Raw genomic sequence first — 57,671 nt, forward strand, 5'->3', positions numbered from 1 at the left:
ATCCAGACCCACGGCACGGTCCCGTAGACGATGCCGACCTCGGCCAGCGACTTCCGCCACGGCGACGGGACGCCGGCGGCGGCGCGGCGATGGGCCAGCGCCCATGCCGTCAGCGCGGCGAGCGGCAGGGCGATCACCGTGATGAGGGCGATGCCGTTGAACGTGCCGAACCAGACGAACGACTCCCGCGAGTGCAGCGGCATGGACAGCATCCGCAGCACGACGCGCAGCGGCCCGAACGCCGCGAGCGCCGCCACGCCGAGGACCGCCAGACCGACGATCACCGTCCCGCGCGTACGACGGGGCGGGACCGGGGCCGGGAGCGGAGACCGGGTCGGCAGGGAGGTGCTGTTGTCCATGCCTGCATTGAAGACGGACGGCCGTATCGCGGGCGTATCCGTTTCCTGCCACGCCCGTGCTGAACCGTCGAGCGGCCGTCTCAGACGGTGAGGACCGCGTCCAGGAACGGCTCGATCGCCGCCCGCCAGGCCTCGGGCTGGTCGTAGTGGACCAGGTGCCCGGCGTCGGCCACCTCCGCGTACTCCCCGCGCGGCAGCACCCGCACCATCTCCTGCGCCTCCGCGCGGCCCAGCTCCCCGTCCAGCCCCCGCACGACCAGCGCCGGGCACCGCACCTGGGCCAGCTCCTCCCAGTGCGCGTCGTACACCCAGGTCTCCCGGGTCTTGAGCATCTGGTCGGGGTCGAACACGGGCCGCCAGCCGTCGGCGCATTCGTGCATCACCTCGGCGTAGAACTCCCCCCGCGCCGGATTGGGCCGCTCCACCCAGGGGTCGTCCTCGCCGAACCACTTGCGTACGTCGGCCAGCGTGGCGAAGGGCATCGGCCACGCCCTGAACCAGTCGGCCCACTCCCGCTGCGAGGCCGCGCCGAGGGCGGAGGCCCGCATGTCGCAGATGACCACGCCCCGGACCAGGTCGGGCCGCTTGGCGGCGAGCTGCCAGGCGGTCAGCGCGCCCATCGCGTGGCCGACCAGGACGACCGGGGTGAGGCCGAGCTGTTCGAGGGCGGCCTCCGCGTCCTCGACGTATGCCTCGCGGGTAAAGGCGGCCTGCGGGGGCTTGTCGCTCTGGCCGTGGCCGCGCTGGTCGAGCGCGACGGCGCGATGGCGTCCGGAGAGCCAGCGGGCGGTGGACGCCCAGTGCGAGGCGCGGCCCATCAGGCCGTGCAGTAACAGCACGCCGGGTGTGTCCGCGGCGCCGGTCGCCCCACCGGTCCGCTCCGGCAAACCGGGGCGGTCCAGGGGCCCGGGCTGGTCAGGTACGAGCTTGGCCGGGTCGGTCTTGGGAGGGTCGCCGAACTCCCAGGCCGCGAGGCGTACGCCGCCCGCTCCGGTCACGTCGATACGCCGCGCCATTGGTCCTGGCACCCCCCTAGCTCCGCTCGGACCGAACGAGCCGTCGGCCCTGTGCACCGTGTCCTGCCTTGCCGTGCAGCTGCCTTTCCGCGCTCACTCCTGAAGCGCACATTCCGCGTTTCGCGTCACTCGCAGACTATCGAATGGGCATTCGAAATTACTCTCTCCGTGAGCAACACCCCTCGTTTGAGTGACCCCCCTCAAGGAATGATCGCCGCTGCCGAGGGGAGATCTTGAGCGGGAGGCGGACCACTCGGGGAAAACGGTCCGAGGGGATTGACCCTGGGAGCTCGGGGCTCCGGGTCAGCACAGGGGAGGACAGGCCCCGGCGCCATAAGGCGCCGGGGCCCTCCATACGTCTCCGGCACATCTTCCCGCCCCCTCCGGTCATATGCCTCACGCGACAGCCTTGCACGCGAACCGTCCGAGCGCTGCGATTCGACGGACAGAATCTTGGACCATCGCAACTGCCACCTGTATCACGGCAGTTGAGGCGAGGAAACGCTTTCGGCGCTTGCTCGGTCCTGCCCGTCGCTTGCCCGGCGCTTGCCCGGTGCTTCCTCCGTGCCGGCTCAGCGCTTGGCGACGAACACGTGCGAGGCGACGTCCGCCTCCAGTTCGGCGGCCTCGCCGCCGCTGCCCACCAGGACACCGCCCGCCGACTCCGTCACGCTCACCACCGAGCCGGGCTGCACGCCCGCGCGACGCAGCGTGTACATCAGCTGGGCGTCTGTCTGGATCGGCTCGCCGATCCGGCGCACCACGACCGTCTTGCCGTCCAGGCCCGGGTCGAGGTCGGCCAGCGAGACCATGCCCTCGTCAAGGAACGGGTCCGCGCCGTCCTTCTCGCCCAGCTCCTCCAGGCCCGGGATCGGGTTGCCGTACGGCGACTCGGTGGGGTGGCGCAGCAGCTCCAGGACGCGGCGCTCCACCGCCTCGCTCATCACGTGCTCCCAACGACAGGCCTCGGCGTGCACCTGCTCCCACTCCAGGCCGATCACGTCGACCAGCAGACACTCCGCCAGCCGGTGCTTGCGCATCACGCGCGTGGCCAGCCGGCGGCCCTCGTCCGTCAGCTCCAGGTGGCGGTCGGTGGCGACGGACACCAGCCCGTCACGCTCCATCCGCGCCACCGTCTGGCTGACGGTCGGTCCGCTCTGGTCCAGCCGCTCGGCGATCCGGGCGCGCATGGGGACCACACCTTCCTCCTCCAGCTCGAGGATGGTGCGGAGATACATCTCCGTGGTGTCGATCAGTCCGGACATACGTGCCCCTCGATGAGATCTGCCGGAAGCGCCACGGCTTCCCGGCGCGTGCGCTGGCCCTGGCCTCAATTCTGACGCATAGCACTGACAACCGTGCCGCGCCGTTGAAACCAAGGCGTTACGCGGGGTACCGCGGTGTCTGCGTCGACATTCGCACAGGTACGTCGCCTCCGCGGCGGCGGGCGCGTCACCGCCGTATCTCCGCCGCCTCACCGCCGTATTGACAGGGCACTGGTCCAGACCGCACCGTGATCCGCGACACAGACCGCCCCACGGCGCCCCGGAAGGACCCGCATGAGCGACGGCACACCGGCCGACCAGTTCCTCGACGCCGCGATCGGCCTGTTGCGACGGGTGCGGGAAGAGGAGGCGGAGAGCATCGCCGCGGCCGGCACGCTGCTCGCCGACACCGTCGCCGCGGGCGGCCGCCTGTTCGCTTTCGGCGCAGGGCACTCCTCGCTCGCGGCGCAGGACGTCGTCTACCGCGCGGGCGGGCTCGCGCTGATGAACCTGCTCGCCGTGCCGGGTGCCGTCGGCGTGGAGATCCCGGCCACGCTGGGCTCCGCGCTGGAGCGGGTGGACGGGCTCGCGAGCGCGGTCCTGGACACCTCGCCGATCCGCGCGGGCGACGCCCTCGTGATCATCTCCCTCTCGGGGCGCAACGCCCTCCCGGTCGAGATGGCCATGAACGCGCGGGCACTCGGTGTGAAGGTCATCGGGCTGACCTCGGTGGCGTACGCGTCCGAGACCGGGTCCCGGCACGTCTCGGGCACGTACATGCGCGACCACTGCGACGTCGTCCTCGACTCGAAGATCTCGATCGGCGACGCGGAACTCACCCTCGACACCATCCCGGCGCCCTTCGCCCCCGCCTCCACGGTCGTCACCTCGGCGATCCTCCAGTCCGTCATGGCCACCACCGCCGCGACCCTGGCCGACCGCGGCATCGAGCCCCCGCTGCTGCGGTCCGGGAACGTGGACGGCGGCCACGAGTGGAACGGGCGCGTCTTCAAGGAGTACGCGGACCGGATCTTCTACCAGCGGTAGGGGTAGCGGTAGCGGTAGCGAAGATACGGGGCCGGGGATACCGGCCCCGGCCCGCCCGCTACGTCTTCTCCGTCGCCCCCGCCAGGTCCAGCGCCGCCGCGATCCGGACCGCCACGTCCTCCGCGTGCACCGCGTCCGCGCGCTCGAACTGGCTGCGGGCGCCGCCGCGCAGGAACGTCACGACGCCCAGGGTGCGGCCCCGGCTGCGCAGGACCGCGCACAGGGCGTGCACCGCGTCCGTGGGCCACTGACGGGCCGCCGCCCACTCGCGGGCCTGCTCGGGCGGCACCGCGCCCACACTGGCCCGCACCGACCCGGTCCGCTCCACGCACTGCAGCGCGGGGTGCCCCGGCGCGTACCGCACCGGCAGACCGGCCCGGCCGGTCAACAGGCTCGGTCCGGGCGCCCCGGAGGGCGTGGCGGCGACCCGGACCAGCCGCAGGGCCGCCGTGGCCTCGCCGTCGGCGAGGGCACCGCCCGCCACCCGGTCGATCAGGGCGTGGTCGGCGAAGCCGGCGAGCGCGAAGTCGAGATGGACGGTGGCCGCCTCCGCGGGGTCCTCGCACTCGGCGGCGGCCCGGGCGGCGCGGTGCAACTGGTTGGTGCGGAAGCGCAGTTGGGCCGCCTCCTGCTCGCCCTGCTTGGTCTCGGTGACGTCCTGGAAGAGCCAGGCGACACCGAGCGGCACCGGCTCCTCGGCGAGCGGCGAGGCCAGCCGCACGAAGCCGCAGCGCCAGCAGCGCCGCTGCTCGCCCTCCGGGGTGCGCACGCCGACCCAGATCTCGGCCGGCGCGGGCGGGGCGCCCTCCGCGAGCACATGGGTGAGGGCGCTCTCCAGTTCCTCGACGCCCTGGGCGAGCAGTTCGCCGAGAGGGCGACCGAGCGCGGAGGTGCGGCCGATACCGAGCGAGCGGGCCGCGTGTGCGTTGAGCACGGCGGGGCGCAGGTCGGCGTCGACGAGCACGACGCCCCAGGAGGCGTCCTCGAAGAGGGCCTCGCTGAGCGCGATGGACCGCTCCAGGTCGATCTGGGTGTGCACCTCGCTGAAGGCGCAGTACACCCCGGCGGCCTTCCCGTCGGGGCCCCGCACGGCGGCGGACTGGGTGCGCACCAGCACGCGTCCGCCGTCCTTGGTGAGCAGCGCGAACTCGTGCACCTGGCGGCCGGGGGCCTCCATGGCGGACATCAGCCGCGCCTCGACCTCCTCGGCGTCGGCGCTGCGCACGGCCCAGCCGGCGAACCCGTGCCGCCCCACGGCCTCGGCCGCGGTCCAGCCCAGGATCCGCTCCGCCTCACGGTTCCAGTGGGTGACGACGCCGTCCGCGTCGAAGGCGCACAGCGCCGCGTCCATGCCGTCCAGCAGCGCCGCGAGCAGATCCGAGCCGTCTGGGCCCACGGGGCCGGCCCGCTCGGGCTCATCGGGCCCGAGTTCGTCGGTGGCCCCACTTCGCCGGGAAGCACTCACCTGGACCCCCTGCCAAGCTGCGTCCGCATGTACGGCGCGGCGGTTCGCTCACTCGCAATCATCTAACTTGAACGTGACGCAGCCCACATCGAGTTCCCCAAGATTGAGAGAATCGTTGTACGCCGCCGTCCGGCTGCGCCTACCCCAGTCTCAGGTCGATCCACACATCCGACATCCCATCCAGTACGTACTGTTCCAACTCGACGAAACCACGCGCCTCGGCGAACCGCAGTCCGTCCTCGTTCACGGCGAGCACACACGTCTCCACCACCCCGGCCCCCAGCACGCGCGCGTGGGCGAGCCCCTTCTCGTACAGGGCCGTCCCGTAGCCGCGCCGCCGGTACTCGGGCAGCACGCGCGCGATGACCGTGGCCGTGCCGCCCTCCCGCTCCGGCGGCCGCACGGTGGAGCATCCGACGAGGACGTCCCCCAGGTAGGCGTTCTCCAGCAGATACCGCGCCGCCCGCTCCCGTACCCCGGCCGGATCCAACGCGGCCGGCGGCACGATCACGTTGTGGACGTGCCGCCACTCCTCCAGCATGGCGTCTCCGCGCGCGGTCTCGATGCGGAGGTCACTCACCGGTGATCACCGTCAGGTACTCCTCGGTGCGGAAGCCGGCCGCCGTGTACACCGGCTCGCCCATCGCGCTCGCGTAGAGGTAGGCGGTGGTGGCGCCGGTGGCGAAGCCCGCGCGGATCATTTCCAGGGTGACGGCCCGGCCGTAGCCGCGCTTGCGGTGGGCCGGGAGGGTGGTGATGTTGAAGAGGCCCGTCAGGTCGCCGGAGACGGCCGTCATGCCCGTGGCCACCGGTACGCCGTCCAGTTCCGCCAGGTAGAACGTCATGCCGTCGATCCTCGCCAGGGCCGGATCGGTGAGGACCTCGAACAGGTCGTGCGGTGCCTCGAAGCCGTCCGCGACGGTCCTGGCGTAGAGGTCGAGTTCGTCGCCCGACACGGGCCGCACGGTCAGGGAATCGATGTCCGGCTTCGGCGGCGGACCCTGGTCGGGGTGGCGCACCATGAGGGGCTCCCGGGTGAGGCGGGTCAGGCCGTGGCGCGCCGCCAGCGCGGTGACGGACGGGCTCGGCACCCCGCGGACGTGGATGCTCCAGGGAAGCTCCCAGGGGCTCTCGGCGGCCGCCAGGGCGGCTATCTCGTCGGCGCTCGGGTCGAGGGACGGGCTGATGATCGCGTTCAGGGACGCGATCCGCGCGCCGGAGATCGCCAGCACCGCTCCGTGGGGGCCGCGGCGCGTGCGGCCCGTGGTGGCGGCGGACAGCTTCTCGAACACGGCGGCGTACGCGGCCACGACCGGCCCCGACGGGTCACTTCGGTTCATGCGGTGATCGTAGGCGCACGTCTTTGCGTTAAATCGCTTGAACGGTCCTCGATCGGTTCCTAGTGTGTGGCCCACGCATGAAAGGAGGTGATCGGGTACATGAGTGAAACCCGGACGCGCGAGGTGGCTGCGGGCTAGCGGCCCAGCACCCCACCCTGTGCGGTGCCGGACCAGCGTGTGCGAGATACACGCGGCCGGCCCAATCCAGTGCAGTCACCCGACCCGCGAGCTCGCCGGTACGTCCGGCCGGCTCCTCCGCCGTCAGGCGGGGGACCCGAGCTCGCGGGTCGTCTGCGTTCATGACGGAGTCCCCGGCCACCTTGAGCCGCGCCGGGTACGGATCGTTGCGCGCGCAGTAGTCTGGGCCAATGCTTCCGATACTTGTTCGACGCCGGCACGTGGACTACGTGCGCGTCACGAGCATGGGCTGTCGGCGCTCCGCCTGACCCAGCCCCCGTGTGCCCCATTCTTCTTCTTTCGGACGCATCTCATGACGCTCACCGCGACGCCTCCGTCCTACGACCGGCTCCCGATCATCGACCTGTCCGCCGCCGACCGCGGTCCCCAGGCCCGGGCGCTGCTCCACGCCCAACTGCACAGCGCCGCCCATGACGTGGGTTTCTTCCAGCTCGTCGGGCACGGGGTCACGACCGCGGAGGCCGACGCGCTCATCCGGGCCACGCGTGCCTTCTTCCGGCTGCCCGAGGCCGACCGGCTGGCCCTCGACAACGTCAACTCGCCGCATTTCCGGGGCTATGCACAGGACCAGTTGGACATAGGCGCCGAGCGGCCCGTCCGCGTGCCGGTGCCGGGCGAGCCCGCCTACTGGTGTCTGCAGGGGCCGAACCAGTGGCCCGCAGCCCTCCCCGAACTCCGTACCGCCGCGCTGGCCTGGATCGACCGGCTGAGCGCGGTCGCCGGGCGGCTGCTGCACGAACTGCTCACCGCCATCGGGGCGCCGGCCGACTTCTACGACCCGGTGTTCGGCGAGCACGCCCACCCGCATCTCAAGCTCGTGCGGCACCGGTACCCCGGCAGCGGCGGAGTCGGTCATCGTGCCGGGGCCCACAAGGACCAAGGCTTTCTGACCCTGCTGATGCAGGACCACGATGTGCCGCCGCTGGAGCGGGCGTTCGTGGTCAACCTGGGCCAGCTGCTGGAGGTGGCGACCGACGGGTACCTGATCGCCACCGACCACCGGGTGGTGTCCCCGCCCGGTGCCACCGAGCGGTTCTCCGTGCCCTTCTTCCACAACCCCCGCCTGGACGCCCGCATCGAACCGCTCCCGTTCCCGTACGCCTCGGCCGCCCCCGGCGTGACCGCCGACCCGGCGAACCCGCTCTTCGCCGAGTACGGCCACAACGAGCTGAAGGGCAAGCTGAGGGCGCACCCGCTGGTGGCGGAACGGCATCACGCGGGGCTCCTGACTCCCGCGTGAACTCCGGCGCGGTACCGGTCAGTTCGCGATGTCGCCGTACCCTTCGATCTCCTGCGGGTTGCGCGTGCCGGGGCCGATGTACCGCGCGGAGGGCCGCACGAGCCTGCCGGTGCGCTTCTGCTCCAGGATGTGCGCCGACCAGCCCGCCGTGCGGGCGCAGGTGAACATCGACGTGAACATGTGGGCCGGGACCTCCGCGAAGTCCAGGACGATGGCCGCCCAGAACTCGACGTTGGTGGCAAGGACGCGGTCCGGGCGGCGGGCGTGCAGCTCCGCCAGGGCCGCCTTCTCCAGGGCCTCGGCGATCTCGAAGCGCGGGGCGCCCAGCTCACGGGCGGTGCGGCGCAGCACGCGCGCGCGGGGGTCCTCGGCGCGGTAGACGCGGTGCCCGAAGCCCATGAGGCGCTCGCCCTTGTCGAGGGCCTGCTTCACGTACGCCTCGGCGTCGCCGGTCCGCTCGATCTCCTCGATCATGCCGAGGACACGGGAGGGGGCACCGCCGTGCAGCGGGCCGGACATGGCCCCTACGGCGCCGGAGAGGGCCGCGGCGACGTCGGCGCCGGTGGAGGCGATCACGCGCGCGGTGAAGGTGGACGCGTTCATGCCGTGCTCGGCGGCGGAGGTCCAGTAGGCGTCGACGGCGGCGACGTGCTTGGGGTCCGGCTCGCCCCGCCAGCGGATCATGAACCGCTCCACGACGGACTGCGCCTTGTCGATCTCGCGCTGCGGAACCATGGCGTTGCCCTGGCCACGGGCCGACTGGGCGACGTAGGACAGGGCCATGACGGCGGCGCGGGCCAGGTCGTCGCGGGCCTGCTCCTCGTCGATGTCGAGCAGCGGCCTGAGGCCCCACACGGGCGCGAGCATGGCCAGCGCGGACTGGACGTCCACCCGGATGTCGCCGGAGTGCACGGGGATCGGGAAGGGCTCGGCGGGCGGCAGGCCGGGGTTGAAGGCACCGTCGACGAGCAGGCCCCAGACGTTGCCGAACGAGACGTGGCCGACCAGATCCTCGATGTCGACGCCCCGGTACCGCAGGGCGCCGCCCTCCTTGTCCGGTTCGGCGATCTCCGTCTCGAACGCGACGACTCCCTCAAGTCCCGGTACGAAGTCGGACATCAGGCGGCTCCTCGTGATGTGTGCGACAGATGGCGCTATGGGGTGGGAAGACCATGTGTCATAAGGCGTGTCATACGGCGGAAACTGCGGCTCGGCCGGTGGATCCGCGGTCGGTCCCGACTCGCGGTCCGTGTGGCCGTCCTGGTGATGCCCCGTGCGGCTGGTGGTCACCCAACCGGAACGGCATCAGCACGATATCCCGGAGTGTCACCTTTGGGGAGCCCCTGCGGCACTGAGTGCCACTCGGCTGTCGTGGACTCCGCGTCGCACGGCACGCGCGATACGGCAGGATGACCGGGTGACCGACCGAGACGCCGTCCCCCTCGATCCCTCCACGATGCGCAAGCAGTACCGGGCGGAGGGCATCGCCGAGCCCGACCTGGCCGCCACCCCCGTGGAGCAGTTCGCCCGCTGGTTCGAGCAGGCCGCGACCGAGGCGCAGCTCTTCGAGCCGAACGCGATGGTCGTCTCCACGGCGAACGCCGAGGGGCGGCTCAGCTCCCGCACGGTGCTGCTCAAGCACTTCGACGAGCAGGGCTTCGTCTTCTACACCAACTACGGCTCCCGCAAGGCGGCCGACCTCGCCGAGAACCCGTACGTCTCGCTGCTCTTTCCGTGGCACCCGATGGCCCGCCAGGTGATCGTCACGGGCGTGGCCCGGCGCACCGGCCGCGACGAGACCGCCGCGTACTTCCGCACCCGCCCGCACGGCTCCCAGCTCGGCGCCTGGGCCAGCGCGCAGTCCAGCGTCATCGCCTCCCGCGCCGAGCTCGACGCCTCCTACGCGGAGCTCGCCGCCCGCTACTCCGAGGGCGAGCAGGTGCCCGTCCCGCCGGACTGGGGCGGTTTCCGGGTGGCCCCGCGGTCGGTCGAGTTCTGGCAGGGCCGCGAGAACCGGCTGCACGACCGGCTGCGGTACGCGGCCGAGCCGGACGGCGGCTGGCGGGTGGAGCGGCTGAGCCCGTGACGGCATGTCCGACATGTCTGAAACGTAGCTCGCGCCACTGACAACGGGACCGGTCGGCGGGGCCGCTCAGCCCAGCGCGCCCTCCAGCAGGGCCGCCCACTGGGCCACGACCCGGTCGCGGCGCGGGCCGTCGTCCGTGAGCAGGTTGGCCAGACCCAGGCCGCGGGCCATGTCGAGGAGGCCCTGGACGGTCTCGCGCACACCCGGCCTGGACTCGTCGGCGTTCAGCAGGTCGACGGCGATGCGGTGGGTCTCGCGGCCGACGCGGGCCTCCAGTTCGGTCACGCGGGGGCGCAGCTGCTCCTCGTCGGAGGCGGCGACCCACAGGTGCAGGGCGGCCCGGAAGAGGGGGCCCGTGTAGAGGTCGACCAGGGCCGCGACCACCACGCGGCGGTCCTCGCCCGCGCCCTCGGGGAAGAGGGCGCGCAGGGCCGTGGAGCGTTCCTCGGCGACGTACTCGACGGCCGCCGTGAAGAGGTCCTCGCGGGTCGGGAAGTGGTGCTGGGCGGCGCCGCGGGAGACGCCGGCGCGTTCGGCGACCACGGAGACCGTCGAGCCCGCCCAGCCGTACTCGGCGAGACAGGCCACGGCGGCCTCCAGGAGCCGCTGCCGGGTGGCCCGGCTGCGGTCCTGCTTGGGAGCGCGGTCGCGTTCCGCCGTACTCACACCCATCGCCTGCTCACACCGTCCCTGAGGAGTCCGTCCCCGCGGGATCCGCCCATGCCCGATCCACCCACGCGGGATCCCGTCGTTCCAGGAAGGCCGTCATCCCCTCGCGGGCCTGCGGGGAGGCGAACAGCCGGGCCGAGAGCGCGGTGAGATCGGCCGCGTCCCGGTCGAACGACTCCAGCACCCTAGCCGTGAGCAGCCGTTTCGTCTCGGCCAGTCCCTGCGGCGAGGAGCGCCGCAGCCCGTCCAGGACCGGATCCAGTACGACGTCCACGTCCTCTCCGGCCGCGGTCAGCAGGCCGATCCGGGCGGCCTCGGGGGCGTCGAAGCGTTCGCCGGTCAGGTAGTAGCGGGCGAGTGCGCGGGGGTCGGTGCGGGGCAGCAGCGGCAGGGAGATGACCGCGGGGGCCACACCGATCCGCACCTCGGTGAACGCGAACGTCGACGCGGTCGAGGCCGCCGCGATGTCACAGGCGCCCAGCAGCCCCAGGCCACCCGCGCGCACGTGTCCCGTCACCCGCGCCACCACCGGCTTGGGCAGCTCCACGATCTGCCGCAACAGGCCCACCAGGGCGTCCGGGTGCGGCGGGTCCTTGAGATCGGCGCCCGCGCTGAAGGTGTTGCCGGTGTGGGTGAGGACGACCGCGCGTACGTCGGTGTCCTTGGCGCAGTCCGTCAGCGCGTCGGCCAACTCGCCCACCAGGGCGGCCGACAGGGCGTTGCGGTTGGCCGGGGAGTCGAGGGCGAGGGTCTCGACGCCACGCGCGCGTGTCCGTCCGATCAGTGTCACAGGCGCTCCCTGAGTTCGCGGCGCAGGATCTTGCCGGAGGCGGCCCGCGGGACCTCCTTGATGAAGGTGACGTCGCGGACGCGCTTGTAGGGGGCGACGCGTTCGGCGACGTACATCATCACCTCTCCTTCGGAGAGGTCGAGGGCGGCCTCCTGGCGGACGACGTAGGCGTGCGGGACCTCGTTGCCGTCGTCGTTGTAGCGGCCGACGACCGCCGCGTCCGCGATGCCGGGGTGGGTGAGCAGGAGGGCCTCCAGTTCGGCGGGGGCCACCTGGAAGCCCTTGTACTTGATGAGCTCCTTGACCCGGTCGACGACGTACAGCCAGCCGTCGGCGTCGACATGGCCGACGTCCCCGGTGTGCAGCCAGCCGTCGGCGTCGATCATCGCGGCGGTGTCGTCGGGGCGTCCCAGATAGCCCTTCATGACCTGGGGGCCGCGGATGAGGATCTCGCCGGGCTCGCCGATGTCGAGGTCCTTGTCGGGGTCGTCGAGGGTGACGATCCGCATCTCGGTGCCGGCGACGAGCTTGCCGACCGTGCCGGGCGGGGCCGCGTGCATGGCGTCGAGGGGGACGATGTGCGTGCCCGGGGACAGCTCGGTCATGCCGTAGGCCTGGCCGACCGGCGGCAGGCCGAGCCGCCGCGCGCAGGCCGCGGCGAGCTTCGCGTCCAGCGGGGCGGCGGCGCTGATGATGTACCGCAGCGACGACAGGTCGTACTGCTCGACCATCGGGTGCTTGGCCAGGGCCAAAACGATCGGCGGGGCCACGTACAGACCGGTGATGCGGTGGTTCTGGATGGCCGCGAGGAAGCTGTCGAGGGTGAAGCGGGGCAGGACGACGACCGTCGCGCCCTTGCGCAGGGGCGCGTTCATGAGGGCGGTCAGGCCGTAGATGTGGAAGAACGGCAGCACCGCGAGGATGCGTTCGCCGGGGCCCGTCGGGATGAGCGGGTCCATCTGCGCGAGGTTGGTGGCGATCTGACGGTGGGTCAGCATCACGCCCTTGGGTACCCCGGTCGTCCCCGAGGAGTACGGGAGGGCGGCCACGTCCTGCGCCGGGTCGATGCCGATCTCCGGCTCGGGGGCGGTGGAGGCCAGCATGTCGATGAGCGAGCGGTGTCCGGGCGCGCTGTCGCAGACCAGGATCTCCTCGACACCGCCCGCGAGTTCGGCGGCCCGGCGGGCGACCTCCAGCAGCGGGGACACGGTGATGATCCAGCGGGCCGCCGAGTCCGTCAGCTGCTTGGCGAACTCCTCGGGCGTGGACAGCGGGTGCACGGTCGTGACCGACGCCCCCGCGCGCGTCGCCCCGTAGAAGGCGGTCGGAAAGGCCACCGTGTTCGGGCTGTGCAGGGCGATCACATCGCCCTTGCGCACACCGGTCTCCGCGAGCGCGGCGGCGATCCGCCGGTGGAACCGGTCCAGTTGCTCGTACGAGAGCGTGGTGCCGTCCGTGCCGTCGATCAGGGCGGGCGCGGCACCGAACTCGGCGGCCCGGCCGAGCACCGCCTCGTGGATGGGGAGTTCTACGGGCGAAACGTCTGCGTACTCGCTGCGGAACACGGTTCCTCCTCGCACGTCGTTGTGCCGGATCACCACGACCTGTGCCGGGCCGTCGCAAGCCGTGCCGGATCAGTACGACTTGGGCAGGCCCAGGGTCTGGTGGGAGACGTAGTTGAGAATCATCTCCCGGCTCACCGGAGCAATACGAGCCACGCGGGAGGCGGTTATCAATGTGGCGAGCCCGAATTCACGGGTGAGCCCGTTGCCGCCGAGGGTGTGCACGGCCTGGTCGACCGCCCGCACACAGGCCTCTCCGGCCGCGTACTTCGCCATGTTGGCGGCCTCACCGGCGCCGACGTCGTCCCCGGCGTCGTAGAGATGGGCGGCCTTCTGCATCATCAGGCGGGCGAGTTCGAGGTCGATGTGCGCCTGGGCGAGGGGGTGTGCGATGGCCTGGTGGGCGCCGATGGGGGTCTTCCAGACGGCACGCTCGCGCGCGTACTCGACGGCACGCGCGAGGGCGTAGCGGCCCATGCCGATCGCGAACGCGGCGGTCATGATCCGCTCGGGGTTGAGTCCGGCGAACAGTTGCAGCAGGCCGGCGTCCTCGTCGCCGACGAGCGCCTCCGCAGGCAGTCGTACGTCGTCCAGGGCCAGCTCGAACTGCTTCTCCGCGCCGTGCAGTTCCATGTCGATCTTCCGGCGCGTGAAGCCCGGCGCGTCCCGCGGGACGATGAACAGACAGGGCTTCAGGGTGCCCGTGCGAGCGTCTTCGGTGCGGCCGACGATCAGGGTCGCGTCCGCGATGTCGACGCCGGAGACGAAGACCTTGCGGCCGGTGAGGAGCCAGTCGCCGGTGTCCGGGTCGCGGCGGGCGGTGGTGGTGATGCGGTGGCTGTTGGAGCCGGCGTCGGGTTCGGTGATGCCGAAGGCCATGGTGCGGGTGCCGTCGGCGAGGGCAGGGAGCCACTCTTGTTTCTGGTCCGCTGTGCCGAACCGGGCGATGACCGTGCCGCAGATCGCCGGGGAGACGATCATCATGAGGAGGGGGGCGCCGGCGGTTCCCAGTTCCTCCAGGACTATGGAGAGTTCGGCTATGCCGCCACCGCCTCCGCCGTATTCCTCCGGAAGATTGACGCCGAGATAGCCCAACTTGGCTGCCTCCAGCCAGAGTTCTTTGGGGTAGCCGCCGGAGTCGACTATGTCGGTCATGTAGTCGCGGCCGTAGCGTTTGCCGAAGGCGGCGACTGCGGATCGGAGGGCCTGGTGTTCTTCGGACTCAATGAGGGCCATTCGGTTTCCTTCGGGGTGCGGGTTGTCGGTGGCTGGTCGCGCAGTTCCCCGCGCCCCTTAGGTGGGTTGCACTACTGCCAGCAATGAGCCGGGCTCTACCTGTTGGCCAGGTACCACCCGCAACTCGCTCAGCGTGCCTGTGACGGGGGCTGTGATCTTGTGCTGCATCTTCATCGCCTCCAGCCAGAGGAGGGGGTCTCCGGCCTGGACCGTTGCCCCAACCTCCAGTCCCTCCGCCACCTTGACGACCGTGCCCGGCATGGGGGCCACCAGGGAGCCGGGGGCCAGTTGGGTGGTCGGGAGGGGGAAGCGGGGTAGGGCCGTGAGCGCGGTCGTGTTCACGTAGACCTGGTCGCCGTACCTCGCTACCGCGAACTTCCTTCGGACGCCGTCCACTTCGAGGACTACGAGACCGGCGTCGGCTTGCACCACGCGCACCCCGTCCGCGGTCAGGCCCTCCCTGGTGTGGCGGTACCGGACCTCGTACTCGGTGCCGTTCGCCGCGTACCGCTTGATCTGTGGCTGTGACGCGAGGTTGCGCCAGCCGTCGAAGCGGGAGCGGCCGTGGGCGTCGGCCAGGGCCGCTGCCAAGGGGGCGTGCGGGTCGGGGGTGGGCTCGGTCAGGGACGGGAGGTGGCGGTCGTAGAAACCCGTGTCCATCCGGGCCGTCGTGAACTCCTTGTGACGCAGGGAGCGTACGAGGAGGTCGCGGTTGGTGACCGGGCCGTGGACGACCGCGTTCTCCAGGGCGCCGGAGAGCCTGCGGACGGCCTCCGCGCGCGTGGGTGCGTGGGCGACGACCTTGGCGAGCATCGGGTCGTAGTGGACGCCGATGTCGTCGCCGTCGGTGTAGCCGGTGTCGAGGCGGACGGAGTCCGGTACGGCCAGGCGGTGCAGGGTGCCGGTCTGCGGGGTCCAGTCGTGGGCCGGGTCCTCGGCGTAGAGGCGGGCCTCGATGGCGTGGCCGCGGGCGGGGGGCGGGTCGGTTTCGAGGGGTTCACCCTCGGCGATCCGCAGTTGCAGTGCCACCAGGTCGACGCCGAACACGGCCTCCGTGACCGGGTGTTCGACCTGGAGGCGGGTGTTCATCTCCAGGAAGTGGGCCTTGCCGTCGGGAGCGACCAGGAACTCGACCGTTCCGGCGCCCTCGTAGGCGACCGCGCGGGCGGCGCGTACCGCCAACTCGTGCAGTTCCTGGGTCTGTTCCTCGGAGAGGCCCGGGGCCGGGGCCTCCTCGATCACCTTCTGGTGGCGGCGCTGGAGGGAACAGTCCCGGGTGCCGAGGGCCCATACCGTGCCGTGGGTGTCGGCGAGGATCTGCACCTCGACGTGGCGGCCGTCCTCCACGTAGGGCTCGACGAAGACCTCGCCGTCGCCGAAGGCGCTCAGGGCCTCGGCGCGCGCGGCGGCCAACTCGTCTTCCAGGACGGCCAGTTCGCGGACGATCCGCATGCCGCGTCCGCCGCCGCCCGCGGCCGCCTTGACCAGGACGGGCAGGTCGGCCTCGGTGACCTCCTTGAGGGGCTCCAGGCCCATGAGCTGCTTGGCGCGGGTCTTGGAGGCCATCGCCTCGATCGCCTCCGGGGGCGGCCCGATCCATACAAGTCCCGCGTCCAGGACGGCGCGTGCGAAGTCGGCGTTCTCGGAGAGGAAGCCGTAGCCGGGGTGCACGGCGTCCGCGCCCGCCGCGACGGCCGCCTTCACGATCAGCTCGCCGCGCAGGTACGTCTCCGTGGGCGTGGATCCCGGCAGCCGTACGGCCGCGTCGGCCACGCGCGCGTGGAGCGCGTTCTCGTCCGCGTCGGAGTGCACGGCGACCGTGCGGATGCCGAGTTCACGGCAGGTGCGGAAGATCCGGCAGGCGATCTCGCCCCGGTTCGCCACCAGGACGGAAGCGATGGAATCACTCACTGGGACCTCACATCCGGAAGACGCCGAAGCCACCGCGCGCGCCCTCGTAGGGCGCGGTGTGGAGGGCGGACAGGCACAGGCCGAGGACGGTTCGGGTGTCGCGCGGGTCGATGACGCCGTCGTCGTACAGCCGCCCGGACAGGAACATCGGCAGCGACTCGGACTCGATCTGCTGCTCGACCATGGCGCGCAGGGCCGCGTCCGCGTCGTCGTCGTAGGGCTGGCCCTTCGCGACCGCCGACTGGCGGGCGACGATCGACAGGACGCCGGCGAGCTGTTGCGGGCCCATGACGGCGGATTTGGCGCTGGGCCAGGCGAAGAGGAAGCGCGGGTCGTACGCCCGCCCGCACATGCCGTAGTGACCGGCTCCGTACGAGGCGCCCATGAGGACGGAGAGATGCGGTACGCGGCTGTTGCTGACCGCGTTGATCATCATCGCGCCGTGCTTGATGATGCCGCCCTGCTCGTACTCCTTGCCGACCATGTAGCCGGTGGTGTTGTGCAGGAAGAGGAGCGGGATGTCGCGCTGGTTGGCCAACTGGATGAACTGGGCCGCCTTTTGGGACTCCTGGCTGAACAGCACGCCCTGCGCGTTGGCGAGGATGCCGACGGGATAGCCGTGCAGGGTCGCCCAGCCGGTCACCAGGCTCGTCCCGTACAGCGGCTTGAACTCGTCGAAGTCCGAGCCGTCGACGATCCTGGCGACGACCTCGCGCGGGTCGAAGGGGACCCGCAGGTCGCCGGGGACGACGCCGAGCAGTTCTTCCTCGTCGTACTTGGGCGGCGCGGCCGGACCCGGATCCTCGTACGCCTTGCGGTGGTTGAGGCGGGCGACCACCCGCCGGGCCTGGCGCAGCGCGTCCTGCTCGTCGACGGCGAAGTAGTCCGCGAGCCCCGACACGCGCGCGTGCATCTCGGCGCCGCCCAGCGACTCGTCGTCGCTCTCCTCGCCGGTCGCCATCTTGACGAGGGGCGGACCGCCGAGGAAGACCTTGGCGCGCTCCTTGACCATGATGACGTGGTCGGACATGCCGGGGATGTACGCGCCCCCGGCGGTGGAGTTCCCGAAGACGACGGCGACCGTGGGGATGCCGGCGGCCGAAAGCCGGGTCAGATCACGGAAGATGGCGCCCCCGGGGATGAAGATCTCCTTCTGGGACGGCAGATCGGCCCCGCCGGACTCCACCAGGCTGATGCAGGGCAGCCGGTTGGCGAGCGCGATGTCGTTCGCCCGGAGGGCCTTCTTCAGCGACCAGGGATTGCTGGCTCCGCCGCGCACGGTCGGGTCGTTGGCGGTGATGAGGCACTCCACGCCCTCGACGACCCCGATCCCGGTGACGAGCGAGGCGCCGACGGCGTAGTCACTGCCCCAGGCCGCGAGCGGCGACAGCTCCAGGAAGGGCGTGTCCGGGTCCAGCAGCAGCTCGATGCGCTCCCGCGCGAGCAACTTGCCGCGCTTGCGGTGCCGTTCGACGTACTTGGGGCCGCCGCCCGCCAACGCCTTGGCGTGCTCGGCGTCGAGGTCGGCGAGCTTGGCGAGGAGGGCCTCGCGATTGGCCCGGTAGTCGGGGCTGTTGATGTCCAGGGCGGAGTCGATGACCGTCACAGGAGGTCCTCCGGAATGTCCAGGTGGCGGGAGCGCAGCCACTCGCCGAGGGCCTTGGCCTGCGGATCGAAGCGGTGCTGGGCGGCGACGCCCGCGCCGAGGATTCCCTCGACGACGAAGTTCAGGGCGCGGAGGTTGGGGAGCGGGTGGCGTACGACGGTCAAGTCGGCGGTCTCCGGCAGAAGTTCGCGGAACCGCTCGACGGTGAGGGTGTGCGCGAGCCAGCGCCAGGCCTCGTCCGACCGCACCCACACACCGACGTTGGCGTTCCCGCCCTTGTCACCACTGCGGGCACCGGCGACGAGCCCGAGGGGGGCGCGACGGGTGGGGGTCGGGGGCGGCGGCTCGGGAAGCGGGGGCTGCGGCGGCTCTTCCAGTACGACGGTTTCGGAGGCCGGTGCGACCGGGATCCGTCGCCCGTCGGGGAGCACCGCCACGTGGGCCACCTCGCCCTGCGGGACGTACGCGTCCTCGAAGACCCCGTAGGGCGAGCCCTTTCCGGGCGGGACGAGGACATGGAAGCCGGGGTAGCTCGCGAGGGCCAGCTCCACGGCCGCCCCGCTCAGGGCACGTCCGACCGGCGCCTCCTCCGGGTCCCGTACGACGAGCCGCAGCAGTGCGCTCGCGGTCTCCTCGGTGTCGGCGTCGGGACGGTCGGTGCGGGCCAACTCCCAGCGGGCGTCGGTGACTTTGGCGAGCGCGGGCTCCATCTGTTCCCGGACGAGCGCGGCCTTGGCCTCGATGTCGAGGCCGGTGAGGACGAAGGCGACCTCGTTGCGGAAGCCGCCGAGGCGGTTGAGGCCGACCTTGAGGGTGGGCGGCGGGGCCTCGCCGCGCACACCCTCGACACGGACGCGATCGGGCCCGTCCTGGGTGAGGCCGATGGTGTCGAGGCGGGCGGTGACGTCGGGCCCGGCGTACCGGGCGCCCTGAGTCTCGTAGAGCAACTGGGCGGTGACCGTGCCGACGTCGACGAGGCCGCCGGTGCCGGGGTGCTTGGTGATGACGCAGGTGCCGTCCTCGTGGATCTCGGCGAAGGGGAAGCCGGGGCGTCGGAGGTCGCCGGGAGTCTTGGCGAACGTCTCGGCGAAGAAGGCGTAGTTGCCGCCGGTGGCCTGGGTCCCGCACTCCAGCACGTGTCCGGCGACGACGGCGCCGGCGAGTCGGTCGTACTCCCCCGGCTGCCAGCCGAAGTGGGCGGCGGCGGGCCCGGTGACGAGGGCTGCGTCCGTCACGCGTCCGGTGACGACGATGTCCGCGCCCTGCCGCAGGCACTCGGCGATGCCGAAGCCGCCGAGGTAGGCGTGGGCGGCGAGGCTGCCGGGGTGGGAGGCGGTGAGGTCGTCGCCCTCGATGTGGGCGACGCGGACGGGAATGCCGAGGCGGTCGGCCAACTCCCGTACGCGACGGGCGAGTCCGGCCGGGTTCAGCCCACCGGCATTGCTGACGATCTTCACCCCGCGCTCGTGGGCGAGGCCGAGGCAGTCCTCCAACTGGCGCAGGAAGGTGCGGGCGTAACCGCCTGACGGGTCCTTGAGCCGGTCCCGTCCCAGGATCAGCATGGTCAGTTCGGCGAGGTAGTCGCCGGTCAGGACGTCCAGTTCGCCGCCGGTCAGCATCTCGCGGAGGGCGTCGAAACGGTCACCGTAGAAGCCGGAGGCGTTGCCTATGCGGAGAGGGCGAACGTCAGATGCGGTCACTGGCCGGTTCCCTTCGGGGCGCGGCCGGGTCCTGGCGGGCCGGCGAAAGCCTGGGCGAGGTCGAGCCAGCGGTCGGCGTCGGGGCCGTCGGCGTGCAGGGCGAGATCGGCGCGGTGGGCACGCTGGGTGACGAGGAGGCAGAAGTCGAGGGCGGGGCCGGTGACGCGGTCGGTGGCGTCCTCGGGGCCGTAGACCCACACGTCCCCTGAGGGCGCGGTCAGTTCGATCCGGAACTCCTCGAACGGCGGCTGCGCTCCATTCACGCCGAACGCGTAGTCGCGCGTACGGACGCCGAGCCGGACGATGTGCCGGAGCCGGTCGGTGGGGGTGCGGTCGACACCGAGCGTCTCGGCGACGTCCAGGCCGTGGGCCCAGGTCTCCATGAGGCGGGCCGTGGCCATGGAGGCGGTGGCCATGGGCGGCCCGTACCAGGGGAAACGAGCACCGTCGGGAGCGACGCGCAGGGCGTGGTCCAGGGCCTCGCGCCCGGCCCGCCAGTCCGCGAGCAGTTGCGCCGGTGCTTTCTTCGCCCCCTCCTCGGCCCCGTTGTCCACGAAGTCGCCGGGTGCGGACAACGCCTTCTCGACCTCACGGGCGAAGGCGTCCTGGTCGGTCACCGCCAGTACCGACTGGTGGTCGGTCCAGGCGAGGTGCGCGATCTGGTGAGCGACGGTCCACCCGGCGGCGGGGGTGGGCAACGCCCAGCGCTCCGCGGGCAACTCGGCCACAAGGGCGTCGAGTTCCTCGCTCTCCGCGCGCAGGTCGTCGATGACGGGCGTGGGGTCGGCCATGGGAGGAGCATGGCAGCGACACCAGAAACAATCAAGCGTGCTTGTATTGATTTGGTTTTCCACAACCTTGATGTCGGCGTGCGGTCGTGTGGCTACGCTGAGTGATTGGAGGTGGTGGTGACTGTGGCCAACATGCGGGAGCTCGACCCCAGTGCGTCGCCGTTGGACTACTACGGATATGAGCTGCGGCGCCATCGGGAGGCGGCGGGGCTGACGCTGGCGCAGCTGGGCTCGATCGTCTTCTGCTCGGGATCACTGATCGGGCAGATCGAGACGACGCTGAAGGTGCCGACGCGGGAGTTCTCCGAACGGGTCGACGCGGGGTTGGGGACGGACGGGACGTTTTCGCGGCTGGTGGGGTTGGTGCTGCGGAGTCAGTTGCCGGGGTGGTTCCAGCCCTTCGCTGAGTTGGAGGCCAAGGCTGCGTACATCTCCACATACCAGTGCCAGTTGGTGTACGGACTTCTCCAGACGAAGGCGTATGCGCGAGCTGTACTCGCCGTGGATCAGACGGATCATCTCGACGAGATGGTGGAAGCACGGCTGGAGCGGCAGCGCATCCTCGGGCGCGAGGAGCCGCCTGTGCTGTGGGTGGTGCTGGACGAGGCCGTGCTGGACCGGGAGATCGGCGGTCGAGAAGTGATGCGGGAGCAACTCGCGCATCTGTTGGGCCTCCTCGGGAAGCCGTGGGTGGAGCTCCAGATCCTTCCGTTCTCAGCGGGCCAACACGCGGGGTTGATCGGCTCGTTCACGCTCCTGCGCTTCGACAACCATCCCGATCTGTATTACAGCGAGAGCTACGACTCAGGGCAGATGACGGCCAACCCGCAGCTGATCAAGGAACGTTCGGTCGGCTACGCTCGCCTACAGGCCGACGCGCTCTCGCCGAGAGCATCGGCGGCCCTGATCGCCCGCGTGATGGAGGAACGCTATGGGGAGCAACCCGGACCTGACGCGCACGCAGTGGCGTAAGTCCTCGTACAGCGGAAGCAACGGCGGCGAGTGCGTCGAGTGTGCCCCTCTTGGCACCGCCGCCTGGCGCAAGTCGTCCTACAGCGGCGACACCGGAGGTCAGTGCGTCGAGGTCGCCGACCTCACCCCCCACATAGCCGTCCGCGACTCCAAGAACCCCTCGGCCGGGGTCCTGACGCTCACGCCGGAGGCCTTCGCCGTCCTCGTCGACGCGGCTGCCGGGGATCTCCTCGGCTGAGCTGTCAGGAGAGCGGGTCGGGAGTGATCTGCCAGATGGTGACGAGCTCCGAGCGTGGCGTGACCATGTAGACGAAGAAGCCGCCGGCCACGAAGGCGTGCTTCGCGCCTTCGTCCAATCCCTGGTATCCCGGACCGTGGAGATAGAGAGTTTCGGCGCCCCGGACAAGTTCGTCGGCCATCTTCTCCACCTCGGCGATGAACTCGGGAGGGGCTCCGGCCGCCACGGTCCCCCCGTCCGGGACGTACTCCCACTGCCAAGTCACCCCGCGTGCACCGCCTTCGCGGCGGCGCGGTAGATCGTGCTGGCGGTGGCGAGGTGTTCGCGCGCCTCTTCCGGCGTGGTGGCGACATGCGCCAGATACTCGGCGCGGTGGTAGGTCCTTGCCGTTTCCGGATGACGTTCGATGTCGATCAGTGTGGCCCAGTGATCGAGGTAGGCGTGCACGGGCTTGAGCGAACCGTGTTCCACGGCCTCGGCCAACGCCTGGTCCTTGGCTTGGTCGTAGGCCGCAAGGAGCTGCGGGGCGACGACGGCGCAGGCAGCGCGCAGGGCACCCGGGGTGCGTTCCGGACGAGGAATCAGCGGCCCGCCACCAGTCACTTCGGTGTGCTGCAGACTCATGCTGCCGTTCCCTTCATGTCCCAGCGGCCTGGCCGACCATGCTCCAGGGCCGGGTGCCAAATTGTTCAGGGCACCCGCCCGACTCTAGTCCCAACGCGTCGCACCTCGTCGCACGAATACTCAGGAAACGGGCTCCAGCCCCGTCACCTTCCCCCGCCCCACCTGCGTCCGTACCGCCCCCATGCTCGCCACCACCACCAGTGCGATCGCCGCGGCCTGCACGGCCGACAGCGCCTGGTTCAGGATCAGGAAGCCTGCTGTTGCCGCGAGGGCCGGTTCGAGGCTCATGAGGATGGCGAAGGTGGAGGCGGGGAGGCGGCGGAGGGCCAGGAGTTCGAGGGTGTAGGGGAGGACCGAGGACATGATCGCGACCGCCGAGCCGAGCGCGATCGTCACCGGGTCCAGGAGCTTCGCGCCCGACTCCGCTACCCCCAGCGGCAGCATCAGCAGCGCCGCCACTCCCATCGCCAGCGCGAGTCCGTCCGCCTGGGGGAACCGTCGGCCCGTCCGTGCGCTGAAGATGATGTACGTCGCCCACATCGCGCCCGCGCCCAGCGCGAAGGCCACTCCGGCGAGGTCGAGGTCGCCGAAGCCTCCGCCGCCCAGCAGGAAGACGCCGGCCAGAGCCAGCCCGGCCCAGACGAAATTGATCGCTCGGCGGGACGCCAGGACGGACAGGGCCAGAGGGCCCAGGACCTCCAGAGTCACCGCCGCGCCCAGCGGGATGCGGGCCGCCGCCTGGTAGAAGAGGCCGTTCATCGCGCCCATGGTGACGCCGAAGACGATCACCGTGCCCCAGTCGGTGCGCGAGTGGCCGCGCAGGCGGGGGCGGCAGATCACCAGGAGGACCACGGCCGCCGCGAGCAGGCGCAGGGTCACGACGCCGAGCGCGCCCGCCCTCGGCATCAGACCCACCGCGAGCGCCGCCCCGAACTGCACCGAGACACCGCCCGCCAGCACCAGGCCCACGGGGCCGAGGGAGCCACGGCGGGACGGAGTCCCTTCGCTGTGCACCGCTGTTGAGGGCGCGGAAGAAGTGGTGGCTGTGCTGGGGGTGGTCACGGGCGGTCCTGGGCTCGGCTCGGGGTTCGCGATAGGTCCATCACGATGTACTACCGAGTCGAGGGTAATGGACTTCGACAGGCGTGAAAACCCCTTATGGAACTGTCCTGAATGCTGGACTCAGATGTTGGACTCGGCTGCTGGACTCAGATGCCGGGCCAGGGCTCCTCGTCGCGGAACAGCGGGCGGCCGGCGGGGAGGGTGGTCGGGACCGTCCCGTACTCGTCTCCCGCGGGTGCTCCACAGCCGGCGTACCCGTCATAGCCGTAGGCACCGTACGAGCCGTACGCAGCGGGCACCGGCACCGGTTCCTCCGTGAACAGCGGCAACCTCAACGCCGTCGACGACCAGGATGCGGTCGGCGTCGGGGGCGAGGTTGAGGTCGTGGGTGATCATGATGGTGGTGCGGCCGGCCATCAGGCGGCGCAGCGGTTTCACCCCCCGGCGCGCGGCGATCGCGTCGAGGCCGGTGGTCGGTTCGTCGAGGACCAGGACGGGGGCGTCGCGCAGGATCGCGCGGGCGATGGCGAGGCGTTGGAGCTGGCCGCCGGAGAGGCGGGCGGTGCCCGGGTCGATCCTCGTGTCGTAGCCGGCCGGGAGCTCGACGATGAAGTCGTGCGCGTCGGCCGCCCGCGCCGTGTCCTCGATCGCCTGGGACTCCTCGACCACCGACGTGATCGCGCCGTCCGCGACCCGGCCCTCGCGCGACACGTCCTTGATGGTGGGAGTTTCACATTCCCCCTCGTATTCGGATTCGAGGCCGACCTCACCCGCAGCCATTTCCATTGTCCCCTCCGTGAATTCAGGAAAGAAAAGAGGGCCGACTGCGTGGGTCGGCCCTCCTTCTACTGCCGGATCAGCTGTCCTGGCCGGGCAGCGGCTTCGGCAGGGGCTTCGGCTGGTGCTTCTTCCGCGGCTTCGGGGGCGGGGGCGGGAGCTCCTTCGACTTGGGCTTCGGGGGCGGCGGGGCGAGCTTCTTGAGGCTCATTCCGAACTCCTAGGGTTGTGCAGTCTCCTAGGGTTGGGCAGTGGTTATTGCGTCCCTATGGTCGGCGGGCCATGTACAGCTCCAGCGCCTTGTGCAGCACCCGGCTCAGCGGGAAGTCCCACTCGCCGAGGTACTCGATCGCCTCACCGCCCGCGCCTGCCTTGAACCGCAGCAGCCCCAGCAGGTGGTTGGACTCCTCCAGGGTGTCGGTGATGCCCCTGAAGTCGTATACGGAGGCGCCGAGTTCGTGGGCGTCGGTCATCATGCGCCACTGCATGGCGTTGTTGGGCTGGACCTCGCGCTTGCGTGCGGTCGAGGCGCCGTAGGAGTACCAGACGTGGTCGCCGACGGTCAGCATCGTGGCCGCGGCGAGGACGTCGCCGTCGTGGTGGGCGAGGTAGAGGCGCATCCGGTCGGGGTGCTCGCCGGTGAGGGCGGTCCACATGCGCTGGAAGTACGGCAGCGGGCGCGGGATGAACCGGTCGCGCTCGGCTGTCTCGGCGTACAACTCGTAGAAGGCGGGCAGGTCTTCGTAACCGCCCCTGACGACCGTCACGCCCGCCTTCTCGGCCTTCTTGATGTTGCGCCGCCACTGCTGGTTGAGGCCCCGCTGGATGTCCGCCAACGGCCTTCCGGCGAACGGCACTTGGAAGACGTATCTCGGCTGACCCGCCGCGAACCCGCCGTCCTCGCCGCCCGGCTCGGCCTGCCGCCATCCCGAGCCGCGCAGCCGGTCGGCGAGGTCGACGGCCCCCGGTTCGTACGAGGTCGGCTCGGCGTCCCGCAGGCGGTGGGCGTCCGGGTCGGCGATCGCCGCCTTCACCGCGTCCGCGCTCCAGCGGCGTACGACGACGGGCGGGCCCATCTTCACCGAGAAGGCGCCCTGTCCCTTCAGGTACGCGAGCATCGGTGTCAGCCACCGCTCGACGAGATCGGGCGCGGACCAGTCGATCAGCGGGCCCTCGGGCAGATACGCGAGATACCTCTTCAGCTTCGGCAACGGCCGGTACAGCACCAGCCCCACCCCCGCGAGCCGCCCGCCCTCCTCGAACCACCCCAGGCTCTCCGCCCGCCAGTCCGGCTTCACCTCTCCCCAGGAGGGAAGCTGCATGTGGCTGGCGGCGGGGAGCGTGGCGACGAAGGCGAGGTGTTCCTCGGGGGTGATGGGCCGGAGGCGGAGGGCGGTCACAGGCGGGGCTCCTTACGGTGACTGAGCCCGCCAGCCTACGAGCCCCGCCTCAAGGGCACGGCTCAGTGGGTGGGAGTGAAGTCGGCGTCCCTGTGGCCGGGTTCGGAGGGGGCCGGGATCGCGCCGAGCTTCTCGCCCTCGATGTCGACGTGCGGCAGCCGCCGGTCGATCCAGCCGGGCAGGGACCAGGCCCGTTGGCCGAGCAGGGCCAGGACGGCGGGCACGATGGTCATGCGGACCACGAACGCGTCGAAGATCACCGCCGCGGCCAGTCCGAGGCCGAGCGACTTGATCATGGCGTCGGCGCCGCCGATGAAGCCGCCGAAGACACCGGTCATGATCAGCGCTGCGGCCATGACGACCTTGCCGCTGTGCCGGAAACCCTCGGTGATCGCGGTGCGCGAATCGGCGCCGTGGACGTAGGCCTCGCGGATCCGGGTGACGAGGAAGACCTGGTAGTCCATGGCGAGGCCGAAGACGATGCCGACCATGAGGATCGGCATGAGGCTCATGACCGGGCCGGTGGTCTGCAGGCCGAACAGATCCTGGAACCAGCCCCATTGGAAGACCGCGACCACCACGCCGAGGGAAGCCAGGACGGAGAGCAGGAACCCGAGCGCCGCCTTGAGCGGCACCAGGATCGAGCGGAAGACCAGGATCAGGACCAGGAAGGCCAGGCCGACGACGAGCGCCAGGTAGGGGACGATCGCGGCGGAGAACTTCGCGGCGACGTCGATGTTCATCGCGGTGGTGCCACTGACCAGGGCCTGCGCACCGGTGGCCGTCTCGACGCCCTGGGCCCGGTCGCGGATGCTGTGGACGAGGTCCTTGGTCTGCTCGCTCGACGGGGAGCTCTTGGGGACGACGGTGACCATCGCGGTGTCGCCGGCAGGGTTGTAGGTGGCCGGGGTGACGGCCGCGACGTCCGTCAAGTCCTTGACACCGCGGTCGAGTTGAGCGACCGCGGTCTTCGTGGCCGCCGGGTCGCCGCCGCTGACGACGAGCATCAACGGGCCGTTGAACCCGGGTCCGAACGACTCGGCAAGCATGTCGTAGGCCTTGCGCTCCGTGGTGGAGGTGGGCTTGGAGCTGTCGTCGGGCAGGCCCAGTTCGAGCTTGGTCGCGGGCAGCGCGATCACACCGAGGCCGAGGACCGAGAAGAGCAGGACCTGCCATGGGCGGCGCAGCACGAAGGCCGCCCAGCGCTCGGCCGCCGGCAGCTTCGAGGCGGTGGTCTTCGGACGGGACTCCTGACCGGACTTCTTGCGGGAGGCCCGGCCCAGGACGCGCTCGGGGGCGAAGCCGAGCAGGGCCGGGACCAGGGTGATGGCGACCAGGACGGCGACGACGACGGCACCGGCGCCCGCCAGGCCCATGGCCGTGAGGATGGGCAGGTTCACCACGGCCAGGCCGACCAGGGCGATGACGACGGTCAGACCGGCGAAGACCACTGCGGAACCGGCGGTGCCGTTCGCCCGGGCGGCGGCCTCGCTGGCCTCGTGACCCGCGGCCCGTTCGGAGCGGTAGCGGGAGACGATGAACAGGGCGTAGTCGATGCCCACCGCGATGCCCAGCATGGTCGCCAGGGCCGAGGTGCTGCTGTTGAGGTCGAGGGCGGCGGTGAGCGCGGTGATCGCGCCCATGGTGAGGCCGACGCCGACCACCGCGGTCAGCAGCGGCAGGCCGGCGGCGATGAACGAGCCGAAGGTGACGACCAGGATCAGCGCGGCGAGCAGGAACCCGATCGCCTCGGAGGAAGCGGCCTCCGCGGCGGGCGCCAGCGCGCTGCCGGACGCCTCGACGGTCAGGCCGTGTCCGCGTGCGTCGTCGAGGGCGTCGTCGAGACGGTTGTGGTCGGCGTCGGTCAGGTCGGTGGCCTTGGCCTTGTAGGTGACCTGGGCGTAGCCGGTGGTGCCGTCGGCGCTGATGGTCCTGGCCACGAACGGGTCGGCGACCGCGGCGACGCGCGGCGAGGAGTCCTTCAGGTCGGCGAGCAGCGACCTGACCTCGGCCCGCGGACCGCTGTCGGCCAGCTTCTTCCCGTCGGGCGCCCGCACGACGACACGGGCGCTCGCCCCGTCGGCGTTGGCCGCGGGGAACTTCTCGTCGAGCACGTCGTACGCCTTCTGCGCCTCGATGCCCGGCAGGGTGACGTTCGAGTCGCCGCTCCCGCTGCCGCTGCCCGCCGCCGCGGCGCCCGCGATGCCGAGTACGACCGCCCAGAGCAGCAGGGTCAGCCGGCGGCGCCGGAACGCGCCGCGCCCGAGCCGGTGCAGAAATGTAGCCATGAGAAAGACAACTCCGTACGTCAGGAACGAGAGAACGAGAGGAGGAACGGGGGAACAAGGGGACGGGAGAACAAGGGGGGCGGGAGAACAAGGGGGAGGAAGGGCGAGCCAGCCCGAGGACGGGCAGGGGGGCGGGGCCTGGGCCGCTCGCCCGGAACTCCGCCGAGGTGCCGGGCACCGTCCCCACAGGCCGCGGCACACACCCCCGTCCCCGTCAGCCATGCTGCGGTGGGCCGTGACGGCCCGGCGTCAGCCCTGGGTACGTAGTGGGGCGCGCGGTGTCGGCCATCCGGCCGACACCGCGGGAACGGTCCGGCTCCTTACGCTGGCGGTGTGGACTGGACGTTTCCGTTTTCGACCGGTATCCGGCGCGTCATCGCCGCCGCCGCGGTGGTCTCCCTGGGCCTGCTGTGGGCGGCCGACATCCTGGTGCTGGTGTTCGTGACCGAGCCGCCGATCGCGCCCACGACGTGGCTGCCGGTGTTCGTCACCGGTCCCCTGGTCGCCCTCGCGCTGCCCAACGCCCGCTACCCGCTGTCCTTCCCGGCCCGGGCCCTGGGTGTGGCGGCTGTGTCCTTCACGGTCAGCGTCCTGTGCCTGTTCGTGCCGGTGAGCGGGACGGACGTCGGCTACCTGGAGGCCTTCGCGCTGCTGTTCCTGATCATTCGGGCGATCGCCCAGGTCCATCCCGTACGGCCCATGGTGTGGACCGTCGCCGCGCCGGCCGTCTGCCTGCTGATGCAGACGGTGCGCACCCGGACGCTGGACGGCTTCGTCGCGGGCACCTACATGGTCACGATCATGCTCTCGCTGGGCATCGCCATGGGCTGTCTGGTCCGCGCGACCGAGGCTCGCCGGCAGCGTGCCGTGCGTGATGTACGACAGGCCGAGCGGCTGGCGCTGGCCCGGGATCTGCACGATCTGATCGCCCACCACATGACGGGCATCATCGTGCAGGCCAACGCGGCCAGGACCGTCCACGCGACCGCGCCGGAGAAGGTCGAGCCGGCCCTGGACGCCATCGCCCGGTCCGGCACGGAGACGCTGGAGTCGATGCGGCGCCTGGTGCGGGTGCTGCGCGAGGAAGGCCATCAGGCGCTGCGCCCGGGCGACCTCCTGGCCGAACTCGGCGATCTGGTCAGCGAGTTCTGCCGGCACCGGCCCGACGCCCCGGCGGCCCGGCTGGAGGCGAGCGCCGCGGCCCGCACCGGCCGGTTCAGCCCGGAGGTCGAGGCGACCGTACTGCGGGTGGTCACAGAGGCTCTCACCAATGTGATGCGGCATGCTCCGGGCGAGCGGGTGACCGTACGCCTGGACGCCGATCCGGAGTGGCTGCGGGTGACGGTGACCAACAGCGCGAGGCTCCACCCGGCTGACCACCCCACGGGCGGCCGCGGCGGTTTCGGCCTGATCGGCCTGCGCGAACGCGTTGAGGCACTCGACGGTACGTTCCGGGCCGGCGCCACGGGCTCCGGCCAGTGGGAACTACGGGCGAGCCTGCCCCGCGCTGTCACGGACGCCGGTCCGGCGATGTGACCACGGCCGCCCGCCCACGTTCGTACACCGAGGTCACCTCACTGCCCCTCCAGTCCCTCCGCCAGCACCTCCGCCAGATGCCGCCCCCGCACCCCGCCCACCTGCTCCAGCTGCGTACGGCACGAGAACCCGTCCGCCAGGACCACCGCGTCGGCCGGGGACTCCCGTACCGCGGGCAGCAGTTGGTCCTCGGCGCACGCCACGGACACCTCGTAGTGGCCGCGCTCGAAGCCGAAGTTGCCCGCCAACCCGCAGCACCCGCCGCTCAGTTCACCGGTCAGGCCTGCGGCGGCGCGCACGCGGCGGTCGGGGGCGTCACCCAGGACCGCGTGCTGGTGGCAGTGGGTCTGGCCGGTGACCGGGCGGTCGAGGCGGGGCGGGGTCCAGTCGGGGGCGAGACGTTCGAGAGCCTCGGCGAAGGTGAGGACCCGGGCGGCGAGGCGGGCGGCACGGGGGTCGTCGTGGAGCAGTTCGGGGAGGTCGGTGCGGAGAGCGGCGGCGCAGCTGGGTTCCAGGACGACGACCGGCGTCTGTTCCGCCTCCTCCAGTTCCGGGAGCAGGAAGGGCTCCATCAGGTCCAGGGTGTGCCGCAACACCGCGCGGGCGCGGTCCAGTTGACCCGTCGAGATATACGTCAGTCCGCAGCAGACCCGGCTCCGGCGGCGCCCGATCGGCGAGGGCACGCTGACGCCCTGGATCCCGCCGTCGGCGAACCGGTGCACGCGCCACGGTCGCGTAGGCGGCTCCATGACTCCGATTCCCGCCGCTTCCAGCACCTTCACTGCCGCCCGCCCGACCTCCGGCGAGAGGTGATCCGTGAAGGTGTCCGGCCAGAGGAAGGCGCTCGTCTCGGGGATGCCGGGCCGGCCGCCCGCCCGCAGCTCGTCCCGCCACGTCCGCACCCGTTTCCTGAGCCGCCGCCGCAGCCACCGGCTGAGCGTCCGCGTCGCCACCCGCGGGATCCCCCGCTCCGGCGCGATCCCGCCCAGCCGCTTCGCCACCCACGCCAACGGCCGTACGGAAGCGAGGGCGTTGACGATCGGCGCGGTGCGCGTACGGTCCACCCAGCGCAGCCAGACCGGCAGCCGGCCCATGCTGTAATGGGCGGCCGGGCGGCGCCGGCCGGCGTAGTGGTGGTGCAGGAACTCCGCCTTGTACGTGGCCATGTCGACCTCGACCGGGCAGTCGGAGCGGCACCCCTTGCAGGACAGGCACAGGTCGAGCGCGTCCCGCACCTCCTCCGAGCGCCAGCCGTCGGTCACCACCTCACCGGCGAGCATCTCGTGCAGCAACCGGGCCCGCCCGCGCGTGGAGTGCGTCTCGTCGCCGGTGGCCCGGAAGGACGGGCACATGACGGCGGACCCGGTCACCGACGTCGTACGGCATTTCGCGACCCCGACGCACCGGCGGACCGCGGCCGAGAAGTCGCCGCCGTCGGAGGGATAACCGAAGGCGACGTCGACCGGTTCGCGGGGCAGGACGGCGAAGCGGAGGTTGGCGTCGAGGGGGGCGGGGCGGACCAGCATGCCGGGGTTGAGGAGGTCGTCGGGGTCCCAGACGCCCTTCACGCGCGAAAAGAGATCGACGAGCTCGTCGCCGTACATCTTCGGGAGCAACTCGGCCCGGGCCTGACCGTCCCCGTGCTCCCCGGACAGTGATCCGCCGTGCGCCACGACGACTTCGGCGAGTTCCTCCGAGAAGCGCCGGAAGCGGGCGATGCCCGTCTCCGTCAGCAGGTCGAAGTCGATGCGGACGTGGATGCAGCCGTCCCCGAAGTGCCCGTACGGCGTCCCGCGCAGCCCGTGCGAGGTCAACAGCCCCCGGAAATCCCGCAGATACGCGCCCAGTCGGGCCGGCGGCACCGCGCAGTCCTCCCACCCCGGCCACGCCTCGCTGCCGTCCGGCATCCGCGTCGCCGTACCGCTCGCGTCCTCCCGGATCCGCCACAGCGCCCGCTGCCCGCCGGCGTCGGTGACGACGAGCGCGTCGACGACGTCGGCGGCCCGCACGATCGCCTCCGCACGCGCGCGTGCCTCCCCTTCCGTGTCCCCGCCCGTCTCCACGAACAGCCAGGCCCCGCCGCGCGGCAGCCCGACCGCGTCCGCGGGCACCAGATCGGCGGCCATCCCCTCGACGGTCAGGGGGTGGTGGGGCAGCAACCCGGCCGCGGCCTCGGCGGCGGCGCCCTCATCGGCGTAGCCCAGCACGGCCAGCGCACGCGCGCGTGGCGCCTCTACGAGCCCTACGACCGCCTCCGTGAGAATGCCGAGCGTGCCCTCGCTCCCGCAGAAGGAACGGGCGACATCGGCGCCCTTCTCCGGCAGCAACGCGTCCAGCGCGTACCCGGAGATACGGCGGGGCAGCTCCGGAAACCCGGTCCGCAGCCGCGCCAACTCCCCCTTCACCAGCGCTCGCAGCCCCTGCGGCGCCCCGGCCCACTCCTGCCCGAGCCGCAGCCGCTCCCCGCGCGCGGTGACGACGTCCAGCTCACGCACGCTGTCGGCGGTCGTCCCCCACGCCACGCTGTGCGAGCCGCAGGAGTTGTTGCCGATCATCCCGCCGAGCGTGCAGCGGCTGTGCGTGGAGGGATCGGGCCCGAAGCGCAGCCCGTGCGGAGCGGCGGCCTCCTGCAGGCGGTCGAGGACGAGCCCGGGCTGGACGACGGCGGTCCGCGCCTCGGGGTCGAGCGTCACCATGCGGTTCATGTGCCGGGTGAAATCCAGTACGACCCCGGTGCCGGTGGCCTGCCCGGCGATGGAGGTGCCTCCGCCGCGGGCGACGACAGGCACTCCGTGCTCCCGGCACACCTCCAGTACGGCGGCCACGTCGTCGGCGTCCCGCGGGGCGACGACCCCGAGCGGGACCCGGCGGTAGTTGGACGCGTCCATGGTGGTCAGCGCACGGGCGGTGACGTCGAAGCGCACCTCGCCGCGGACGGCCTTGCGGAGCGCTGCCTGGAGTTCCGTCATGCGTCCAGCATGCATCCGACCACCGACAGTGACGAGGCAAGGTCGGTTCCGGCAGTACGGAATGACGTCACTGTCAGAAGTCGCAGAGAAGATCGAGGAAGCCGAACAGCAAGGTCGTCGTGAAGACGCCTCCCGCACCGAGCCCCAACCCTGTCAACAGGGCGGTCCACCAAGTGAAGTCGAAGTGCACCGCGAACAGGGCGCAGCCGAGACAGGCGAACAACATCGTGTTCAGCACCGTCGCCGCAGGCGCACCCTCACTCACTCCCGTCTCGGCGCCCACCACCCCGGCGAACAACGTCAGGATGCCGACCGCCACACAGATCCCCAGCCCGATGCCGAGATCCGCGTACCAGCGGAAATTACCTCTCGCGGCCACCAGCCAGACACTCCCGATCAGCAGACTGATGAGGATCAGCATCATGAGACAGCCGGCCGCTTCCCCTTCGGCGTCGAACACCGCGACCTGAGCGACCGTCCCGACCACCAGAAGACCGCCCAGCGCCACCAGGCCCCAGATCAGCGACGCCCCCGCGGCGACCCCGCCGGCCCCCAGGAGCAGACCGAACGTACCGAGGCCCGCGACCAGGCCTGCGCTGGTGATCTCGTATGCCACCTGGTGGCGTTCGACGTGCGACACGTAGGCAACGGGCGACGACGGGTCGGGACGCGGTGCCCGCGGTTCGGGTGCGGGCGCGGGCCGCCCGCCCTGCGGCGGAACCTGGGCGGTCGCGAACCGCCACTGTCCTGGCCCGGGTGGCCCCTCCGGCACCCCCTGATCAGGCCCGGGCCATCCGGACCGCGCCCCCTGATCCGCCCCGAACGGCGACTCGGATCGCAGCCCCTCGCTCTTCGGTTGCGCTCCTTGCCGCTCACCCGCCGACGCGACCTCCCTGAGCGCCTGGCGCACCGCCGCGGCCGAGGCCGGGCGCCTCTGTGGCCTCTTCTCAAGGAGGTTCATGACGAGCTCGTCCAGCTTCTGCGGGATCGCGCTGTCCCAGCGACGCGCCGCGGGCGCAACCGGAACGCTCTTCCGGTGCAGCCACAGAACATCGCCGTCGTCCTCAGTGAACGGCGGCCGCCCGGTCAACATCTCGTACAGCACACATCCCAGCGAATACAGGTCCGAGGCCGCGCTCACCCGCTCGCCCCGGCTCTGTTCCGGGGACATGTACGGCCTCGTCCCGACGATCCAGCCGACCGGAGTGATCTGGGTGCGCCCCTCATCGTCCTCCTGGAAGCAGGCGATGCCGAAGTCGAGCAGAACCGCCTTGCCACCCTCGGTGATCTGAACGTTGGCCGGTTTGAGATCCCGGTGCACGAGTCCACGCGCGTGTGCCGCCTCCAAAGCCCGACAGATCTGCCCGCCCCAGCGGACCACGTCCGGCACCGACAGGCCCCGGCGGTTGCTTTCGATGCGCTGGTGCAGTGACGTGCCATCCAGCCGTTCCATGACGAGGAACATGCCGCGATGTCCTTCGCCCTCGGTCCACCCGGTGTCGTAGACCCGCACGATGTTCTCGTGTTCCAGGCCGGCGGTGATCCGCACCTCCCGCAGAAACCTGTTCCTCATCTCTTGGTCGCCCAGATGCTGAGGTCGCAGGAGCTTGACCACCACAGTCCGTTCCAGGACTCGGTCCCAGGCCAGTGAGACATCCCCCATCCCACCCCCGCCGAGCCGCTCGCGTAACTCGTACCGCCCATCGCCGAGATCGCCCATCGCCCGTCCCCCTTTGCCCGGCTAACCGAGAGTGTGACGCGGACGCCGGGATTCCACGAGAGGCCCGGCTTCGACCGGTTCCTCTCCCACGCTGCACCGGGTCGTCTCACCCGACGGACGAGGTTTCACCCAGGTTTCCTCCAGCGGCTAACCTCCCTCTCGTGGCTGAGATCGAGATCCCCTCTGACATCAAGCCCGCGGACGGACGTTTCGGCGCGGGTCCCTCCAAGGTGCGGACGGAGGCGCTGGACGCCCTGGCCGCCACCGGTACGTCACTCCTCGGCACCTCCCACCGGCAGGCTCCGGTGAAGAACCTCGTCGGCGAGGTGCGCGCGGGCATCTCCGACCTGTTCTCCCTCCCCGAGGGCTACGAGGTCGTCCTCGGCAACGGCGGCTCCACGGCCTTCTGGGACGTGGCGACGCACGGTCTGATCGAGAACAAGTCGCAGCACCTGACCTTCGGCGAGTTCAGCTCGAAGTTCGCCAAGGCGGCCAAGCTGGCCCCCTGGCTGGCCGAGCCGACCGTCATCGCCTCCGACCCCGGCACCCACCCGGAGCCGGCCGCGGAGGCGGGCGTGGACGTCTACGCCTTCACGCACAACGAGACCTCGACGGGCGTGGCAGCGCCCATCAAGCGGGTCGCGGGAGCCGACGAGGGCGCGTTGGTCCTGGTCGACGCCACGTCCGGCGCGGGCGGCCTCCCGGTGGACGTGACCGAGACGGACGTCTACTACTTCGCCCCCCAGAAGTCCTTCGCCTCCGACGGCGGCCTGTGGATCGGCGTCTTCTCGCCGGCCGCGATCGAGCGCGCGGAGCGGATCCACGCGTCCGGCCGCCACGTCCCGGAGTTCTTCTCGCTGCCGACGGCGATCGACAACTCCCGCAAGAACCAGACGTACAACACCCCCGCCCTCGCCACGCTGTTCCTCCTCAACGAGCAGCTGAAGTGGATCAACGGCCAGGGCGGTCTGGCCTGGTCGACGTCCCGCACGAAGGACTCCTCGACCCGCCTGTACAGCTGGGCGGAGGAGTCCAAGTACGCGACCCCGTTCGTCGCGGACGCCACCAAGCGCTCCCAGGTCATCGGCACGATCGACTTCGCCGACGAGATCGACGCGGCCGCGGTCGCGAAGGTGCTGCGCGCCAACGGCGTCGTCGACACCGAGCCGTACCGCAAGCTGGGCCGCAACCAGCTGCGCGTGGCGATGTTCCCGGCGATCGACCCGGCGGACGTCGAGGCGCTGACGAAGTGCGTCGACTACGTCATCGAGAAGCTGTGACCGAGAAGCTGTAGTCGTCCTTCGTCCAGGACGAGGAGAAGCGCCCCGCGAACCAACTGCGGGGCGCTTCTTCTTGTCCTACGGTCGCCCTGCCTGAATGCTCAGAACGAGCCCACGACAGGAGACGAACCCGATGCACATGTTCCTCACGCTCGTGAGCGGCATCGCCTGGACGATCGTGTACATCGATGCGAGCCGGACCGGGCTCCGCGACCGCACCTACGCCATCCCGGCCGTGGCGCTGGGGCTCAACTTCGCCTGGGAGTGGACGTATGCGGTGCGCGGCCTGGCCGTGGATCCGTCGGCGCAGGCCGGTGTCAACCTGGTGTGGGGCCTCGCGGACGTCGTGATCGTCTACACGTTCTTCCGGTTCGGGCGCGCCGAGTTCCCGGCCTTCGTCACCCGGTGGATGTTCGTCGGCTGGGGCGTGGTGCTGTTCGCCATGTCGTTCGCCGTGCAGTGGCTGTTCCTGGCGCGGTTCGGCGCGGACGACGGGGCCGGCTACTCGGCGTTTCTCCAGAACCTGCTGATGTCGGGCCTGTTCATCGCGATGTTCGTCGCGCGGCGCGGACTGCGCGGTCAGTCGGTGACGATCGCGGTGGCCAAGTGGCTGGGCACGCTCGCGCCCACGATCCTCTTCGGCGCCCTCGACCACAACGGGTTCCTGCTCGGCCTCGGCATCATGTGCAGCGTGCTCGACCTGGCCTACGTCTGGCTGTGCGTACGGGCGAAGCGGGACGGCGAGGCGTTCACCACCCCGGCGGCTTCGGAGTCAACCGCCCGCCTCAGCCCGTCAGTTACGGCGGAACAGCCGTCGTAGCCCGAAAACGGCCGCCACCACGGCCACGGCCACCACGCCGACCTTGAGCTTGCCGTCCGTGGCGGAGCCGTCGTCACCGCTCGCCGAACTCCCGCCCCCGGACGGCGACTTGGACGAGCCCGACGAAGACCCGCCGGGCGCGTCCTCCGCCTGCACCGAGCTGTCGGAGCCCTCGCTGCCGTACATCAACTTGGTGCCGTCGTCGGTGTAGGTGACGGACTCGCCCTGGCCCTGGAGGGGCACGTTGAGGCGGCCCGCGCGCTTGATCCTCCCGCCGTTCCAGTCGTAGTAGATGCCGCCGAAGTAGCCGCGTACGGCGAGCTGTTGGCCGTTCGGGGAGATGGCCGCGTCGGTGGCCCAGAGGTCGACCGTGGCGACGGGCTTGAAGATGTTGGTGCCGGAGGCGGAGAGCTTCGCGGGGCCCTCGTACAGGTGCCCGCCGTCCTCGTTCTTGTCGATGATGTACGCGCGGCCGGTCTTGGGGTCGACGACGAGCGACTCGGCGTTGCGGGGCCCGTCCGAGTACTTCACGACGTACTGCGTGGCCCGCAGGGTCTGGTCCTTGAGCACCTTCGGCTCGGGCAGCTGATAGATCCACACGTACGGCCAGGTGCCGCCGAGGTTGTCGCCGATGTCGCCGACGTAGATCTGGTTGTCGGGCCCGATGGAGATCGCCTCGACGTCACGCGGCGAGCCGATCCCGGTGAGCGTGAGCCGGGCGACGGTCTCGCCGGTGGCGCTGTCGACGGCGTAGAGGTAGGGCCCGTCGTCGCTGTCGTTGTGGGTCCAGTAGATGCCGGGGTGCAGGCGGGAGGCGGCGAGACCGCTGGACTCCGTGATGCGTGAGTCCTTGATGGTGAATCCCTTGTCACCGTCGGCGGCGGAAGCGGGGAGCGCGAAGGCACCCACGAGCAGGACCCCGGCGATGAGGGCGAACGGTCGGCGCATGCCCCAAGCCTGCCATCCCGCGCCCGCGTTGCGGCGGGGTGGCGGGTCCCGGCGGCTGCCGGGCCTCTGCGGGGTGGCAGGCCTCACACCCCGCCCGGCCCTCCGGCCGCCGTCGATCGTCCATCATGAGCGGATGCTCAGGTTCATGCCCGTCGGCGACTCCCAGACGATCGGAAGCGCCGGCGAACACACATGGCGTTACCGGATGTGGCAGCACCTGCGCGACACATACGGCGGCCCCTTCACGCTGGTCGGCCCGCGCGAGACGCTCTACGACAAGGCGACGGACACGCCGACCTCGTACGAGTACGCCGACCCGGACTTCCCCCGCGCCCACCTGGCCGGCTGGGGCGAGGGCTGGCTGCACATGGTCCCGCTGATCGGCGAGGCGGTACGCGGCTGCCGGGCCGACGTCCTGCTCGTCGCGCTGGGCCTGATCGACCTGGGCTTCTACACGAACGCACGGCAGACCACCGACAACGTACGGGCCTTCGTGGCCGAGGCCCGCGCCGCGAAGCCGTCCGTCCGCATGGTCTTCCTGCCGGTGATCCCGAACATCCGCGCCCTCACGGACGCCCCCTTCGGCGCCGAGGTCACCCTCTTCAACGAACTCCAGGCGAAGGCCGTCGCCGACCTCGACGACCCACGCTCACCCCTCCTCCTGGCCTCCCTCCCCGAGTCGTACGACGTCAACCACGACACCTACGACGGCACCCACCCGAACGCGTCCGGCGAGCACAAGATCGCGGCGGCGTTCGCGGGGGCGATGCATCAGGCGTGGGGGTGGGGGGAGGAGTACTACGACGATGACGACGGGGAGGGCGGCGCCGACGGTGACGCCTTTGACTTCGACGCGGTGACCTCGGCCGGCAGCCGATAGCGGGCGGCCCACTCCTGATTGAGCTGATCGGCCTGGCGCCGGTGACTCGGAGTGATCCGCCCTCCGGACGGCAGGGCGAGCCCGAGGAAGTCGAGGACACCGTGCGTCACGGCGTGCGGGTCGGCGGAGAGGTCCTCGTACCGGATGCGATGCGGTTGGATGCCGTAGACCTCGAACCAGCGCTCCCACCCGGCGTTGTGCTCCTCGATGGTGCGCAGGATGCGGGTGATGGCGGCACGGTCGAAGCGGGGTCGAGCATCGACGTCACCTCCGCCTCCGCTGATCTCGCCCTTCCCACCGAGGAACCAGACCCCGGTCTGCTCGGCCCGCAGCCATGAGACGGCCTGGGCGAGGACGTCGTCCCGGTACTGGTACACGAACCGCACCCGCCCGAACTCCCGCTCCAGCAGCCGCGGTTCGTCTCCGGCGAGGTCGGGGTGGAGTCCGGCCAGCCGGTCGGTCAGCTCGGCGTGCGTCCCCCACATGAGCTTGGCCCCGAAGACCCCGTTGCCGGTCCGGCCTTCCGCCAGCGCGGCCCGCACGAAATCCCCGTAATCCAGGGCCCCTTGAGGCGTATGCGCCATCTCCCACCGCTCGGCCCACGCCACCTCGTCCGGCGACCGGAAGTAGGCCTGAGGGTGCCCGGCGACCCCGGTGGAGTCGAGCAGACCGAGGAGGAGGGAGCTGCCGGTTCGGGGGGTGGCGCAGATGAAGTACGTGTCCGTGTCCGTGGGGTGGGTCACGGGGAACAGGGTCGGGGGTGGGGGTCGGGGCGGCAACCGAATAACGACGGTGACGATGGCGTGATCACCACGTCTCCCGGTCACCGTGCGTATCGTTGTACCGCGCGGCTGCACTCGTGCGGAGGGCGGCCGGGGAGGAGCGCCAGGATGACCGTCCTCGAAGACAGGATCGCGATGGCCAAGAGCGACGACGAGATCACGCTCGACGAGCTGTTCGAGCGGATCGAGAAGATGCCCGCCCCCGAGGGATACAAGGTCGAGATCGTCGAGGGGACCGTCTTCATGTCGCCACAGCGGGACACCCACTGGGAGATCATCGCGGACATCTACGAGCAGCTACGGGCCAAGTACCCCCGGAAGCGCGTGAAGTCCGACGTCCGTATCGACTACCCGGGTCACCTCAACGGATTCGCGACCGACGTGACGGTGATGACCGAGGGTGCCGAGAAGGCGGAGGGCGGGGGCTGGCGCCACCAGGACGTCGAGTTCGTCGCCGAGGTCATCTCCAAGGGCACCGCCGTCAACGACTACGGCCCGAAGAAGGCCGCGTACGCCCTCGCCGAAGTCCCGGTCTACGTCATCGCCGACCCGTACCAGGGCCGCTGCCACATCTACACCCACCCCAAGGGCGACGACTACACGACCGAGACGAAGGTGGCCTTCGGCGACGACATGGATCTCACCGACACCGTGGTCGGCCTCACCCTCACCACCGCCGAGTTCCCCCGCGACTGACCCCCCTTGCATAGAGCGCACTCGAAGTCGTTGGCTAAGTACTCATGAAGTACACGCAGCTCGGACGCACAGGCCTCAAGGTCAGCCGACTGGTCCTCGGCACCATGAACTTCGGACCGCAGACGAACGAGGCGGACAGCCACGCGATCATGGACGCGGCGCTGGACGCGGGCATCAACTACTTCGACACCGCCAATGTCTACGGCTGGGGCGAGAACAAGGGCCGCACCGAGGAGATCGTCGGCAGCTGGTTCGCCAAGAGCCCCGACCACCGCGACAAGACGGTCATCGCCACCAAGGTCTACGGCAACATGGCCGCCGACGGCGAGGCCTGGCCCAACCACGACAAGCTCTCCGCCGTGAACATCCGGCGCGCGGTCGACGCCAGCCTCAAGCGGCTGCAGACCGACTACATCGACATCTACCAGTTCCACCACATCGACCGGGCGACGCCCTTCGAGGAGATCTGGCAGGCGATCGACACCCTCATCCAGCAGGGCAAGATCCTCTACGTCGGGTCCTCCAACTTCCCCGGCTACAAGATCGCCCAGGCCAACGAGATCGCCGCCCGCCGCGGCGGCACCATCGGCCTGGTCAGCGAGCAGTGCCTCTACAACCTCGCCGAGCGCCGCGCCGAGATGGAGGTCATCCCGGCCGCGCAGGAGTACGGCCTCGGGGTCATCCCCTGGTCGCCGCTGCAGGGCGGAGTGCTGGGCGGGGTCATCAAGAAGGAGGTCCAGGGCGGTCGCCGCGCCTCCGGCCGGGCCGCCGACACCCTCGCCAACCCGACCTCCCGCGCCCAGATCCAGGCGTACGAGGATCTGCTCGACAAGCACGGGATCGAGCCCGGCGAGGCCGCCCTGGCCTGGCTGCTCACCCGCCCCGGCGTGACCGGCCCGATCGTCGGCCCGCGCACCGCCGAGCAGCTGGAGTCCGCGCTGCGGGCCGTGGAGCTGGAGCTGAGCGAGGAGATCCTCGCCTCACTGGACGAGATCTTCCCGGGTCCCGGCCCGTCGCCGGAGGCCTTCGCCTGGTGACAAGGTGAGGACAGCGCCCCTCGAAGGGGCGCGGGACTGTGACATTCCGTGGCTCCGCCGCGTGGGCGCGACCAGCTCGCACGCGGCGGAGCCGAACGCCGATCCGCGGTTCCCCGGTCCTCACTTGCCGAGGGCCGCCGCAAGCCCTACGACGACGAACAACAGCACAAGCGCACCGGCCATGATCCGGTTCCGGGTTTTGGGGTCCACGCGCCGAGCCTAACCGCCCGCCCCGAGCACCCAGCGGGCGACCGCCTCGTACCGGGGTTCCTCGCCCGTCCCCGCCCCCGTCTCCGCCCCCGGCAGATTGCTGCGCACGAGAACCAGCTCCCCCACCGTCCACGCCGCGCCCGCGAAGCCGTCGAGCCGCTCCAGACACGGCCTCACGTCCACCGCCTCCCGGCTCCGCGCCACGGTCAGATGGGGCCGGTAACGCCGGTGCTCCCGCATCCCCACGCCCGCCTCCCGGGCAGCACCCTCGCACCGCTCGGCCAGCAGCCGCAGCGCCGCCAACTCCCCTTCCGCCCCTGCCCACAACGCCCGCCCGTCCCCGAACTGCCCACCCCCGCGCACCGCCAGACCGAACGGCTCGCTCCCCCGCGCCACCCGCTCCAGCCCGGCCGACAGTTCCGGTACGACGGCGTCGTCGACCTCGCCGTAGAAGGCGAGCGTGAAGTGCCACCCCGGGCGGCCGGTCCAGCGGAGCGCGTCCGCCCCCGGCAGCAGCCTCAACTCGTCCACCACGGAACCGAGTTCGGCCAGCACCCGCTCCGGTGGCAACAGCGCCGCGAAGAGTCTCATGGCGTCACCCTTCCAGGGAAGGGATCACCCGGCCAACTCGCGGGCCGGGGACGGCCGTCAGGCCACCGCCGCCAGCTTCTCCCGCTGCTCGCGCGGTTCGAAGCGGACGTGCGGGTGGCCGCGGTTCCAGCCGACCGAGAGGCGGAGGTTGCCGACGCGGGCCAGGATCAGGCCGATCGTCACGGCCGCGACGGCCGAGATCGCGCCGCCCACCGCGAGGCCCGCGCGGACGCCGTACGCGTCCGTGACCCAGCCGGCGATCGGCGCCCCCACCGGGGAGCCGCCGAGGAAGACCATCATGTAGAGGGCGAGCACCCGGCCGCGCATGGCCGGGTCGGTGCTCATCTGGATGCCGGTGTTGGCGGTGACGTTGACCGTCATGCCGAACATGCCGATCGGGGCCATGAGCAGGGCGAAGAGCCAGAGGCTGGGGGCCGCCGCCGCGGCGAGTTCCATCGCGCCGAAGGCGACCGCCGCCGCGATCATCACCCGCATCTTGGCCGTGCCGCGCCGGGCCGCGAGCAGGGCGCCGCCCAGGGAACCGACCGCCATCAGCGTGTTGAAGAGGCTGTAGGAGCCCGCTCCCGCGTGGAAGACGTCGTCCGCGAAGGCCGAGAGGTACACCGGGAAGTTGAAGCCGAAGGTGCCGATGAAGCCGACCAGGACGATGGTCCACATCAGGTCGGGGCGGCCGGCGACGTACTGGAGTCCTTCGCGCAGCTGGCCCTTGGCGCGCGGGGCGCGCTCGACGACGTGCAGTTCGCGGGCCTTCATCAGGAGCAGTCCGGTGATGGGCGCGACGAAGGACAGGCCGTTGAAGAGGAACGCCCAGCCGGTGCCGACGCCGGTGATCATCAGGCCCGCGACGGCGGGGCCGACCAGGCGGGCGGACTGGAAGTTCGCGGAGTTGAGGCTGACCGCGTTCTGCAGCTGGTCCGGGCCGACCATCTCGGAGACGAAGGACTGGCGGGCCGGGTTGTCCATGACCGTGGCCAGTCCTGCGGCGAAGGCGGCGAGGTAGACGTGCCAGACCTGGACGTGGCCGGAGAGGGTGAGGGTGGCGAGCGCGAGTCCGATGAGGCCCATCGAGGACTGCGTGAACAGCAGCGTGCGGCGCTTGGGCAGCCGGTCGACGAGGACACCGCCGTAGAGGCCGAAGAGCAGCATCGGCAGGAACTGCAGGGCCGTCGTGACGCCGACGGCGGTCGCGGAGCCGGTGAGGCTGAGGACCAGCCAGTCCTGGGCGATGCGCTGCATCCAGGTGCCGATGTTGGAGACGACCTGGCCGGAGAAGAACAGGCGGTAGTTCCTGACCCGGAGGGAGGAGAACATCGAGGACTTGGCGCGGGCCGTGTCGGGGGTGGGCGGGGATTCGTGGGTGGACGGTGCGGGGGCGGAGTCTGCTCCGGGTCCCGAACTCAAAAGGGTCGCCTCCTTGGTGGCACTGCTTACAGGTGTGCGAGCTTCTCCAGCACGGGGGCGGCGGCGCGGAGTTTCGCCCACTCGTCCTCGTCGAGGTCCTCGACCAGCGTGGCCAGGAAGGCGTTGCGCTTGGCGCGGCTCTCCTCGAGCATGGCCTCGGCCTGCTCGGTCTTGGTGACGACCTTCTGGCGCCGGTCCTCGGGGTGCGGCTCCAGCCGGACCAGTCCCTTGGCCTCCAGCAGCGCGACGATGCGGGTCATCGACGGCGGCTGGACGTGCTCCTTGCGGGCGAGTTCGCCCGGGGTGGCACTGCCGCAGTTCGACAGGGTGCCCAGCACCGACATCTCGGTGGGGCTCAGCGACTCGTCGACCCGTTGGTGCTTGAGTCGGCGTGACAGCCGCATGACAGCTGATCGAAGCGAGTTCACGGCGGCTGCGTCGTCGCCATGGGTGAGGTCCGGCATGTCATTAGCGTAACTCATTACCCTACCTAAAGACCACCTGCGACACGGCAGATGCCCATGACCCCCGTCACCGAACCCATCCGTCACCCGTACGAGTGAGCCAGAACGGAAAAGCGACGCACACCCCGCGGTGCTCCCGCGACCCTCGTCTCCATGGGGACCAGCGTGCTCAGCCTGCGGATAGACGGGGAGCTGCTCGACCGGCTCCGCGACCATGCGGCCAAACGGGGAATGAGCGTCCAGGACTACGTGGTCCGGACGCTCATCCGCGACGACTTCGACGAGCGGTTCCAGACCGCAGTCGAGGAGACAGAGAAGTTCTACGGGGTTCCGTGACCGGAACTCGCGCACACACCGGTCACGTCAGGCCCAGCGCCGGCATCAGGTAGTAGAAGCCGAAGACCGCCGCGACGACGTACATGGCCACCGGGATCTCGCGTCCGCGCCCGGCGACCAGCCGCAGGACCACGAAGGTGATGAAGCCCATCCCGATGCCGTTGGTGATCGAGTAGGTGAAGGGCATCATCACCATCGTGACGAAGGCCGGGATCGCGATCGTGTGGTCGGCCCAGTCGATCTCCTTGACCGAGCCGGCCAGGATCAGGAAGCCCACCGCGAGCAGCGCCGGGGTGGCCGCCTGCGACGGGACCATCGTGGCTACGGGCGTCAGGAACAGCGCGACGGCGAAGAGCGCACCCGTGACGACGTTCGCGAAGCCGGTGCGCGCGCCCTCGCCGACGCCCGCCGTGGACTCCACGAAGCAGGTGGTCGCCGAGGAGGAGCTGGCGCCGCCCGCCGCGACCGCGATGCCGTCGACGAAGAGGACCTTGTTGATGCCGGGCATCTGACCCTCGGCGTCGGTGAGCTTCGCCTCGTCGGAGACGCCCATGATCGTGCCCATCGCGTCGAAGAAGCACGACAGCAGCACGGTGAAGACGAACAGGACGCCGGTCAGCACACCGACCTTGTCGAAGCCGCCGAACAGGCTGAACTTCCCGATCAGGCCGAAGTCCGGGGTGGCGACCGGGTTGCCGGGCCACTTCGGGGTGGTCAGACCCCAGGACGGGACCGTCGCGACGGCGTTGATGATCACCGCGAGGACCGTCATCGTGACGATCGAGATCAGGATCGCGCCGGGCACGTTGCGCACGATCAGCGCGAGGGTGAGCAGCGCGCCGAGGACGAAGACCAGCACCGGCCAGCCGTTGAGGTGTCCGTCGCCACCGAGCTGGAGCGGGACGGTCGTCTGGGCGGCGTCCGGGATGCGGGAGACGAAGCCGGAGTCGACCAGGCCGATCAGCATGATGAACAGGCCGATACCGATGGCGATGGCCTTGCGCAGCCCGAACGGCACGGCGTTCATCACGCGCTCGCGCAGCCCGGTGGCGACCAGCAGCATCACGACGAGGCCTGCCAGCACGACCATGCCCATGGCGTCCGGCCAGGACATCCGGGGCGCGAGCTGGAGCGCGACGACGGAGTTCACGCCGAGACCGGCGGCGAGCGCGATCGGTACGTTGCCGATGACGCCCATGAGCAGGGTGGTGAAGGCGGCCGTCACGGCGGTCGCGGTGACGAGCCGGCCGTTGTCCAGCTGGTGCCCGTACATGTCCTTCGCGCTGCCCAGGATGATCGGGTTCAGCACGATGATGTAGGCCATCGCGAAGAAGGTGGCGAAGCCGCCACGGATCTCGCGGGGCAGCGTGGAGCCGCGCTCGGAGATCTTGAAGTAGCGGTCGAGTGCGCCGGTGGTACCGGTGGCCATTGGATGTTCCTACGAGCAGAAGTGGACAAACGGAAAACGGTTTCAGTATGAACATATGAGGCCGTCGGCGCTATCTCCGCGCGTAGATAGGGTGGGGTCACCGCTCCGGCCGATCACGCCGCCCCGCCTCGTAAGCTGTGCGCATGGCGAAGTGGACACCAACGCACGAGGCGCCGGAGCCCCTGGAGGGCCCCGTGGTCGCCACCATCACCGGCCTCACCGGCGTCTGGTTCGCCCTCTTCCTGGTCCAGCTCCCCTTCTACGGCTGGTTCGACGACCACGGGCACCTGTGGTGGCTGTGGACCTGCCTGGCCGGCGGCGGACTCGGGCTCATCGGCATCTGGTACGTCCGCGGGCGCGACGCGGCGCTCAAGCGGGCGGCGGCGGCAGCTCAGGCGGGGGCCGGCGCCGAAGCCGGGTCGGACCCGGGGTCGGGGTCGGACGCGTAGGCCCTACAACCACGGCACGACGCGACTCCTCCCCAGGTCGGATCTTCCGCGCACTCGGCGGGTGAAGCCGCAAATCCGCACGTACCGTCGAAGGCATGACGCACATCGACGCCGGCGCCGAGCTCGACCCTGTGCACCCGGTACCCCTGCCGGAGACGGCGCGTGGGCTGAGCGCGGCCGAGGTCGCCGAGCGGGTGGCGCGTGGGCAGGTCAACGACGTACCCGTCCGCAGCAGTCGGTCGATGGGCGAGATCGTCCGGGCCAATGTGTTCACCCGGTTCAACGCGATCATCGGCGTGCTCTGGCTGATCATGCTGTCCGTCGCGCCTCTCCAGGACAGCCTGTTCGGGTACGTGATCCTCGCCAACACGGGCATCGGGATCGTGCAGGAGTGGCGGGCGAAGAAGACGCTCGACTCGCTGGCGGTGATCGGGGAGGCCAAGCCGACGGTACGGCGGGACGGGACCGCGGCCCAGGTCAGCACGTCGGAGATCGTGCTGGACGACCTGATCGAGATCGGGCCGGGCGACAAGGCGGTCGTCGACGGCGTGTGCGTCGAGGCCGCCGGTCTGGAGATCGACGAGTCGCTGCTCACCGGTGAGGCCGATCCGGTGGTGAAGCGGCCCGGCGACCAGGTCATGTCGGGCAGTTTCGTGGTGGCCGGCGGCGGCGCGTTCCGGGCGACCAAGGTGGGCCGCGAGGCCTACGCCGCCCAGCTCGCCGAAGAGGCCTCGCGGTTCACGCTGGTCCACTCCGAACTGCGCACCGGCATCTCCACGATCCTCAAGTACGTGACGTGGATGATGATCCCGACCGCGATCGGCCTGGTCATCAGCCAGCTGTTCGTGAAGGACAACGACCTCAAGGACTCCATCGCGCGGACCGTCGGCGGCATCGTGCCGATGGTCCCCGAGGGCCTGGTCCTGCTCACCTCCGTCGCCTTCGCGATCGGCGTCATCCGCCTTGGCCGAAAACAGTGCCTGGTCCAGGAGTTGCCCGCCATCGAGGGCCTCGCCCGCGTCGACACCGTCTGCCTCGACAAGACCGGCACCCTCACCGAGGGCGGCATGGACGTCACCGAACTGCGGCCCCTCCAGGGCACGGACGAGGCCTACGTACGCAAAGTGCTCGGCGCCCTCGGCGAGTCCGACCCCCGCCCCAACGCCTCCCTCCAGGCCATCATCGACGCCTACCCGGACGCCGGGGACTGGCGCTGCACCCAGTCCCTGCCCTTCTCCTCGGCCCGCAAGTACAGCGGCGCCCGCTTCAGCGAGGGCGACGGCGAGAGCAGTACGTGGCTGCTGGGCGCGCCGGACGTGCTGCTGGCGCCCACCGACCCCGCCCTCGCCGAGACCGTCCGCCTGAACGAGCAGGGCCTGCGCGTCCTGCTGTTGGCCCGGGTCACCGGCGACCTGGACGACCCCTCGGTGGCCCGCGGCGCCAAGCCCACCGCCCTCGTCGTACTGGAGCAGCGGCTGCGCCCCGACGCGGCCGACACGCTGCGCTACTTCGCCGAGCAGGACGTGCACGCCAAGGTCATCTCCGGCGACAACGCGGTGTCGGTGGGCGCGGTGGCGGCCAAGCTGGGCCTGACGGGTACGACGGTCGACGCCCGCCAACTCCCGTCCGCCCCAGAGGAGATGGCGAAGTCCCTCGACGAGGGCACGGTCTTCGGGCGCGTCACTCCCCAACAAAAACGGGACATGGTGGGCGCGTTGCAGTCACGCGGGCACACGGTCGCGATGACGGGCGACGGCGTGAACGACGTACTCGCCCTCAAGGACGCCGACATCGGCGTCGCGATGGGCTCAGGATCGGAGGCCACCCGGGCGGTCGCGCAGATCGTGTTGCTCAACAACAGCTTCGCGACGCTGCCTTCCGTGGTCGCGGAGGGGCGCCGGGTCATCGGCAACATCACGCGCGTGGCGACCCTGTTCCTGGTGAAGACGGTCTACTCGGTGCTGCTGGCGATCCTGGTGGTCTGCTTCCAGGTCGAATACCCGTTCCTGCCAAGGCACTTGACCCTGCTCTCCACCCTCACCATCGGCATCCCCGCCTTCTTCCTCGCCCTGGCCCCCAACAAGGAACGGGCGAAGCCGCACTTCGTACGGCGGGTGATGCGGTACTCGATCCCGGGCGGGGTGGTGGCCGGCGTGGCGACCTTCGTGACGTACATGATCGCCCGTCACCACTACACGGGAGACGGGGCGTTGGACGCGGAGACCAGTGCGGCGACACTCACGCTGTTCCTGATCTCGATGTGGGTCCTGGCGATCATCGCCCGCCCCTACACCTGGTGGCGGGTGGCCCTGGTCGCCTCGATGGGCGCGGCCTTCGTCCTCGTACTGATCGTGCCCTGGCTCCAGCACTTCTTCGCACTGAAGCTGGTGGGCGTGACAATGCCGTGGATCGCGGTCGGCATCTCGGCGGTGGCGGCGGTCGCCCTTGAGGTGGTGTGGAGGGTGGTCGACCGCCGCGCATCCGCTTAGCGCTCGGCAGGAACGGTCGCGGTCCGCCGTCGATCGTGTGCGGCGCCGTCGTGGCTGGTCGCGCAGTTCCCCGCGCCCCTTCGGGACGCGGGCGAACCGCACCGAACCTACTTCACGTCGACGTAGTCGCCCGCCGCGCTGACCGCGGGGGTCGTGGTGGTGCCCGCGAAGGTGAAGCGGTAGTACCCGTCGACCGTGGCCTTGGTGGTGGTCTTCAGGGTGCCCGTCGAGGACGAGGTGATGCCCTTGACGTTGGTGTAGGTGCTGGAGGTCTTCTTGCGGAACTGCAGCACCACCTTCTGGGTGGCGTACCCGGCGTACTTGTTGGTCTCCCAGTTGGCACGGCTGAGCTTGCCGGTGACCGTGATGGTCTTGCCCTTCTTGACCGGCTCGGGCGCGGCGTTGACCGTCAGCTTCGAGAGGCGCTGGACGAGGGTGGTGCCGAGGGCGCCCTGGTCGGAGACGTCGCCCGTGCTGTACTGCAGCGCGAGCGCACCGGCCGACCACTTGCCGGCGTCGACATTGAGCAGGTCGTCCTCACCGGGGGTGATGTCGATCTTGCCCGAGCAGTTGGCGGTGGTGGTCGACGTCGCGTTGCAGGTCGCGGCGTCATAGCCGAACAGCACGGTGTCAGGGGTCTCGAAGTCGCCCTTGTACAGGTACGGGCCGTTGGCGAAGTCGTCCGACGTGAGGTCGTAGTTCGCTCCGTGGGTCAGGGTGTAGGTGACCGTGGTGGAGTAGTGACCGGCGGCACCGACCTTGATCGCCTTGGCGACCTTGAGGTTGGAGAAGGTGACGCCCAGGTCGGCCGCGGCGGCGTCGGCCGCGCGCGCGGACTTGGCGGAGCTCACGCTCTGGCCGGAGGCCGCGGCGGTCTTCGCGGCCTGCGCCTGGACGGACCAGGCCGAGTCGGCGGCGTGCGAGGCCGGGACGGCGAGGGCGGAGAGGGCCAGGGCGCCGGAGACGGCGGCCACGGTGGCACGTATACGCATGTAGTTCCCCACGTGGAGAAAGAGATCGGGGAGCCTGTTGGCTCACGGGGTGAGATCCCTGGGGGTTGTGGAGGGTTGTACGACTGACGTGGGTTTTTGCTCGGGTATTGCGAAGTCCTTGTCAGTACGAATCCGTGGCCGCCCTCGAGGCTCCCGTCCGAAGGCGGCCACGCCTCAGACGCTCGGCCACATACTCTTACCGGCCGCCAGAGCACCCTTGCCGTCGCCCGCGTACCAGTGCAGGTCACCGTTGGCCGCCAGCGCGGCCAGGTCCGCCTTGCCGTCGCCGTCGAAGTCACCGCCGACCAGCGTGCGCAGTGCGCTCCAGGTCTTGTCGGGCGACATCGAACGGGCCTTTCCGAAGGTCCCGTCAGCCGCGCCCGGGTAGAGGCTCAGCGATCCGTCAGTGGCGACGGCGGCGATGTCCTCCCAGCCGTCTTCGGTGAAGTCCGCGGTGGCGATGAGCTTCTTCTTCCAGGTCTTGTCCGGCCACATCGACTTCTTCTGGTTGACCAGGTTGCCCGCGGTGTCCCGCTTGTAGGTGTACAGGGAGCCGTCCGGCCACTGGAAGAGCAGAGTCTGACGGGCTTCCTTCCCTATGCGCAGGGCGGCGGCGGGCAGACCGTCCTTCCAAGTGGCATCGGTCCACAGCGGGGTTCGGTCGTACCGGGACAACGGCCAGGCACGCTGACTGTGCAGAACGAGCTCCCCGTCGCTGTCGGCCGAGATCAGTTCGCTTCCGTGCGTGTCGTCGAAGTCTCCAGCGACGAGTCGCTTCTGGGTGGTGCGCCCAACCGGTGTCAGGTAGCCCCCGAACTGCAGCGTCCCGTCCGGCCGACCCTGGAACATGTGAACCCTGCCGGGCTTCATCAGCGAGACGATGTCAGTACGGCCGTCACCGTCGAAGTCGGCGGCCGTCATGACGTCGGTGATCTCCTGCTGCTGGCTGGAGAGCCGGACCTGCTGGACCCAGTCCGCTATGTCGTCGACCCGCGTTGCGACGGCCCCGGTTCGAGTCTCCTCCGAGCTGAAGCACCCGCCCTCCCAGGCCGCGCTGATCACTCCCACGACCCTGCCGCCGACGTTGAGCACGGGCGCGCCGGCGTCGCCTTTGCACAGGGCACCGCCGCTCGCGGCGGGTGAGATCGCAAGGGTCGTCGGGTTGACGAGGTCCACACCGTAGGAACCGGTGTGCGCGCGCTCGGGGGTCCATTCCAGTCGGGTACGGCCGTAGCCGACCGTTCGCAGCTGGTTGCCCTGAACCGGCGCGGCGCCGGAGACCTGGGCGGCGCCGATGTCGGGGAACGGGCCGTCCAGTTTGTCGGCGGCGGTCGTGGGGTCGTCGAGCCGGGCCATGACCAGGTCGCGGCCCGGGTACGGAACGATCTCCTTGACCTGCTGCTTCAGATACGCAGACGGTGTCGGCTTGTTGCCGTCAGCGGTCACGACGGTCGTAAAAGGCGGGTCCCCCTTGGTGAGTGCACCAGCCTGCTGGGGGTCGACGGCGAAACAGCTGGCGGCGGTCAGCACCCACTGCGGGTCGACCAGGGTGCCCGAGCAGCTGCGTTCGTTGTCGGGGTGGCCGGCGACACTGCCCGCGATGTGGAGCTTGACCACGTACTGGTCGGCTCCCTCCGCGACCTGGTCTCCGACGACGGACTGGGCGGGTGGAGCGGCGGCCAGCAGACCTGTCGTCAGGCTCGCGGCCGCGAGTCCGGCGGCCCACACGGTGCGCGTTCTGCGCGGACGGGCGTCATTCACGTTTGCCTCGCATCGGGAATTCGGCTCGGCGGGACGGCGGCCCCGCGAAGCGTGCGGAAGAGTGGGGATCAGCCGGTCACGCGCAGCTCGACCAGGACCGACCTGGCGCCGCCGACGGTCCCCTCACCGACGGAGGCCCATCCGCCCTGCTCGACGGGGACTGACGTGGTCTCGCCGTTCGCGGTGAGGTCGGCCACGATCGGGTGGTCCGCGGCCTCCACGGCGAAGACCCGGGAGAGCTCCAGCGTGAGCCAGCCGGCCTTCCCGATGGCCTTGAAGCAGTACGTACCGGCGCGATTCGCGGAGGAGTCCGCGACTGCCAGCACACGGATCTGCTGGGCAGCCTCGTCGCAGTCGGCCAGCAGAATACGACCGTCGCCCTTCTTCAGCTTGATTCCCTTTTCCGCCAGAATTCGGTCGGCACCAGGATAGACGTAGTCCTCCACCAGGGCAGGCGGATTTTCCGCCGACGGCGATTTCGGCGGATCATCGGCAGAAGCCGCGGACACTCCGGCGAGCGTTGCGAATGTCAAAGCAACTCCGGAAATAAAAAGATTTCGGGCGCGGAAAGGCACGAAAGAGTCCCCTCCGACGCGCCTCCCCGCAGCGCGCGGAGTCGCGCCAGGATGTGGTCAAAAGGTAAAAAGCCCTGATCATCCGGTCGCGTCGGGCGCAACCGGTCCCCCTCAACCCCCTGAAGTCCTCAGGCCAGGACGAGATTCCGGCTGGTCAGGCCGGTCATGTCCACAGCAAAGTCGAGGTATACCTTAGGCATAGTCGGACACAACGTCAACAACTATTTTTCGCCAGCCACATCAAACCCCTCATGACACATGCCGGGGCTATGCTTACCCGCCGACCATTCGGCGACTCGCATTCAAGGAGTGGGTCGTCGCCGATTATGAAGACGGGTACCCAGTGAATCGAAGAACTGACCAGTTCGATAACGCCGGGAAAAAACCAAGACCACGCGTCCTCCGTAGAGCGGCACTGAGTCTGCTGCCGCTCGCCCTCGCCGTCGGACTCTTGGGCGCACCGCCCGCCACAGCCGTGGCAGGCCTCACGGACGGCGTCCGAACCGCCGCCGTGTCCGCCGTCGACCCCGCGGACCGCGGCTTGGTCGTCGACTACTGGAAAGCCGGCGGCCCTGGTGTGAAGGCTGCCGCCGAGGCAGCCCTGACCGGCAGCGACACCGACGTACAGAACTTCCTCGCCGCGGCCGACGGCCTGGCGTTCCAGGACGAGCGGGTGACCGCCGCGCAGATGGCCTCCATCGGTGGGGCCGAACTGCTGGCCGCGGCCCGCATCGCTCTAGCCGGAGACCGTGCCGCGCTCGAGGACTTTCTGGACGATGGCTGGGAAGACCCGATGCAGGAGGACAACCGCGTCCGGGTCGCCCAGATCATCGACACCGCCGGCGCGAACGTCCAGGACGCCGGCCGGGCCGCGCTGAACGGCTCGTCCGACGACATCCGCGAGTTCCTGGCCAAGGGCCAGTACGTCCAGCGCGAGCAGGACGAGCGGGTGCAACTCGTCCAGATCGTCAGTGTGGGCGGCACCAACGTCCGGGCGGCCGGACGTATCGCGCTGAGCGGAAGTGCCGAGGACATCCGGGAGTTCCTGGAGATAGGCCAGTTCGTCGCCCGCGCGAAGGACCAGGAACACGCCACCATCGCCGAGCTCGCCGCGCAGGCGAAGGAGGCGGGACGGCAGGCCGCCGAGCAGACCGCGGCGGCCAAGACCGAGTCCGCCAACGCGGTCAAGGCCTCTCAGCTGGCCAAGGAGGCCGCGCAGGAGGCCGAGGCAGAGGCGAAGGCGGCCAAGGACGACACCGCCAAGGCCGCCCGGGCCGCCAAGCGGGCCGCCACCGCGGCGGCCCAGGCCGCAGCTTCCGCACAGCGGGCGATCGACGCGGCGAACGCGGCGAACAACTCCGCCCGTGTGGCCGCCAACGCGGCCTCGCAGGCAGCGGCCGCCGCGGCCGGTGCCTCCCAGGCCGCCTCCCGTGCTCGCAACGCCGCCGCCGACGCCGCGGTGGACGCCAAGAACGCGAGCGCAGCACGTACCGCGGCCCAGGACGCCGAGAAGGCCGCCGAGGGCGCCAACCTGGCAGCCGACGCCGCGGACCAGGCCGCGAAGGCGGCCGATGCGGCCGGTGACGCCGCGCACTCGGCGGCCAGCGCCGGCACCAATGCCACCGCCGCTGCCAATGCGGCGATCGAGGCCGGCAACTACGCGGGCGAGTCGAGTTCCGCCGCCGCCGAGGCCCGCGCCGCCGCGGCCACCGCCAAGCGTCACGCGGCCGAGGCCAACCGTGCTGCGGCCGCCGCCGAGGCACTGGCCCGCAAAGCGGCCACTGCGGCTCGCGAGGCCCGGGACGCCGCCAAGTCGGCGGCCACGCACGCCAAGAACGCCGCCAAGGCAGCCTTGGAAGCAGCTGACCATGCCGGCGACGCGGCGCAGGCAGCCACCAAGTCGACTGAGCACGCGAACGCGGCCACCACGGCCGCGAATGCCGCCGCCGACGCCGTGATCACCGCCCAGAGTGTCTACAAGCTCGCCCGCGAGGTCGAGGGCGAGGAACTGCTGGGCCGTACCAACGCGGGCATCGAACTGGCCAAGGACGACAAGGCCGCGTCCGACGCCCGCAGCACCGCACAGGCTTCTTCGGAGAAGGAGGTCAAGGACCGGCGGACCGAACGGGACCGGCTGGTCGCCAAGGCCGCCGAGCCCGGCGCGGATCTCGCGTCCGTCGCCAAGCAGGGCCGCGATCTGGCCGTGCGGGTGATGAAGGGCGGTACGGCCTGGGGTCGCGGCGCCGCGGAGGCCGCGCTGTCGGGCCCCGACGAGGTGGTTGTCGACTACCTGCGCAACGGCTGGAAGACCGCGGAGCAGCAGGACCAACGCTCCTACGTGGAACGCCTCGCCGAAGAGAGCGAGGACAAGGCCGTGCGCGACGCGGCCGAGGCCGCCCTCGACGGCGACGCCGCCGCGATCACCGCGTTCGTCGACAACGGGCAGTACCAGGCCGGTGCCGAGGGCATGCGCATCGCCATCGCCCAGGTCCTTTCCGACGCCGGGCCCATCGTCACCGACGCCGGCCGCAAGGCGCTGGCTACGGGCGACCCGAAGAAGTACAGCGAGTTCCTGGTCGTCACGCAGGGGACCGCGCGGACCCAGGACGAGCGGGTCAGGGCCGCGCAGCTCGTCGACAGCGGCGGCCCCGAGGTGAAGTCGGCGGCCCGGGTCGCCCTGGAGGGCTCGCCGCAGGCGCTGCACGCGTTCGTCGTCTCGGGCCAGTACAAGGCACAGCGCAAGGACTATCTGGCCGCAACCCATGTGGCCCAGGTACAGAAGCTGATAGCTGATGCGGCGAAGGTCGCAGCCACGGCCCAGAAGAACGCCGCGACCGCCCAGAAGGTCGCCGCCACCGCCCGCAAGGCGGCCACCGAGGCCGCTGAGTGGGCCAAGAAGGCCGACGCCGCGGCGACCAAGGCCAACGACTACGCCAAGCAGGCCGACCAGTACGCGAAGGACGCGGAGGCGTCGGCCACCCGAGCTGCCGCATCGGCGAAGACGGCCCGTGACGCCGCGAACCGTGCCGATGTCTCGGCCCACGACGCGGCCCGGTCCGCGGCCGACGCCACGCTCTCCTCGGAGACCGCCCAAGCTGCCGCGTCGAACGCCGCGTACTACGCCGAGGACGCGCGCAAGTCGGCGGTCGCGGCGGGCAAGGACGCGGATGCCGCGCTCAAGGCGGCGACAGACGCGTTCATCGTCACGGTCAAGAAGTACCGGGAGGAAGAGGAGGCCCGGCGCAAGGCGGCTGTCGCGGCCAAGGAGAAGGCCAAGAACGACAACGGCCAGCGCGCCGCCGAGATCTACCGCTGCCAGCAGGGCATGGTCCCCTGCGATCCACAGGACTTCGCCCGGTGGTGCCAGCAGTCGGAGATCGCCTGCGAGATCGTCGCGAACGGCAAGGAGTTCGGCGATGCCATGGAGCAACTGTGGGACGCCGAGAAGGAGTTGCTGGGCCTCAGCCAGTTCGAGAAGTGCCTCCAGAAGAAGGACTTCGACAACTGCAAGGGCGTAGCGGTCGACGCACTCCTCAGCGCCAAGCTGAAGATGCTGGACAGGCTCTACGACAAGCTGAAGCTGCTGAAGCGCGGCTGCAAGATCGTCTCTGGCGCGACCGGGTTGAAGGCCGCCGCGGCCAGGAAACCCATGGCGGCCGCACCAACCGCCCCGATTGCCACAGCGGCGATCAAGGCTGGCATGGGCAAGGGCTGCCTCGAAGGGATGGAGAACTACGACGTCTACGACCCCGTTACGGGCAATAGAATCACCGATATCGACCACTTCGACGATGACATTCTCTGGGAGCTCAAGGACGCGCCCCATGGTGACGACCGCTGGATCCTCAAACACATCGACGGCAAGTTCGAGAAGTATCTAAGGGCTCGCAATCATTTGCCAGATTTCTACCGGGACGCCCCCATCGGGTTCCGGTTCACGCACGCGAACATCTACCCCGCCTTCAGGACGGCGGTCGAGGCTCGTCTTCAGCATTTGCGGGAGCTATACCCCAACGTGGACATCAGGGTGAGGTGGGATCACTGAGTTATACCTTCGAAACGGCAGATCGGAGCCGGACTCTGTGGGATCCCGGAATCGGGGTGGGGCAGTTGTACGTGGCCCTCGCGGAAGGCGCCGGCCAGTTGCTGGGTCTTCCTACGGGCTTGACGCCCAACGAGCGTGGCGGTGCCGATGTCGACCTGGAGATGTTTCAGGCATTCACCCAGGGCATGTACAACAAGTACTTCGTCACCGAAAACGTCATCATGCATGACCTGATGCGGGGCCTGCTGCTCGCTTCCATGGTGATGCTTGAGACCAGCGGAGGCGCCATCAATCGGGCTCCAGAGAGGGAAAGAGACCTCCTGGAAAAACGTGACACATACGTGCGAGCCATGTGGGTGGAGGACTAACGCTCGACCACGGTGGTGGACAGCGGCCGCTCTCACCAGAGTTCCTGGTGAGAGCGGCCGCTGGGTGTCAGTCGAACCACCGATCCCGCCCCAGTTCCTCCGTCCGTGAAGGATCCTCCAGCAGGGCCGCCACCTCGAACCGGCGGGGCCACTGGCGGGCCGCCCAGGCCAGGCCCGCGGCCACGCCCTCCACGGTGGCCGCGTGCAGCACGCCGTCCGTCGTCAGGCGCCAGTCCAACTCCACGCCGTCGACGACCAGTTCCTCGTGCTCGACGTACGTCGACAGGGTCTGGGCGCCCAGCAGCACCCGTACCGACTCCGGTACGGCGTGTTCCGTGCCCTCGGAGTCCACCGAGCCGGTGACCGACTCGCTCAGCCGCCGTACCTGGAACAGTTCCGCCAACTCCGCGGCCCGGGCCGGGCGGACCGGCAGCAGCGGGACGCCGTCCGTGAAGGGGAGCAGGTCCGGGGAGTCGACGACCACCGCGTCGGCCGCGTCCACCACGGTCACCTCGCCGTCCACCACCGCCCGTACCTCATCCGGCAGGGTTACCTGCTCCGGGTCCAGGTCTGCCAACGCGCTGTACAGGGCGTGCAGCTGGGCGCCGGTGACCTCGCGGTCCGGGTCGGCCAGGCGGTCCAGGAGTTCCGCCGCGCCGCCCGGCTCGTCCAGCAGCGCCGCCACCGACGTACGGACGCCCAGCGCGCGCAGTACCTGTTCGTCGTCGAAGCCCGTCGCGTCCGCCTCGTCGTACAGGCCGCGCAGCAGCGGGTCGCCGCCCGCCGCAAGCAGGCCCGCCGGGCGGCGGCCGTCCAGGACCGGGTTTCCGCGCAGCCACCAGGCCGTGTACGGGCGTACCAGCTCGTGGGTGCCGTCGTGGAGGAGGACGCGGACCGGTTGGACCAAGGCATCGCGCAGGGGAGGGCGGGACAGCATGGCCAGGGCCTGGGGCCACTTGTCGTCGTCCACCAGGTCCAGGTCGCGTACGGCGATCAGTTCGGTGGCGACCGGTGGGACCGGTGAGTCCGGGAAGCGGTCCAGGACGTCCTCGCTCCACACGTCGACCGCGTCCAGCAGGCCGGCGTCGTCGGGTTCGGCGAAGTCGCCGTCCCGGGGCTCCAGTTCGTCCGGGTCGAGGACCACATCCGTGGCGCGGACCAGCGCGAAGTCGGCGAGGACACCGCAGGCGGCCAGCGGCTGCCGGCCCCACTTCTCGGCCAACTCGGCGTCGACGGCCGCGAGTTCGTCCTCGCGGATGACCTGGGCGAACGGGCTGCCGGGGAAGACGAGTTCACCGGCGGGCGCCAACTCGCCCTCCTCGTCGGGGAGTGCGAGCGCGCCGAGCCACGGTTCGTCACCGGGCTCCAGACCCGCGTCCCGCACCAGGGCGAGGACCGTGTCCGCCAACTCCTCGGCGTCGGGCGCCTCCTGCTCCCAGTCGAGCCCGCCCTCGTCGTCGAGGGAGGTGGCGACGGCGGCCCGCACCTGGGGCGTGGTGAGCACGGCCCGGGGGGTCGCGGGCAGCGCGCCCAGCTTCTCCAGCAGCGGGTGGGCGGCGTCCGGATGCGCGACCTTGAGCCCGAGGCGCGCCAGCACCTCGGGGTCGATCAGCGCGTCGGCGTCCGACGTGGGCAGCAGCACCTGCCGGGGCCCGATGGTCGTACGCCCGTCGGCGAGCGGCACCGGCAGCCCGGAGAGCCGGTCCGGGTCGACCCCGGCGAGGCTGTCGTACAGCCGCTGCCACCAGCTGGGCTCCTTCTCCAGCCCGGCCAGCCGGTCCACGGCGTCGGTCAGCGGCACCCGGGCCACGCCCAACGTCCGCAGTTCCACGCGCCGTTCGAGCCCGGCGGGGAGGAGCGTCGGCAGGACCTCCGCTAGCACGCGCACGGTGTCGTCACCGGCGCCCTCGACGATCTCCGCGTCACGCGGGCGCAGCGCCTCCGGCAACCCGGAGTCCTGCTCGTCGATCACCGGGAGAACGGCCGGTTGCGCGCGCGGCAGGAACGCGGTCCTGGGCAGCCGCTCCAGGATCGCCGCGCGCAGGGTCCCGTCCAACTCCCCCTTGCCGAGCGGTCCGGGCACCAGGCCGATGATCCCCTCCCCCACCGGCCGCCAGCCGGCGAGGAGTTCGACGTACGCGTCCGCCGCTCGCTGCACGACGAAGTCGGTCAGCGGACCGGGCGCGGCATGCCGGCGGGTGGTGTCCAGCGGAAGGGAGGCGATGAGCAG

The 57,671-nt window shown here is 70.6% G+C and carries 50 protein-coding genes and 1 pseudogene (2 of these 51 cut by a window edge); 16 read left to right on the plus strand and 35 right to left on the minus strand.

The features are described 5' to 3' along the window. From ACIQI8_RS33710 to ACIQI8_RS33720, 3 genes are all read right to left on the minus strand, one after another. A protein-coding gene (locus ACIQI8_RS33710; protein ID WP_402359726.1) for a VanZ family protein crosses the window boundary here: on the minus strand, positions 1–212 show its 5' portion. The gene continues 331 nt to the left of window position 1, outside the view; 212 of the gene's 543 nt are visible here — the first part of the coding sequence; it begins with the start codon at positions 210–212; its stop codon lies off the left edge, out of view. 227 nt (positions 213–439) lie between these two features. After that, a complete protein-coding gene (locus ACIQI8_RS33715) occupies positions 440–1,375 on the minus strand; it encodes an alpha/beta fold hydrolase (protein WP_402358952.1) in 936 nt (311 codons plus the stop codon). Between the two features lie 572 nt (positions 1,376–1,947). Further along, positions 1,948–2,640 (minus strand): metal-dependent transcriptional regulator, encoded by a 693-nt coding sequence (locus ACIQI8_RS33720; protein ID WP_124004016.1) that lies wholly within the window; start codon positions 2,638–2,640, stop codon positions 1,948–1,950. 294 nt (positions 2,641–2,934) lie between these two features. Between ACIQI8_RS33720 and ACIQI8_RS33725 the strand changes: the two genes are divergently transcribed. Further along, positions 2,935–3,687 carry an SIS domain-containing protein gene (locus ACIQI8_RS33725; RefSeq protein ID WP_402358956.1) on the plus strand — a complete coding sequence of 251 codons (753 nt, stop codon included), beginning with the start codon at positions 2,935–2,937 and terminating at the stop codon, positions 3,685–3,687. A 58-nt stretch (positions 3,688–3,745) separates the two neighbouring features. Here the strand turns inward: ACIQI8_RS33725 and ACIQI8_RS33730 are convergent, their stop codons facing one another. From ACIQI8_RS33730 to ACIQI8_RS33740, 3 genes are all read right to left on the minus strand, one after another. After that, complete coding sequence (locus ACIQI8_RS33730) at positions 3,746–5,152, minus strand: PAS domain-containing protein (RefSeq protein WP_402358959.1); 1,407 nt, start codon at positions 5,150–5,152, stop codon at positions 3,746–3,748. A 139-nt stretch (positions 5,153–5,291) separates the two neighbouring features. Beyond that, complete coding sequence (locus tag ACIQI8_RS33735; RefSeq protein WP_402358962.1) at positions 5,292–5,732, minus strand: GNAT family N-acetyltransferase; 441 nt, start codon at positions 5,730–5,732, stop codon at positions 5,292–5,294. Further along, positions 5,725–6,492, minus strand: coding sequence for a GNAT family N-acetyltransferase (locus tag ACIQI8_RS33740; protein ID WP_402358965.1), 768 nt, complete (start codon positions 6,490–6,492; stop codon positions 5,725–5,727). Before ACIQI8_RS33740 ends, ACIQI8_RS33735 begins: the two co-directional genes overlap by 8 nt. Before the next feature lie 490 nt (positions 6,493–6,982). Between ACIQI8_RS33740 and ACIQI8_RS33745 the strand changes: the two genes are divergently transcribed. Beyond that, positions 6,983–7,930, plus strand: a complete 948-nt coding sequence (locus ACIQI8_RS33745) for an isopenicillin N synthase family dioxygenase (protein ID WP_402358968.1) — start codon at positions 6,983–6,985, stop codon at positions 7,928–7,930. Between the two features lie 18 nt (positions 7,931–7,948). Here ACIQI8_RS33745 and ACIQI8_RS33750 read toward each other — a convergent pair whose 3' ends face one another. Next, entirely contained in the window at positions 7,949–9,049 is a 1,101-nt protein-coding gene (locus ACIQI8_RS33750) for a citrate synthase 2 (RefSeq protein ID WP_402358971.1), read from the minus strand. Between the two features lie 298 nt (positions 9,050–9,347). Here ACIQI8_RS33750 and pdxH point away from each other — a divergent pair, with 298 nt between their 5' ends. Next, positions 9,348–10,016, plus strand: a complete 669-nt coding sequence (gene pdxH, locus ACIQI8_RS33755) for a pyridoxamine 5'-phosphate oxidase (RefSeq protein ID WP_402358974.1) — start codon at positions 9,348–9,350, stop codon at positions 10,014–10,016. A gap of 66 nt (positions 10,017–10,082) precedes the next feature. Here pdxH and ACIQI8_RS33760 read toward each other — a convergent pair whose 3' ends face one another. From ACIQI8_RS33760 to ACIQI8_RS33795, 8 genes are all read right to left on the minus strand, one after another. Beyond that, positions 10,083–10,688 (minus strand): TetR/AcrR family transcriptional regulator, encoded by a 606-nt coding sequence (locus tag ACIQI8_RS33760; protein ID WP_124004023.1) that lies wholly within the window; start codon positions 10,686–10,688, stop codon positions 10,083–10,085. Between the two features lie 7 nt (positions 10,689–10,695). Then, complete coding sequence (locus tag ACIQI8_RS33765; protein ID WP_402358978.1) at positions 10,696–11,475, minus strand: enoyl-CoA hydratase family protein; 780 nt, start codon at positions 11,473–11,475, stop codon at positions 10,696–10,698. Further along, positions 11,472–13,040 (minus strand): 4-coumarate--CoA ligase family protein, encoded by a 1,569-nt coding sequence (locus tag ACIQI8_RS33770; protein WP_402358981.1) that lies wholly within the window; start codon positions 13,038–13,040, stop codon positions 11,472–11,474. The genes ACIQI8_RS33765 and ACIQI8_RS33770 overlap by 4 nt, the downstream gene beginning before the upstream one ends. A gap of 69 nt (positions 13,041–13,109) precedes the next feature. Next, a complete protein-coding gene (locus ACIQI8_RS33775; RefSeq protein ID WP_402358984.1) occupies positions 13,110–14,273 on the minus strand; it encodes an acyl-CoA dehydrogenase family protein in 1,164 nt (387 codons plus the stop codon). A 57-nt stretch (positions 14,274–14,330) separates the two neighbouring features. Next, a complete protein-coding gene (locus ACIQI8_RS33780; RefSeq protein ID WP_402358987.1) occupies positions 14,331–16,184 on the minus strand; it encodes a biotin carboxylase N-terminal domain-containing protein in 1,854 nt (617 codons plus the stop codon). Between the two features lie 7 nt (positions 16,185–16,191). After that, positions 16,192–17,790: an acyl-CoA carboxylase subunit beta gene (locus ACIQI8_RS33785; RefSeq protein ID WP_402358990.1), complete on the minus strand. Its 1,599-nt coding sequence runs from the start codon at positions 17,788–17,790 to the stop codon at positions 16,192–16,194. After that, entirely contained in the window at positions 17,787–19,490 is a 1,704-nt protein-coding gene (locus ACIQI8_RS33790) for an acyclic terpene utilization AtuA family protein (protein WP_402358993.1), read from the minus strand. Before ACIQI8_RS33790 ends, ACIQI8_RS33785 begins: the two co-directional genes overlap by 4 nt. Next, complete coding sequence (locus tag ACIQI8_RS33795) at positions 19,487–20,281, minus strand: TIGR03084 family metal-binding protein (RefSeq protein ID WP_402358996.1); 795 nt, start codon at positions 20,279–20,281, stop codon at positions 19,487–19,489. Before ACIQI8_RS33795 ends, ACIQI8_RS33790 begins: the two co-directional genes overlap by 4 nt. Before the next feature lie 123 nt (positions 20,282–20,404). On the opposite strand from ACIQI8_RS33795, the gene ACIQI8_RS33800 reads away from it, so the two are divergent. Next, positions 20,405–21,253 carry a helix-turn-helix domain-containing protein gene (locus ACIQI8_RS33800; RefSeq protein WP_402359729.1) on the plus strand — a complete coding sequence of 283 codons (849 nt, stop codon included), beginning with the start codon at positions 20,405–20,407 and terminating at the stop codon, positions 21,251–21,253. Continuing rightward, on the plus strand, positions 21,213–21,491 hold the full coding sequence (locus tag ACIQI8_RS33805) for a DUF397 domain-containing protein (RefSeq protein WP_402358999.1): 279 nt from the start codon (positions 21,213–21,215) through the stop codon (positions 21,489–21,491). Before ACIQI8_RS33800 ends, ACIQI8_RS33805 begins: the two co-directional genes overlap by 41 nt. Before the next feature lie 4 nt (positions 21,492–21,495). On the opposite strand, the gene ACIQI8_RS33810 is transcribed toward ACIQI8_RS33805, so the two are convergent. The 8 genes and pseudogenes from ACIQI8_RS33810 to ACIQI8_RS33845 form a co-directional block, all read right to left on the minus strand. Then, on the minus strand, positions 21,496–21,756 hold the full coding sequence (locus ACIQI8_RS33810; protein WP_402359002.1) for a hypothetical protein: 261 nt from the start codon (positions 21,754–21,756) through the stop codon (positions 21,496–21,498). After that, positions 21,753–22,115, minus strand: coding sequence for a DUF6247 family protein (locus tag ACIQI8_RS33815; RefSeq protein ID WP_402359005.1), 363 nt, complete (start codon positions 22,113–22,115; stop codon positions 21,753–21,755). The genes ACIQI8_RS33810 and ACIQI8_RS33815 overlap by 4 nt, the downstream gene beginning before the upstream one ends. A 120-nt stretch (positions 22,116–22,235) precedes the next feature. Beyond that, on the minus strand, positions 22,236–23,177 hold the full coding sequence (locus ACIQI8_RS33820; RefSeq protein WP_402359008.1) for an EamA family transporter: 942 nt from the start codon (positions 23,175–23,177) through the stop codon (positions 22,236–22,238). Positions 23,178–23,323: 146 nt separating this feature from the next. Next, positions 23,324–23,476 carry a hypothetical protein gene (locus tag ACIQI8_RS33825; RefSeq protein WP_402359011.1) on the minus strand — a complete coding sequence of 51 codons (153 nt, stop codon included), beginning with the start codon at positions 23,474–23,476 and terminating at the stop codon, positions 23,324–23,326. Next, positions 23,436–23,831 (minus strand): annotated as a pseudogene (locus ACIQI8_RS33830) (ATP-binding cassette domain-containing protein); the annotation flags it as partial. The gene ACIQI8_RS33825 and the pseudogene ACIQI8_RS33830, both read right to left, overlap by 41 nt. A 202-nt stretch (positions 23,832–24,033) precedes the next feature. After that, positions 24,034–24,165 carry a hypothetical protein gene (locus tag ACIQI8_RS33835; RefSeq protein WP_402359014.1) on the minus strand — a complete coding sequence of 44 codons (132 nt, stop codon included), beginning with the start codon at positions 24,163–24,165 and terminating at the stop codon, positions 24,034–24,036. 55 nt (positions 24,166–24,220) lie between these two features. Then, on the minus strand, positions 24,221–25,354 hold the full coding sequence (locus tag ACIQI8_RS33840; RefSeq protein WP_402359017.1) for a lipid II:glycine glycyltransferase FemX: 1,134 nt from the start codon (positions 25,352–25,354) through the stop codon (positions 24,221–24,223). Between the two features lie 62 nt (positions 25,355–25,416). Further along, positions 25,417–27,642 carry an MMPL family transporter gene (locus ACIQI8_RS33845; RefSeq protein ID WP_402359020.1) on the minus strand — a complete coding sequence of 742 codons (2,226 nt, stop codon included), beginning with the start codon at positions 27,640–27,642 and terminating at the stop codon, positions 25,417–25,419. Positions 27,643–27,975: 333 nt separating this feature from the next. On the opposite strand from ACIQI8_RS33845, the gene ACIQI8_RS33850 reads away from it, so the two are divergent. Continuing rightward, positions 27,976–29,178, plus strand: a complete 1,203-nt coding sequence (locus ACIQI8_RS33850) for a sensor histidine kinase (protein WP_402359023.1) — start codon at positions 27,976–27,978, stop codon at positions 29,176–29,178. Positions 29,179–29,216: 38 nt separating this feature from the next. Here the strand turns inward: ACIQI8_RS33850 and ACIQI8_RS33855 are convergent, their stop codons facing one another. Both ACIQI8_RS33855 and ACIQI8_RS33860 read right to left on the minus strand, forming a co-directional pair. Further along, positions 29,217–32,147 (minus strand): FAD-binding and (Fe-S)-binding domain-containing protein, encoded by a 2,931-nt coding sequence (locus ACIQI8_RS33855; RefSeq protein ID WP_402359026.1) that lies wholly within the window; start codon positions 32,145–32,147, stop codon positions 29,217–29,219. Positions 32,148–32,220: 73 nt separating this feature from the next. Next, on the minus strand, positions 32,221–33,867 hold the full coding sequence (locus ACIQI8_RS33860) for a serine/threonine-protein kinase (protein WP_402359029.1): 1,647 nt from the start codon (positions 33,865–33,867) through the stop codon (positions 32,221–32,223). Between the two features lie 161 nt (positions 33,868–34,028). Between ACIQI8_RS33860 and serC the strand changes: the two genes are divergently transcribed. Both serC and ACIQI8_RS33870 read left to right on the plus strand, forming a co-directional pair. Further along, the gene (serC, locus tag ACIQI8_RS33865; RefSeq protein WP_402359032.1) at positions 34,029–35,147 is read left to right on the plus strand and encodes a phosphoserine transaminase; all 1,119 of its coding nucleotides are present in this window, start codon (positions 34,029–34,031) and stop codon (positions 35,145–35,147) included. 133 nt (positions 35,148–35,280) lie between these two features. Beyond that, positions 35,281–35,967: a hypothetical protein gene (locus tag ACIQI8_RS33870; RefSeq protein ID WP_402359035.1), complete on the plus strand. Its 687-nt coding sequence runs from the start codon at positions 35,281–35,283 to the stop codon at positions 35,965–35,967. Here ACIQI8_RS33870 and ACIQI8_RS33875 read toward each other — a convergent pair. After that, positions 35,941–36,915 carry a WD40 repeat domain-containing protein gene (locus tag ACIQI8_RS33875; protein WP_402359038.1) on the minus strand — a complete coding sequence of 325 codons (975 nt, stop codon included), beginning with the start codon at positions 36,913–36,915 and terminating at the stop codon, positions 35,941–35,943. The two genes, ACIQI8_RS33870 and ACIQI8_RS33875, sit on opposite strands and share 27 nt — an antisense overlap. Before the next feature lie 133 nt (positions 36,916–37,048). On the opposite strand from ACIQI8_RS33875, the gene ACIQI8_RS33880 reads away from it, so the two are divergent. After that, complete coding sequence (locus tag ACIQI8_RS33880) at positions 37,049–37,795, plus strand: SGNH/GDSL hydrolase family protein (RefSeq protein WP_402359041.1); 747 nt, start codon at positions 37,049–37,051, stop codon at positions 37,793–37,795. On the opposite strand, the gene ACIQI8_RS33885 is transcribed toward ACIQI8_RS33880, so the two are convergent. Then, a complete protein-coding gene (locus ACIQI8_RS33885) occupies positions 37,714–38,538 on the minus strand; it encodes a Stf0 family sulfotransferase (RefSeq protein WP_402359044.1) in 825 nt (274 codons plus the stop codon). The two genes, ACIQI8_RS33880 and ACIQI8_RS33885, sit on opposite strands and share 82 nt — an antisense overlap. A gap of 147 nt (positions 38,539–38,685) precedes the next feature. Between ACIQI8_RS33885 and ACIQI8_RS33890 the strand changes: the two genes are divergently transcribed. Continuing rightward, entirely contained in the window at positions 38,686–39,273 is a 588-nt protein-coding gene (locus tag ACIQI8_RS33890; protein ID WP_402359046.1) for a Uma2 family endonuclease, read from the plus strand. A 44-nt stretch (positions 39,274–39,317) separates the two neighbouring features. Next, positions 39,318–40,310, plus strand: a complete 993-nt coding sequence (locus ACIQI8_RS33895) for an aldo/keto reductase (RefSeq protein ID WP_402359048.1) — start codon at positions 39,318–39,320, stop codon at positions 40,308–40,310. 219 nt (positions 40,311–40,529) lie between these two features. Here ACIQI8_RS33895 and thpR read toward each other — a convergent pair whose 3' ends face one another. From thpR to ACIQI8_RS33910, 3 genes are read right to left on the minus strand one after another with little or no spacing between them, the layout of a single operon-like run. Next, positions 40,530–41,111 carry an RNA 2',3'-cyclic phosphodiesterase gene (gene thpR / locus ACIQI8_RS33900; protein ID WP_402359050.1) on the minus strand — a complete coding sequence of 194 codons (582 nt, stop codon included), beginning with the start codon at positions 41,109–41,111 and terminating at the stop codon, positions 40,530–40,532. A 57-nt stretch (positions 41,112–41,168) separates the two neighbouring features. Then, on the minus strand, positions 41,169–42,533 hold the full coding sequence (locus ACIQI8_RS33905) for an MFS transporter (protein WP_402359052.1): 1,365 nt from the start codon (positions 42,531–42,533) through the stop codon (positions 41,169–41,171). Positions 42,534–42,559: 26 nt separating this feature from the next. After that, positions 42,560–42,997 (minus strand): MarR family winged helix-turn-helix transcriptional regulator, encoded by a 438-nt coding sequence (locus ACIQI8_RS33910; RefSeq protein ID WP_124004046.1) that lies wholly within the window; start codon positions 42,995–42,997, stop codon positions 42,560–42,562. Positions 42,998–43,150: 153 nt separating this feature from the next. Here ACIQI8_RS33910 and ACIQI8_RS33915 point away from each other — a divergent pair, with 153 nt between their 5' ends. Continuing rightward, on the plus strand, positions 43,151–43,333 hold the full coding sequence (locus tag ACIQI8_RS33915) for a ribbon-helix-helix protein, CopG family (RefSeq protein ID WP_402359055.1): 183 nt from the start codon (positions 43,151–43,153) through the stop codon (positions 43,331–43,333). Between the two features lie 22 nt (positions 43,334–43,355). Here the strand turns inward: ACIQI8_RS33915 and ACIQI8_RS33920 are convergent, their stop codons facing one another. Continuing rightward, a complete protein-coding gene (locus ACIQI8_RS33920) occupies positions 43,356–44,762 on the minus strand; it encodes an NCS2 family permease (RefSeq protein WP_402359058.1) in 1,407 nt (468 codons plus the stop codon). Positions 44,763–44,905: 143 nt separating this feature from the next. Between ACIQI8_RS33920 and ACIQI8_RS33925 the strand changes: the two genes are divergently transcribed. Then, entirely contained in the window at positions 44,906–45,211 is a 306-nt protein-coding gene (locus ACIQI8_RS33925; protein ID WP_402359061.1) for a DUF2530 domain-containing protein, read from the plus strand. A gap of 95 nt (positions 45,212–45,306) precedes the next feature. After that, on the plus strand, positions 45,307–47,700 hold the full coding sequence (locus ACIQI8_RS33930; RefSeq protein WP_402359064.1) for an HAD-IC family P-type ATPase: 2,394 nt from the start codon (positions 45,307–45,309) through the stop codon (positions 47,698–47,700). A 107-nt stretch (positions 47,701–47,807) separates the two neighbouring features. Here the strand turns inward: ACIQI8_RS33930 and ACIQI8_RS33935 are convergent, their stop codons facing one another. The 3 genes from ACIQI8_RS33935 to ACIQI8_RS33945 form a co-directional block, all read right to left on the minus strand. After that, positions 47,808–48,692, minus strand: coding sequence for a hypothetical protein (locus ACIQI8_RS33935; RefSeq protein WP_402359068.1), 885 nt, complete (start codon positions 48,690–48,692; stop codon positions 47,808–47,810). A 174-nt stretch (positions 48,693–48,866) separates the two neighbouring features. Then, positions 48,867–50,453 (minus strand): FG-GAP-like repeat-containing protein, encoded by a 1,587-nt coding sequence (locus tag ACIQI8_RS33940; protein WP_402359071.1) that lies wholly within the window; start codon positions 50,451–50,453, stop codon positions 48,867–48,869. 68 nt (positions 50,454–50,521) lie between these two features. Beyond that, entirely contained in the window at positions 50,522–51,028 is a 507-nt protein-coding gene (locus tag ACIQI8_RS33945; protein ID WP_402359074.1) for a hypothetical protein, read from the minus strand. Positions 51,029–51,503: 475 nt separating this feature from the next. Between ACIQI8_RS33945 and ACIQI8_RS33950 the strand changes: the two genes are divergently transcribed. After that, a complete protein-coding gene (locus tag ACIQI8_RS33950) occupies positions 51,504–55,073 on the plus strand; it encodes an ALF repeat-containing protein (protein WP_402359077.1) in 3,570 nt (1,189 codons plus the stop codon). After that, a complete protein-coding gene (locus tag ACIQI8_RS33955; RefSeq protein ID WP_402359080.1) occupies positions 55,061–55,441 on the plus strand; it encodes a DUF6086 family protein in 381 nt (126 codons plus the stop codon). The genes ACIQI8_RS33950 and ACIQI8_RS33955 overlap by 13 nt, the downstream gene beginning before the upstream one ends. 67 nt (positions 55,442–55,508) lie before the next feature. Here the strand turns inward: ACIQI8_RS33955 and ACIQI8_RS33960 are convergent, their stop codons facing one another. Next, positions 55,509–57,671, minus strand: the 3' portion of a protein-coding gene (locus ACIQI8_RS33960; RefSeq protein WP_402359083.1) for a sacsin N-terminal ATP-binding-like domain-containing protein. It continues 969 nt past the right edge of the window; the window shows 2,163 of its 3,132 coding nt (coding positions 970–3,132); its start codon lies beyond the right edge, outside the window; its stop codon occupies positions 55,509–55,511.

This window comes from Streptomyces sp. NPDC092369, from assembly GCF_044755245.1.
In the GTDB taxonomy this organism is placed as follows: Bacteria; Actinomycetota; Actinomycetes; order Streptomycetales; family Streptomycetaceae; genus Streptomyces.

Bases quoted from the DNA above. Each gene is read 5' to 3' on its own strand.
- ACIQI8_RS33875 (WP_402359038.1), bottom strand. From the start codon at position 36,915: ATGCGCCGACCGTTCGCCCTCATCGCCGGGGTCCTGCTCGTGGGTGCC.
- ACIQI8_RS33855 (WP_402359026.1), bottom strand. From the start codon at position 32,147: ATGACGGAACTCCAGGCAGCGCTCCGCAAGGCCGTCCGCGGCGAGGTG.
- ACIQI8_RS33890 (WP_402359046.1), top strand. From the start codon at position 38,686: ATGACCGTCCTCGAAGACAGGATCGCGATGGCCAAGAGCGACGACGAG.
- ACIQI8_RS33795 (WP_402358996.1), bottom strand. From the start codon at position 20,281: ATGGCCGACCCCACGCCCGTCATCGACGACCTGCGCGCGGAGAGCGAG.
- ACIQI8_RS33715 (WP_402358952.1), bottom strand. From the start codon at position 1,375: ATGGCGCGGCGTATCGACGTGACCGGAGCGGGCGGCGTACGCCTCGCG.
- ACIQI8_RS33745 (WP_402358968.1), top strand. From the start codon at position 6,983: ATGACGCTCACCGCGACGCCTCCGTCCTACGACCGGCTCCCGATCATC.
- ACIQI8_RS33895 (WP_402359048.1), top strand. From the start codon at position 39,318: ATGAAGTACACGCAGCTCGGACGCACAGGCCTCAAGGTCAGCCGACTG.
- ACIQI8_RS33720 (WP_124004016.1), bottom strand. From the start codon at position 2,640: ATGTCCGGACTGATCGACACCACGGAGATGTATCTCCGCACCATCCTC.
- ACIQI8_RS33815 (WP_402359005.1), bottom strand. From the start codon at position 22,115: ATGAGTCTGCAGCACACCGAAGTGACTGGTGGCGGGCCGCTGATTCCT.
- ACIQI8_RS33750 (WP_402358971.1), bottom strand. From the start codon at position 9,049: ATGTCCGACTTCGTACCGGGACTTGAGGGAGTCGTCGCGTTCGAGACG.
- ACIQI8_RS33910 (WP_124004046.1), bottom strand. From the start codon at position 42,997: ATGCCGGACCTCACCCATGGCGACGACGCAGCCGCCGTGAACTCGCTT.
- ACIQI8_RS33835 (WP_402359014.1), bottom strand. From the start codon at position 24,165: ATGAGCCTCAAGAAGCTCGCCCCGCCGCCCCCGAAGCCCAAGTCGAAG.
- ACIQI8_RS33930 (WP_402359064.1), top strand. From the start codon at position 45,307: ATGACGCACATCGACGCCGGCGCCGAGCTCGACCCTGTGCACCCGGTA.
- ACIQI8_RS33860 (WP_402359029.1), bottom strand. From the start codon at position 33,867: ATGGGCGATCTCGGCGATGGGCGGTACGAGTTACGCGAGCGGCTCGGC.
- ACIQI8_RS33880 (WP_402359041.1), top strand. From the start codon at position 37,049: ATGCTCAGGTTCATGCCCGTCGGCGACTCCCAGACGATCGGAAGCGCC.
- ACIQI8_RS33740 (WP_402358965.1), bottom strand. From the start codon at position 6,492: ATGAACCGAAGTGACCCGTCGGGGCCGGTCGTGGCCGCGTACGCCGCC.
- ACIQI8_RS33805 (WP_402358999.1), top strand. From the start codon at position 21,213: ATGGGGAGCAACCCGGACCTGACGCGCACGCAGTGGCGTAAGTCCTCG.
- ACIQI8_RS33845 (WP_402359020.1), bottom strand. From the start codon at position 27,642: ATGGCTACATTTCTGCACCGGCTCGGGCGCGGCGCGTTCCGGCGCCGC.
- ACIQI8_RS33920 (WP_402359058.1), bottom strand. From the start codon at position 44,762: ATGGCCACCGGTACCACCGGCGCACTCGACCGCTACTTCAAGATCTCC.
- ACIQI8_RS33935 (WP_402359068.1), bottom strand. From the start codon at position 48,692: ATGCGTATACGTGCCACCGTGGCCGCCGTCTCCGGCGCCCTGGCCCTC.
- ACIQI8_RS33915 (WP_402359055.1), top strand. From the start codon at position 43,151: ATGGGGACCAGCGTGCTCAGCCTGCGGATAGACGGGGAGCTGCTCGAC.
- thpR (WP_402359050.1), bottom strand. From the start codon at position 41,111: ATGAGACTCTTCGCGGCGCTGTTGCCACCGGAGCGGGTGCTGGCCGAA.
- ACIQI8_RS33775 (WP_402358984.1), bottom strand. From the start codon at position 14,273: ATGGCCCTCATTGAGTCCGAAGAACACCAGGCCCTCCGATCCGCAGTC.
- ACIQI8_RS33870 (WP_402359035.1), top strand. From the start codon at position 35,281: ATGCACATGTTCCTCACGCTCGTGAGCGGCATCGCCTGGACGATCGTG.
- ACIQI8_RS33760 (WP_124004023.1), bottom strand. From the start codon at position 10,688: ATGGGTGTGAGTACGGCGGAACGCGACCGCGCTCCCAAGCAGGACCGC.
- ACIQI8_RS33725 (WP_402358956.1), top strand. From the start codon at position 2,935: ATGAGCGACGGCACACCGGCCGACCAGTTCCTCGACGCCGCGATCGGC.
- ACIQI8_RS33925 (WP_402359061.1), top strand. From the start codon at position 44,906: ATGGCGAAGTGGACACCAACGCACGAGGCGCCGGAGCCCCTGGAGGGC.